Here is a 57,671-nt window from a genome sequence, read left to right on the forward strand (position 1 = left end):
TTAATATTCCCGTACTCAGTATGAATGCGATGGGGGGACGGAGCAGGCTAGGCAAGCATGGCGTTGGTTGTCCATGTGAAAGGCAGTAGGCTGGTGACTTAGGAAAATCCGGGTCGCTAAGGCTGAGAGTCGAGACGAGCCACTACGGTGGTGAAGTTGTTGATGCCCTACTTCCAGGAAAAGCCTCTAAGCTTCAGTTCATACTGAATCGTACCCTAAACCGACACAGGTGGTCAGGTAGAGAATACTAAGGCGCTTGAGAGAACTCGGGTGAAGGAACTAGGCAAAATCGTACCGTAACTTCGGGAGAAGGTACGCTGACATTAGGTGAAGGACCTGCGTCCGGAGCTGAAGTCAGCCGCAGTGACCAGGTGGCTGGGACTGTTTATTAAAAACACAGTACTCTGCAAAATCGTAAGATGACGTATAGGGTATGACACCTGCCCGGTGCCGGAAGGTTAATTGATGGGGTTAGCGTATGCGAAGCTCTTGATCGAAGCCCCGGTAAACGGCGGCCGTAACTATAACGGTCCTAAGGTAGCGAAATTCCTTGTCGGGTAAGTTCCGACCTGCACGAATGGTGTAACCATGGCCACGCTGTCTCCACCCGAGACTCAGTGAAATTGAAATCGCAGTGAAGATGCTGTGTACCCGCGGCTAGACGGAAAGACCCCGTGAACCTTTACTACAGCTTGGCACTGAACATTGACCCTACATGTGTAGGATAGGTGGGAGGCTTTGAAGCATCGTCGCTAGATGGTGTGGAGCCGACCTTGAAATACCACCCTTGTAGTGTTGATGTTCTAACTTAGGTCCCTGAATCGGGATTGAGGACAGTGCCTGGTGGGTAGTTTGACTGGGGCGGTCTCCTCCCAAAGAGTAACGGAGGAGCACGAAGGTTGGCTAAGTACGGTCGGACATCGTACGGTTAGTGTAATGGTAGAAGCCAGCTTAACTGCGAGACAGACACGTCGAGCAGGTACGAAAGTAGGTCATAGTGATCCGGTGGTTCTGAATGGAAGGGCCATCGCTCAACGGATAAAAGGTACTCCGGGGATAACAGGCTGATACCGCCCAAGAGTTCATATCGACGGCGGTGTTTGGCACCTCGATGTCGGCTCATCACATCCTGGGGCTGAAGTCGGTCCCAAGGGTATGGCTGTTCGCCATTTAAAGTGGTACGCGAGCTGGGTTTAGAACGTCGTGAGACAGTTCGGTCCCTATCTGCCGTGGGCGTTTGAGAATTGAGAGGGGCTGCTCCTAGTACGAGAGGACCGGAGTGGACGAACCGCTGGTGTTCGGGTTGTTATGCCAATAGCATTGCCCGGTAGCTACGTTCGGAACTGATAAGCGCTGAAAGCATCTAAGCGCGAAGCAGGCCTCGAGATGAGTTCTCACTTGGAGTTTAACTCCACTAAAGGGCCGTTGAAGACGACAACGTTGATAGGCAGGATGTGGAAGTGGTGCGAGCCATTAAGCTAACCTGTACTAATTACCCGTGAGGCTTAACCATACAACGCCAAAGTGGTTTAGCGACAGAAGTTGATAAGATACTAAAGTAGCAGCGGTTTTAGACCGCGACGAAGACAAAGAATTTAAGCAGTTTTTTCCAGATTTTAATTAATGAGGGCGACCTCATTGATACACCGAATTTCCTGGTGACTATAGCGTTTTGGAACCACCTGACTCCATGCCGAACTCAGAAGTGAAACAAAACAGCGTCGATGATAGTGTGGGCTTCCCATGTGAAAGTAGAACATCGCCAGGGCCTTATAAGTAGGTCGATGAAAGACATTCATCCATGAATCTCATCGACATTAGTACTTCCTTGTACGTCAAACCCCGATTCGAAAGAGTCGGGGTTTTTTTGCGTTTAGCGCACAATAAAAAGCGTGGGGTAAACCCGCGCCTACAGGAAATAACAGCCTTGAGAGCAATGTAGACAGAGTGGTAAAGATAACCGCGCGACTCTGACAACCCTTGGACACACATCCCTGTGGAGGGCTTCCGGCTCGGTATCCATACCTCGCGTTCACTGCACTGCGAAGCAGTGCTTCGGTCGCAGTTCACCCATGTGTCTCTCTATAAAAAGAATGAGAACATCCTACTTCGTAGCGAGCCAAGGCCTTATAAGAGGTCGATGAAAGGCATTCATCCATGAATCTCATCGACATTAGTACTTCCTTGTACGTCAAACCCCGATTCGAAAGAGTCGGGGTTTTTGCGTTTAGCGCATAATAAAAAACGCGGGGTAAACCCGCGCCTACAAAATCTAAACAGCCTGGAAGCAATAGGATAGAGACAAACCACAAGCCTTACTCTGACAATCTTTGGACACACATCCCTGTGGAGGGCTTCCGGCTCGGTATCCATACCTCGCGTTCACTGCGCTGCGAAGCGGTGCTTCGGTGGCAATGAACCCATGTACGTCAAACCCGCTGCAGCAATGCAGCGGGTTTTTTTGCGTTTAGCGCACAATAAAAAGCGCGGGGTAAACCCGCGCCTACCAGGTAGGGTTAACTCTGGGGAAGGTGGCGTGCTATATTACCCGAGAGAAGCGAGTGTTTTTAACTTGCTTTTGTAAGTAGGCGTCAAAGCACATGCAGATAATTCGAATAAATAAGTTACCGCTACTGGTGACTTTAATTGACTCCTCCGTGACTTCCACTAGGCCATCGGCGCATAGGGGGGCGAGAGCTGCTAGGCTGTCTGCAAAGTAGTGTTCGAAGTCAATGGCAAATTGTTGTTCAATTTCGCCTTTATCTAGTTCAAAGTGACAGATTAATTGCTTAATAACCGTGGCTCGAATTTCGTCGTCGGCACTCAGTGTAATGCCTTTGGTGATGGCACATTGCTTTTCTGTTAGTGCTTGATAATAGGGTTTCAGCTCTTTTTCATTTTGCAGGATCATGTGACCTATCTGAGAAATAGAAGAAACACCTAACCCTAGTAAATCACAGTCTCCATGGGTGGTGTAGCCTTGGAAGTTACGGTGTAAATGGCCTTCATTTTGTGCCACCGCAAGCTCATCAGTTTGTTTTGCAAAATGATCCATACCGATAAATTGGTAACCTGCCGCATCCATTTGTTCTAGGGTTTGTTTAAATATGGCGAGTTTGTCTGCCGCGCTTGGCATATCGGCTTCTTTTAGCTTACGTTGTGCAGCAAAACGCTCTGGTAAGTGAGCATAATTAAATACCGATACTCTATCAGGGGAAAGGGCAATTAGCTGTTCAATGGTTTCCTTATAGCTGCTAACCGTTTGGAATGGCAAGCCATAGATCATATCCATGTTAATGGATTTAAAGCCCAGAGTACGGGCTTGGTTTAACACTGCCAATACTTCGTCAAGGTGTTGTGGCCGGTTTACTGCACGTTGAACATCATCATTGAAATCCTGTACACCGAATGAGACACGATTAAACTCAAGGGTTTTTAAATGATTGAGCATATCTGGCGCCAAGGAGCGGGGATCGATTTCAATGCCGCGCTGTGCTGTTGGGGCAAAATTAAAGGCTGCATTTAACATGCTCACTAAGCGTGACATTTGTGCAGTAGTCAAAAATGTCGGAGTACCACCACCAAGATGCAGTTGCTCCACTGTGTAATCTGCAAAATAAGGTGCTTTGGCGGCAATTTCTTGTGCTAAGTAATCCAGATATACGTCAGCTTTAGATTGGTGGCGAGTAATAATTTTATTACAGCCACAGTAGTAGCACAGCTGATGACAAAATGGGATATGAATGTATAACGAGAGTGCGTTTGAGTCTGAGCCTTGTATGGCTGCTGTTAAGTCGTTTTCACTATATCCAGCTTCTAATGACAGCGCCGTAGGGTATGAAGTATATCTCGGGCCAGAAATGTTGTATTTGTTGATTAGGGATTGATCCCAGATAGGTAAGTTTTTCACGATACGCACTCTCAGTTAAGGTTGAGAGCCGTAGTGTACTGAGTATGGTCGCGGTTGATGTTGCCTCAGATCAAAACACGCTGCGATTATTACAGCGTGTTTTCTCTGAGAGATTGCTTACAGTTTGAACTGATTAACGGTGGCGTTAAGGGCTTTGGCTAGATCATTAAGATCACGGGATTCATCAGCCAGTACATTGGCGTGATTCGCGGTGCTGTTGACCAGTTCATTGATTTGGTTAAGGCTGTTATTAATGTCCTCAGCGACGACCGTTTGTTGCTCAGTCGATGTTGCAATTTGATGACTTTGGTCCTGCACCGTGGTCACAGATTCGGTGATCTCTTTTAAGGCATTGAGAACCGCTTGTGTTTCTTCTACCGTGCCTTCAGCTCTATCCTGACCCTGCTGCATCATTACTGAGGCTTTTTGGGCAATTTGCTGTAGTCGTGAAATCATATTACGAATATCGTCTGTTGACTCTTGTGTGCGACTGGCCAGCGATCTTACTTCGTCAGCAACAACGGCAAATCCGCGGCCTTGTTCACCGGCTCTAGCTGCCTCTATGGCGGCATTTAGAGCAAGTAAATTGGTTTGCTCGGCAATGCCATTAATAACATCAATAACGGCACCGATACTGTTTGTCTCTTGCTCAAGGCCAGAGACTACCTTGGCAGCTTCACCGATGTGTAAAGCCAGCTCTGTCATGACTTCCTGTGCTTGAGAAGAGCGACCGGCACCATCATTGGTAATGCGCTGTACAGCATCAGCAGCCTGGTTGGTTTCTTGGGCGTTACGAGAGATCTCTGTCACGGTTGCTGCCATTTCTGTTACTGCGGCACTGACACTATCCACTTGTTCTTTCTCGCGCTGAATCTCACTGTTGGTGTTATTCGATACTTCGCGTAACTGTGCTGAAGCATTGCTAAGTTGCTCTGCTTGGGCAGCCGTATCCAGCATCATGGCTCTGAGTTTATCGATAAAGGTGTTCATGTGCCGAGCCAGCTGACCGACTTCATCGTTGCTAGAAATATCAATTCTACGAGTGAGATCTCCCTCACCAGAAGCAATGTCGCGCATCGTATCAGTGAGCGCATCGATAGGCTTGGTAATCATTTGTGTGGCAAGCAAAATCATCACCACAATAATAGCAAGAATGATAATAACCACAGTGACGGTACTCATTACCGCGTCATTGACCGGCTCATCAATTAAAGAGACTGGGATCATTAAGCCTACATGCCAGTCCAATAATGGGTTATCGAGGGTGACATTATCAAACACCACATAGTACTGCTGGCCTTTGAAATTAACCATCGCCGAGCCCGCGCTTTGGTTAATCATGGCGGTATTTAAACCATTAAAGCCTGAAGTATCGGCAAACTGAGACTCTAAACCATCTAAGCCTTGTTTGCCCTTATCTCCCTCATCGGTGGTGGACAAGCGGTGCCCTGTACGCTCGGATAAGTGGACGACGTTAAGGTCGCTATCGAGTAAAAAGCCAAAGCCTTCACCATGAAATTTAATGTCCTCTACCATATCGTTTAAGCGGTTGATTTGGAGATCGACACCGCCCATGGCGATGAGTTTACCACTGTCATTGTATACTGGTTGGCGGATCACCGCTGAAACATCGCCAGTATTAATGTCGGTGGCTATGGGGCCAACATATAATTGTCCCACGTCTAGGGTATCTTGCCACCAAGGACGCTTATAGGCGTAATAAGGGCGACCATCTGAGTAGGCTGAGGTGCGATTATTCTCTTTGAAGTATTCGCCAGTAGTGGCAGAAGCGATAAAGGCGGACAGGATATTTTCATCGCCTTTAGCAATTCTCACCAAGTCTTCATTCATCGATTGGTAGTCTTTATCATTGCTTAAGTTAGCACCTCGAATAGTGTAATTCTCAAACCAATGAATGGTGTGTGGAGTAGACACAAAGGTTTCCACCACTTTACCGTAGCGCGCAAAGAAAGCTTCCATGGCGAGCTTTTCAGCCTGAATGTAACTTTGTGCTTCACGCTCAATGCCATCTCTTGAAAGGGTCGCGATATGGCTGACGAAGAAACTGGATGCGATGATTAATAAAATGGAAATGGTGCCGCCAATCAGCAGCAAAATCTTCTTTTTTAGGGATAGATTATCAAGCATGACATGTTCTTTTTATTAGCTAATGCAAACTGTAATAAAACCATAGATAAAAGAATAACGCTACTGTTTGCGCCGACTGATTTTACAGAGATAATAAGAGGTAACTAAAAATATGGGAAAGCATAATGACAGCGAAAGACAAACCAAAAGTAGTGGTGCTGGGCGCGGGGTGGTTAGGCCAAGAATTGTGTCTGCAATTGCAAGCGTCTGGTTGCCAGGTTGAGGGAACCCGGACTACAGCAAATAATGCATATCCTTGGAGTAGAGTACTGCGCTTAGAGCAACAACAGCTTGAGCATACCCTGTCATTGCAGCAAGCTTATTGGGTTTGCGCTATCCCACCACGAGCCAGAAAAGCCGACAGCAATTATCTAGCTACTTTGCAGCAGTCTATAGAGTTAGCCCAGCAGATGTCAGCCAAAGGCTTTTTATTGTGCTCCAGTACTGGCGTTTATAGTACTGACGCAGGTCACTATGATGAGCAAGGAGAGTTGGCCAGTAAAGCCAGTACTCGTATCAATGTTCTTAGAAGTGCCGAAGAGCTGGTGCTACAACATGGTGGCAAAGTGTTGCGCTTAGCTGGATTACAAGGCCCTAACCGAGAGCCTGGACGGTTTGTCGCTGGTAAAGCGTTATCAAGTTCTAGTAATGCTCGGGTCAATATGGTTGAGCGTCAAGACGTGATAGACGCCATATCTAGCGTAATAATGCAGTGGCAACAAGCACAATCCATTTACAATGTTTGCTACCCTGCACACCCCACCCGCGAGGAATATTATCGCCATCACTGTCAGCAACAAGGCACAGCAATGCCAAGCTTTGCTGCTACTGACAACGTGGACCGAGTGATCCAAGCTCAGGCGATCACTGAGCTTGGTTTTAGCTATCGTTACCCAATTTATTGTGAGGGTAGCATACCGCTAGGGAGTAAATGAGCCAGTGCTGCCGTGCCTAACAGGTCATTAGCTAACTCGATATCTGGCGCGAAATAGCGATCTTTGTCATAAAAGTCGACTTTATTGCGTAAAATCTGCAGTGCTTGTTGCACCTTATCGGATGGCTTTAATGGCGCTCTAAAGTCCAGCCCTTGCCCTGCCGCCAAGAACTCTACCGCTAATACGCCTTGGGTATTATCGGCCATCTCTTGCAAGCGGCGCGCAGCAAAGGTTGCCATTGATACGTGATCTTCCTGGTTCGCCGAAGTTGGCAAACTATCAACACTGCCTGGATGCGCCAGCGTCTTATTCTCAGAAGCCAGCGCGGCAGCGGTGACTTGCGCAATCATAAAGCCTGAGTTAACGCCGCCATTGTTGACTAAAAAGGCCGGTAACTTTGATAAGCTAGAATCAATCAGTAACGCGATACGTCGTTCGGCTAAGGCGCCAATTTCTGCAATGGCAAGCGCTAGGTTGTCGGCTGCCATGGCAATCGGTTCGGCATGAAAGTTACCGCCGGAAATAATATCACCGGCATCGGCAAACACCAGTGGGTTGTCAGTAACGCCATTAGACTCGACCAAAATCACTTCAGCTGCTTGTCGTAGCTGAGTAAGGCAGGCACCTAACACCTGAGGTTGGCAGCGTAAGCAATAAGGGTCTTGCACTTTTTCGCAGTCAACATGAGCATCGCTGATCTCAGAGCGAGCTTGCAAGATGTCGCGAAATGCCGCTGCAGTATCGATTTGCCCTTGTTGACCGCGCACAGCATGGATACGCTCATCAAAGGGCGCGCGGCTGCCCATGGCCGCTTCAATGCTCATGGCACCTACGACACAGCTTTGCGCATAAAGATCTTCTGCTCGGAAAAGGCCCTGTAATGCAAAGGCGGTAGACGCTTGTGTGCCATTCAGCAGCGCTAAGCCTTCTTTGGCTGCTAAGGTTAGCGGCTCAAGGCCGGCGATTCTTAAGCCTTGTTTGGCATCCATTAGTTCGCCTTGATGGCGCACTTGGCCTTCACCTAAAAGTGGCAGGCACATGTGCGATAATGGCGCTAAGTCACCAGATGCCCCCACCGATCCTTTTTTGGGCACGCAAGGGTAGACTTCGGCGTTGACTAATGCCGCTAAGAACTCAATCACTTTAAGACGGATCCCAGAAAAGCCCCGGGATAAAGAATTAATTTTTAGTACCATCATCAGCCGCACGGTACTGTCATCCATTAGCTCACCGATCCCCGCTGCGTGAGACAGCACTATGGAACGTTGCAATAATTCGAGCTCGTCTTGGGCGATTTTAGTGTTCGCAAGGAGGCCAAAACCGGTGTTAATACCATACACTGTTCGACCTTCCTTAATCACTTGCTGAACAGTATCGGCACTGTTGGCAATAGCCGCAGTGGCTGACTCATCGAGGCTGAGATTAACCGGCTGTTGATTAATTTGACGTAACGCTGCGAGCGTCAATTGGCCTGGGATTAAATTCAGTGAGTACATACTTACTTTCCTTTCAGCATTGGTAAATCGAGTTTTTGTTCCTTGGCGCAGTCTTTGGCAATGTCGTATCCGGCATCGGCATGACGCATAACACCGGTACCAGGGTCATTCCAAAGCACACGTGATAAACGCGCGTCTGCAGCATCAGTGCCATCGGCGACAATGACGACACCAGAGTGCTGACTAAAGCCCATTCCTACGCCACCACCATGGTGCAGAGATACCCAAGTAGCACCGCCAGCGGTGTTAAGTAAAGCGTTCAGCAATGGCCAGTCTGATACCGCATCTGAGCCATCCATCATGGCTTCGGTTTCACGGTTAGGGCTGGCTACTGAGCCAGAATCCAAATGATCACGACCGATAACAATAGGCGCTTTTAGCTCGCCATCTTTAACCATGTCATTGAATGCTCTTGCTAAACGCGCTCTGTCTTTCAGTCCTACCCAGCAAATTCGCGCCGGAAGGCCTTGGAACTGAATGCGTTCGCGAGCCATATCGAGCCAATTATGCAAATGCGGGTCATCGGGGATCAGTTCCTTCACCTTGGCGTCTGTTTTATAGATATCTTCCGGATCGCCAGAGAGCGCAACCCAACGGAACGGACCTATGCCTTGGCAAAATAGTGGTCGTACGTAAGCTGGCACAAAACCGGGAAAATCAAAGGCGTTTTCAACCCCTTCTTCGAGTGCCATTTGGCGTATATTGTTGCCATAGTCGGTGGTTGCTGCACCACGTGATTGCAGCGTTAGCATTGCCTGAACTTGTACTGCCATAGATTGCTTAGCCGCTTTAACCACGGCTTGAGGGTTGCTCTCGCGCTCACTGGCCGCTTGGGCCATCGTCCAGCCTTGCGGCAAGTAACCGTTAAGTGGGTCATGAGCAGAGGTTTGATCTGTCACTACATCAGGGGTGATGTTACGCTTAACCAGCTCGGCATAAATATCTGCGGCATTGCCAAGTAGCCCTACAGATACTGGCTTGCCAGCCGCTTTCGCTTCTTCAATCATGGCCAACGCCTCATCCAGGGTCGTGGCTTTGCGATCGACGTAGCGTGTTTTTAGGCGAAAGTCGATGCGCGACTCATCACATTCCACCACTAGAGCGCTAAAGCCAGCCATAGTCGCTGCCAGGGGTTGCGCACCACCCATACCACCTAGACCACCGGTGAGGATCCATTTGCCAGCCGCATCACCGTTAAAGTGTTGCTTCGCCATCGCGACAAAGGTTTCATAGGTACCTTGGACTATGCCTTGTGAGCCAATGTAGATCCACGACCCGGCGGTCATTTGGCCGTACATCATCAAGCCTTTTTTATCGAGTTCATTAAAGTGATCCCAGTTAGCCCAGTGAGGAACCAAGTTAGAGTTTGCGATTAACACTCGTGGTGCGTTGCTATGGGTTTTGAACACACCTACGGGCTTGCCAGATTGCACTAATAAAGTTTCGTCTTCCTCTAAGCGGTCAAGTGTCTCGACAATTTTATCAAAACAGGGCCAATCACGAGCGGCGCGACCAATGCCACCATATACCACCAAGGCGTTAGGGTGTTCGGCCACTTCTGGGTCGAGGTTATTCATTAGCATGCGTTTAGCGGCTTCGGTTAACCAGCTTTTAGCTGTGATTTCACTGCCTCGAGGGGCGCGGATTTGACGGCTGGGGTCTAATCTTGGGTTATCACTCATTCTGTTTACTCCTGTTGTATATACAACCTGTTCGAAACGTTTGCCATCTGCTGGCACTGCGTTGTCATGCCAAGTTGTAACGGTTTATTTTTTATTGTGGCTCACAGCGCTGCAAGCCAAGTGGTTATTTGTGTTTAAAGGTTAAATGACCGCCTAGGCGGTATTTGCTGCCCGGTGAAATAAGTCGAGCAAAACTAACAATGCCTTTCGCTGACCAAGTTCTGCGGATCATTTGCAGGCAGGGTTCTTCGTTGAATAACCCCAGCCATTGACATACCTCAGGTGATGGCATGACGGCTTCCACCGTGTGGCGCGCTTCAGTTAAAGGAGCCACATGGGATAAGTATTCGTGTGGGGTCGTCAATTCAAAGTTTTGGTCTAGGTATTCAGGCGCTAGGGTCGGGTTGACAAAGCGCTCCTCCACCTGCAAGGGTTGTTCATTTTCGTTGTGAACAATGACACTGCGAAATACCGGAGCTTCTTCCTCGACACCCAAGGCGATGGCAATGGGGGCCACAGCCGCAATAAGCTCCAAGGTTAAGACGGTGCAAGAATACTTGCCATTGCGACCTTGCACTTCCTCCGCGATATTGCGGATTTCCAGCAAGGATGACTGTGATTTGAAACTAGCCACAAAAGTCCCTAGGCCCTGACTGCGTGTCAGTATCCCAGCTTCTGTTAACTCGCTCAGAGCACGCCGCGCGGTCATGCGGCTTACGCTAAACTGTTCCGCCAACGCATTTTCTGAAGGAACTCGGGCATTTTCATGCCAAAGCCCTGCTCGAATGTTATCGATAATATGTTGTTTTATCAGCGCAAACTTAGGAGTTTCTGTCACAACCTAGCTCTCTAGAAATGGTGTTATAAAATAAAGATGGCACACTTCTCTTGTATATACAAGTATGGCTGTTAGACTCAATCAATATGACTTGAACAGAGTAGGCTAGCTATGCTTGATGCAGATTTAATCATCATTGATGTCAATATTGCGACAATGGACCCAGAAATAACCACACCTTATGGCGCCATAGAGGATGCTGCCATTGCCATTAAAGGTGGGGAAATCGTCTGGCTGGGAGAGCGTAAGCAACTTCCAGAAGTGGATGCCTTTGCTACCCCAATTCATAAAGCCGGTGGTCAATGGTTAACACCAGGGTTAATTGATTGTCATACCCATATTTTGTTTGGCGGCGCACGAGCCAATGAGTTTGAACAGCGCTTACTGGGAACCTCATATCAAGAAATTGCAGCCCAAGGCGGTGGTATTGCCAGCACCGTAAAAGCCACTCGCTTGGCGGATCGTGAAACGCTTTTTGTTAGCGCCAAAGACCGCTTGAATAGCTTGTTGGCAGAAGGTGTCACCACCGTAGAGAGTAAATCGGGTTATGGTTTAGACTTGCAAAACGAAATAAAACTATTGGAAATAAACCAGCTGCTTAACGCTCATCACCCGATTGACGTCCACAGCACTTTTTTGGGGGCGCACGCGTTACCACCGGAATATAAAAATGATAGCCAAGGCTATATTGATCAGGTGTGCGAGCAGATGCTCCCTGAGGTTGCCAAGCGCCAGCTAGCTACCGCTGTGGATGTATTCTGTGAAAATGTCGGCTTTACTTATCAACAGACGGAGCAAGTGTTTGCTAAAGCACAAGAGCTTGGGCTTGCGGTGAAATGTCATGCGGAGCAATTATCTAACCAACATGGCAGTGAGCTGGTGGCGAAGTTTTCAGGTTTGTCTGCTGATCACGTGGAGTATTTGGACGAAGCGGGAGTCAAAGCCATGGCCGCCAATGACGTGGCTGCCGTTTTGTTGCCGGGCGCCTTCTACTTTTTACGCGAAACCCAGCAACCACCGATAGACCTATTGCGTCAGCACAATGTGGCGATGGCCATTGCCAGTGACTTTAACCCCGGCACTGCACCACTTTGCTCATTGCGATTAATGCTAAATATGGCCTGTACATTATTTCGTATGACACCTGAAGAAGCATTGCAAGGTGTAACCATCAATGCAGCTAAAGCCCTTGGGTTGAGCGACCGTGGCGTGTTGAAAGCGGGTATGCGTGCTGATTTGGCTTTATGGAATATCAGCCATCCGGCCCAACTGAGTTATCAATTTGGCGTCGCTGACCTGTCAAATTTGTGGATCTTGGGTAAACTTAACCAGTAATGATGGTTTAATAAGCAGTATGTTATGTATTTTATGTTGGCGGCTGCCCTTACACTTGAGGGAGCTGCACTACTTATAACGCCATGGTCATCGGCGTTTGCTGGAGCCACTGTTATGGCGGCCTGTGCTCTGGCATTACAACGCCCTTCAGTTGTACTGTTGCTAGCGCACGTAAGCAGCATGACATTGGCAGTGTTACTGTTATTCACGGGTCAAGCGACTTGGCTATATTTGCTAACCTTGCCACTTTTACTGTATTTAATGGATGGCTTACAGCAATCGCGAGTGGGCTTTTTAGTCACCACCACCCTGGCAATTATTGCCCTAGTAGGTTGGCTAATATATCACTATTTATTCTTTATCGGCCTTCATTATGCTGCCACCATAATATTAATGATGTACTGTGTGCGGCTATGCTACAGCGCCATTATAGCCGCGGCACCTAAGTCCAAGGAAGCGGCCAATAGCCACCCAGAAGATGATTCCCTAGGCCTACCAGGCAGGCAAGCTCTAAAACAGGCATTTTTGCATTATAGATCGCAACACCCTTTCACCTGCATGTTGGTGCTGGTGAGGCTAGTGGGCTTTGAAAAAGTCAACTTTCACTTGGGAAGAGAGTTTGGCGACTTGTTATTGGCGCAATCGGCAAATCGCATCTCACAGTGTTTGCAAATTAACGAAGTGATGGCCATTACCCATCATAATGAGAGTGCAAAGCTCGCGCACCTTGGCGGACTGAACTTTGTGTTTATTTGCTCCTTAGAGCATGCCAACCACCTCCACGAGCAACTGTTAGAGCAAATAGCGGATTCTACTTTGCAGCCTTTCAATGTGGGTAGCTGTACCGTCGAAGTGTCGATGCGAGCAAGTTACGTAAACTGTGACGAAGAAATGGGGCAGCTGGAAAACTTAATTTCTTGTGCCTTTATGGCGTTGGATAGTCAGCCTCAGCAGCAGGTAGTGCCATATCAGCAGCGCATGCAGATAAAGCGCTTGGAGCAGCAAGTGAGGTTGTCAGAGTTGGCGAAAATCGACTTTCGAAACGAGTTTGAGCTCTATTTTCACCCGGTGATCCGCCACCAAGATAACCAAGTGGAGTTTGTCGAGTTACTCTTGCGCTGGCAACACCCAAAGCAAGGGATCCTCAATGCCAATGAGTTTATTGATGATATTCGCTTAGCCGGTTTAGCGGAAGGACTGGCGGAATATGTATTGGAGCGTGCTTGTGAATTGGCCTTGGCATTAAAAATGGAAAAGGTCAGTGTGCCCATCAGCATTAATGTGCTGGGCCCTGAGCTCCTCAGTGAACATTTTATTGATTACCTCGACCACACCATTCTCAATCACCAGCTCAGTCCAGACGCCATTATTATTGAGTGTCCGGCCAGCATGCTCGCCAGTTTATCAGACAGCGAAGTGGCCATGTTGAGACGCCTGAAAGGCATGGGAATTCGAATGTGTATAGATGGCTTCGGTGAGGCGCCATTAATTTTGGCTAAGTTGCCGGCGATGAAGTTCGATTACGTTAAGTTGTCTCGCAGTATGACCAATGAGCCAGAAAAGTTAGGACATACAAAGGCGCTGGTTAAAGGCATTGTCGAGATGCATCAGCAAAAGCACTGCATGGTGATCGGCGAAGGAGTTGAGACACAAAGCCAATTAGATTTTGTCAAAAGCCTTGGCACCATTGCAGCGCAAGGCTTCTATTTTATTCGCCCGCAAAATAGTAATATTCTGATTAGCTGGGTTAAGCAGTGGCGTTTGTCACACCCAAGCTAGCCCAGTTTTGCGCTGAGATAAGCGTTTACAAGATTTGCCAATACTTGGCCGCAATGCTCTATGCCAACGGCTTCTCCGTGTGGGTGCCTGCTTGGCGCGGCTTCGCACAGGTGCAGATATTTACTATTTTTATGTTGGCTGGCTAAATACACAAAGTGCTCCGCATCGGCGGCACTAAAGCCTTGATAGGTGAGGGCGCTGGCGGGCATTGCAGTGATGGCGTCAACATCTAACTCAACGCCAAGTCCGGTCGTTGCATGGTAAGATGCTAGGGCTGCGGTTACGGCTTCGGTGAGACTTTTAACGCGGCGAACATAGATGTCTTGATAGCTGGTAAAGCCAAACCCCACGTCATGCAAGCGAGTCAGGATTGCTTGGTTATTTTTTTGTTCATGCAAACCAATGATATGGTAATCCGCGAGGCTACCAGCCTGATGGGCGTAACTAAAGCCATTGCCACTGTGGCGGCCTTCACATGCCCTAAAGTCGGCATGGGGATCAAAGTTTAGCGCTGCGAGCGGGGATTGTGTGGCTTGGAAGTAGCCTTGTAGAAGACCATATGCATTGTTGTGGCCACCACCAATAACAATGGGCTCAAGCCCTGCTGCAAAGATGGCCGCAAATACCGCAATCACGCGTTGGTCTATGCTGGCACATAACTGCCGTAAACGCTGCAATTGCTGTGGCTGAGTATTGTCCAGCGAGCTTGCTTCAGCATTGATATCGTCAAGCTCTACTTCGCCCAGCAAGAGTACCTTTTTGGCACTGAGGAATTGGTTTTCAGGCTGGTTTAAAAAGCGCTTTAAAAACGCCTGCCAGCCTAACTCTGAACCACCTTTACCACAGTTGGCCCGCGGTCCAATATCCTCTGGAATACCGACTAAAACGTAGCGTATACCAAACGCGGCGGCATCTTTTAAGGCTTCGAGAAAGTTATCCTGAGATTGCAAAAAGCTGATACTTTGCCATAGCCGAGTTTCGCCATCGCGGCTGACGGTCAACTCGCTAATGGCGTGCTCATCATAAATTTTGACTGCTGAATTCATGACTGCTCGCTAGCTTAAAGGTCGTCGCCATCTTCTTCGAGTAATAACTCTTCGGCAGAGATAATAATGCCGGTGGAATCAGCGTAAATAAAGTCATCGTCATAAAACGACACGCCGGCGAAGTTAACCGGAACGCCTACCTCGCCACTGCCACTACTGTCTGCGGCAACGGGAATGGAGGCAATGGCTTGAACTCCAAGATCACACTCTTCTAGTTCATCGACGTGCCTTACGGCTCCGTATACCACGATACCTTGCCAGTTGTTTTCAGCCGCCAGTTCTGCAAGATCGATATCAATTAAAGCGCGACGCGTTGAACCGCCACCATCAATTAGTAACACGCGACCAGTACCATCTTGCTGCAGTACATCTTGGATTTGCTCATTATTTTCAAAGCATTTCAGCGTTGTTATACGGCCAGAAAAGGAGCTTTGGCCGCCAAAATTGATGAACATTGGCTCAAGCACATCAACCACATCTGCGAAATGGTCACAAAGATCCGAAGTGCTGTATTCCATATTAAATCCTCGAGTATTGGTTATGACTACTCAGTATACTCTCATACTTGTGCTTAGCAATGCTTTGATTCAACTTACATATTTGTGTCTTAAAAGTGTCACCCATTTGTTATTTAGCTCTTCTATGCTGAAACGGATATTAGCAGATCAGGCGCGTGATAATGGTAAAAGCAAAATTAGCTCAGCTCGATACAGCGCTTTACTTTGCGGTATTTCGACCGCAGCCAAAAAATTGGTGTCGACTTGCTGCACTGGCGCTGTCGAAAAGTGGCAATGGTGGTCTTTATGTGTTGGTTGCTTTAGGTTGTGCGTTATTTTTAGAGCAACTGGGAAGGCAATTTGCACTTACTGCAATATTAGCATTTGCCATTGAACGACCACTGTACTTTTACTTTAAGAACCGCTTTGCGCGGTTACGCCCTTGCGACTGTTTTGCGGTAAAAGCACTGTTAAAGCCCAGTGATAAATTTAGTTTACCTTCAGGTCACAGTGCCGGTGCCTGGCTGTTTGCCACCTGTTTAATGGAGCAAATACCGAGTTTATCTTTGGCGTTAATGCTTTGGGCGTGTGGCGTATCGCTATCGCGCGTTATTGTTGGCGTGCACTACCCACTGGATGTGGTGTTAGGTGGCGCAATGGGCAGCGCATGTGCAGTACTGGCGATCATCATAATAGGAAGCCTATGAAGATTTTATATGGGGTACAAGGAACGGGAAATGGCCACACTACCCGTGCTCGGGTAATGGCAAAAAGCTTTCGTGAAAAAGGCATTAAGGTCGACTACTTTTTTTCCGGGCGGCCTAACGATAACTACTTCGACATGCAAGCATTTGGCGATTACCGCAGTTGTCGGGGATTGTCATTTGTTACTGAACATGGGCAACTGAATAAAATGGCAACGCTTAAATCTCTGCGCTTAGGCGAGTTTGCTCGTGATATTAAAAGTTTGGACGTCTCAGACTATGACGTCATATTTAACGACTTTGAGCCGGTGACGGCGTGGGCTGGCAAGCTGGCGAAGGTTCCGGTTATCGCCATGAGTCATCAAGCTTCTTACCTGTTCAACCCTGTACCGCAACATGCTGTGCATTCATGGCATCGAATATTAATCCGTTATTTTGCCCCAGCCAATATTCACCTTGGGGTGCACTGGCATCCGTATCACCGCAACATCATTCCACCGTTTATCCCTTATCAGCCTGAGCAAGAGCTCAGCGCTTGTGTTGCCAATAAAATATTGGTGTATTTACCGTTTGAAGATCTTGCCAGCATTATCGAGCTATTAAAGGACTTTCCCGACAAAGAATTTTATTGCTATCACCCACAGGCTTCTGATCGCTCTATTCAGCATATTCATCTGCGCAAGCCTAGTCGTACTGGCTTTATGCAGGATTTAAAAAACACCTCAGGAGTGGTCGCCAATGCTGGGTTTGAGTTATCGAGCGAAGCGTTGAAGCTGGGAAAAAAATTGTTGTTAAAACCGTTAGATGGCCAATTTGAACAACAAAATAACGCCCAAACTCTGGCCCAGCTGGGTTATGCCCAAGTGATGAATTATCTCAATGTCAGTGCGTTAGAAGAGTGGCTTAGCAGTGCTGCTAAGAGTACTGTCTATTTTCCTTCTGATCCAGACGACTTAATTGATTGGTTGTTAGCTGGGAACTGGCATGAGGTGGAGCATTTACACAAAAAGTTGTGGTGCAATGTTACCAACATGTATACCAATGTGGCCTAGATCATATTAATTGTAATAACTAGCAAATTCGAAGGGGTTCAAGTAGGCAAGCTGGTGCGCTCTCGTCTATACTCGAGAAACTAGCTTAGTATTAAAGGTAAGCCAATGGCGCTATTAGAAAACTTGACCATAAAACGTCGCTTGCAAGTGAATGCATTGGTGGTAGGGATTGCCTTAGTTGTTATGTTAATCATGATTATGTTCGAAGCTCGGACCATGCTGAAGCTGAACGAAGCCATTCAGCAAGCAGAAGAGGTGGCAATACATGAACTCAGTATGCGAAAGCATGAAAAAAACTTTCTGTTTTATAAAGAAGAGTCGAGCTTGTCTGGCCATGAGTCTGAGTACAAGTTGCTGCAGCAAAAACTCGGTTCGTTGAAACAAATCTTTGCTGGGTTTGGTATCAACCTAGGAAAGATTAACGAGTTTGAGCGCTTGGTGAACACCTACCATAGCGATTTTCAAACCGTTGTTGAGCTACAAAAAACCATTGGTCTTCACCCTAAAGACGCCCTTTATGGCGAGCTTAGAGGGGCGGTGCATCAGGTAGAGACATTACTGAAAGAAAAAGAAAACTATCAGCTGTTGGCTACTATGCTGCAGTTACGTCGCGCTGAAAAAGATTTTATGCTGCGTCTGGACCCTAAGTACTTAGGGCGGTTTGATGATTTGATTACACGATTTGAACAGGAAATTCGCAGTGCTGGTTTTGACAACCAATATCAGTCGCAACTGTTACAATACCTCAGTACCTATCAGAACAAGTTTAGAGCGCTGGTCCGCGCCCAAGAAACATTAGGTTTTGATTTACAAAGCGGTGCCCTTGGCAAGATGAAAGTGAGTGTGGATAAAAGCGATGAAGTGGTGGAGCAAGTCGTTGAGCAAGCAAAAGCTGAAATCAAAGCCAACGCTGATACCACCCAAATGATTGCTTTTGCAGTATTTATTGTGGCGGGTTTGATTGTAATGGCACTGGTGCTCTCGACCAGTCGCTCTATTGTGCAACCGGTAGAGCGGGTGTATCAAACCATTGAAAAAATCCGTCGCGAAAATAACCTCAGTTTGCAAATTGAACAAAGTGGCAATGATGAAATCACCATTATGACGCGCGACTTCAACAGTTTGCTGACGGATTTTAGAGAGCTTATCGCGGATATTCATGGGGCCTTATCAACCATTAATGAAGCCACCGATCACCTTACCGAAACCACCGCACAAACCAGCACGGGCATGGCCGAGCAGCTTCATGAAGCCGATATGGTGGCAACGGCTGCAACTGAAATGCAAACCACCATTCAAGATATTTCCCATAACACCAGTGAAGCGGCGCATAAAGCGGAAACCACCAATGGTAACGCTCAGCAGGGCCGTCGGGAAGTAACGGCGACCATTGAGCATATTATGCAGCTTTCTGAGTCACTAGGTGGCGCCTCGGATGTGGTGGCGCAACTGGAGCGTGACGGTGAAACCATTGGTTCGGTGTTGGATGTGATCCGTGGCATTGCAGAGCAAACCAACTTGCTGGCATTGAACGCCGCCATTGAAGCGGCCAGAGCCGGTGAGCAAGGCCGCGGCTTTGCTGTGGTGGCAGATGAGGTGCGCTCACTTGCTCAGCGTACGCAAGATTCCACACAAGAAATTGAGAGCATTATTTCGACCTTGCAACAACGCACTCGTGAGGTGGTAAACATTATGGAGCAGTGCCGTGAGCAAGGCAATGAAAGTGTTTCACAAGCAGAAAAAGCCGGTGAGCTGCTAGGTATGATCACCGAGGATGTGCAAACCATCATGGATATGAGCACCCACATTGCCACTGCGATTGATGAGCAAAACCAAGTGGCTTCTGAGGTTAATAAAAACGTGGTTAAAATCCGTGATATTGCCCAAGGCGCTTCTGAAAATGCACACTCTAACGCACAAAGCAGTGAGGAAGTGGCGGAGCAAGCGCGGGTATTGCGTGATGCTATCGCCAAGTATCAAGTTTAATTAAATCAAGCAACACCAAGCCCTGCGAGAGTGGGGCTTTTTTATGGCGGATACACAGACATGAGTTATGGTAGAAAGCTAATAGACTTTCTTCAGGTAGCAAAGTTGATTGGATAGGGGGGTGGAGCTCAATTGCGATTAGGGCACAAACTTGATCGGTACGCTATCTCGTTGTTGTTGGTGCTCTGCCACAGCAGCAACATACTCTTGCCAAAGCTGCTCTTGTTGCGCGGCAATGTGATGAAAATACTGCCAGCTATACAGGCCAGTGTCATGGCCATCATCGAACACTAACCGTGCGGCATAATGTCCCACCGGCTCAATTTTTGTGATAGTGACGTTTTCTTTATTTAACACTAACTGCTTTTGTTCAGGGCTGTGCCCTTGTACTTCGGCGGAAGGGGAGTGAGTGCGCAAAAATTCTGCACTAAAGTGGTGACAGCTGCCATCTTCAAAATACACATCTAACACCTTACTTACAGTGTGATAATGTAGTTTAGTGACTTGATACATTGGCGACACGCTCCAAAAAGCTAAGCGGAGCCAAGCTCCGCTTATAGTGTGGTTATAAGATAAAGCGACTTAAGTCTTCATCTTGCACTAACATATCGAGATGCTGCTCAACGTAAGCGGCATCAATGGTTAATGCTTCTCCCGCCTTTTCGCTGGCATCGAATGACGCTTCTTCCATCAGCTTTTCCATCACCGTGTGTAGACGGCGAGCACCGATATTTTCGGTCTTTTCATTAACCTGGAAAGCGGCCTCGGCAAGACGCTCAATGGCATCGTCGGTAAAGTTAACCTCGACATTCTCGGTTTTCATTAGGGCAATTTGCTGCTCGGTGAGCGAGGCACTAGGCTCGGTTAGAATGCGCTTAAAGTCACCTGCAGTCAGTGCTTCTAATTCAACACGGATAGGTAAACGACCTTGCAGCTCTGGAATAAGATCGGACGGTTTCGCCATTTGGAATGCGCCCGAAGCAATAAACAAGATGTGGTCGGTTTTCACCATACCGTGCTTAGTGTTTACCGTTGAACCTTCGATAAGAGGTAACAAATCGCGTTGCACACCCTCGCGGCTAACGTCTGGGCCAGAAGACTCGCCGCGCTTGCAGATTTTGTCGATTTCATCGACAAACACAATGCCGTTTTGCTCTACTGACTCAATCGCTTGCTCTTTAAGCTCTTCAGGATTCACAAGCTTAGCAGCTTCTTCTTCGACCAGAAGTTTAAAGGCTTCTTTGATTTTTAGCTTACGATTCTTTTTCTTATCGCCTGACATGTTTTGGAACATGCTTTGTAGCTGGTTAGTCATTTCTTCCATGCCTGGCGGTGACATGATCTCCACTTGTGGCGCAGACTCGGCAATATCAATGTCTATTTCTTTGTCGTCTAGCTGGCCTTCACGTAACTTTTTACGGAATACCTGACGAGTCGAGCTGTTGTCGTCACGTTGTGCTTCGCCCCAAGCGTCTTTTGCTGGTGGCAATAGGGCATCGAGAATACGCTCTTCAGCGGCTTCTTCGGCTCTGTGTTTGTGTTTTTTGGTTTGCTGCTCACGGGTAATTTTAAAAGAAACCTCGACTAGGTCGCGAATAATGGTTTCCACTTCTTTACCTACGTAGCCTACTTCTGTGAACTTAGTGGCTTCCACTTTGATAAAAGGAGCATTGGCGAGCTTAGCTAGGCGACGCGCAATTTCCGTTTTACCCACCCCAGTTGGGCCAATCATTAAAATGTTTTTTGGTGTTACTTCACTGCGCAGCTCCTCGTCAAGCTGCATGCGGCGCCAACGATTACGCAATGCAATAGCAACGGCCTTTTTCGCTTTATCTTGACCAATAATGTGCTGGTCAAGTTCGTGGACAATTTCTCTGGGAGTCATAGCTGTCATGACGAGTCCTATTACAATTCTTCGATAGTTTGGTTGTTATTGGTAAATACGCAAATATCACCAGCGATCTTCAAGCTTTTTTCAACGATTTCTTTGGCGCTTAAATCGGTGTTTTCGATTAGCGCGGTGGCCGCTGCTTGGGCAAAGTTGCCACCACTGCCAATGGCAATCAGATCGTGCTCAGGCTGTACTACATCACCATTGCCGGTAATGATAAGCGAGGCGGTTTCGTCGGCAACGGCAAGCAGGGCTTCAAGCCGCCTTAATGCTCTATCCGTGCGCCAATCTTTGGCCATTTCCACGGCAGCCTTGGTAAGGTGGCCTTGGTGCATTTCCAGCTTAGTTTCAAAGCGCTCAAAGAGGGTGAATGCGTCGGCGGTACCGCCAGCAAAACCGGCCAAAACTTTGCCATTGTATAGGCGGCGTACTTTGCGTGCGTTGCCTTTCATAACTGTGTTACCAAGTGAAACTTGGCCGTCACCGCCGATAACCACTTTGTCATCGCGACGAACACTAACGATGGTAGTCATAGTGATCCTTATCTGGGCATGTTGCCCTTGTAACTTCAGATTAGTAGGAAATATGGGTTAGGGCGTAAAAATCAAGTCCAGCCCCAAATTGCGCAGCCAAATATGCCCACGCTTCTGAGCTTATTCTTGTCACTCTCAGCTAAGCGTTTAGTATCATATGGGCCAAGGCGTACGCGGAACCAAGCGCCATTGCTGCCTTCGGTACGGCGGATCTCAGCAATTAAGCCGGTAAAGGCGATTTTGGCTTTCATTTCTTCGGCTTGGCTGTGAGTTCTAAACGAACCACACTGCATTTGATAAGGGCCTTTGCTCTTAATTTCTTTCACCTCGACTTTGATTTCGTGGTTTTTAATTTCCTCGATAAATTCAGGGGGACGAGGTTTCGCCTTGGTGGGTGGCTGCGATTGCGTTGGCGTTGGGTTTTTCGCTTGTTCTACCTGCTCTGGGTCGGCATTGGTTTTAATAAACCACAGGCCATAGGCAAAGCCGGCAATCAGGATCAGCGCCGCAACTGCCGCGATAACAGGAAACTTATTCGACTTAGTCGGTTTGCCTTTGGTTTTGCCTTTCGGCGTTTTATTAATGTAGTCGTGCTGTGCCATATATAAAATTTAGTAGCTATCCATTGGATCAACATCTATGCTCCAGCGTACCTTGTTCGCAGACTCGTGCGCGGTAATGTAGCTGGCGAGTTGCGAGAGGTAATCGCGTAGCACAGTGCGTTTTTGTGCGTGTATATGTAATTGATATCTGTATTTTCCGGCAATTCGCTCAAGAGGTGCAGGAATTGGACCTAGCAATTGTATACCAGGATAGGGGCTGGCAGGAACCAAATCCGATAAAAAGCGTAATACGGTGTTTTGGTTGGTCGCTTCAGCACGAATAATGGTAAGGTGTGCAAATGGCGGCAGCATCGCCTCTTCACGCTCTTGTAAAGCATATCGTGCAAAATCCCCATAGCCATTGTTGATCAAATCTTGTAATAACGGATGCTCGGGGAAATGAGTTTGCAGTAACACAGTCCCCGCTTCTCCTGCTCGACCAGCACGCCCTGCCACTTGAGTAATAAGCTGCGCCATCTGTTCTGTGGCACGAAAGTCACAAGAATAGAGACCAGAGTCAACATCGAGAATAATAACCAGGCTGACATCGGCAAAGTGATGACCTTTTGCCAACATTTGCGTACCCACCAAGATTCGCGCTCCCCCTTGGTTGATTTCTTCTAGGGCGCTTTCAAGGCTGCCTTTACGGCGTGTAGAGTCACGGTCGATGCGCGTGATGGGAATGTCGCTAAAGCGTTCAGTTAAAAAGCTCTCTAATTGCTCAGTGCCAATCCCTGCCGGCATAATTTGTGTGCTGCCACAGTCAGGACATTGTTGTGGCACAAAGTCTTGCTCACCACAGTGGTGGCAGACCAAACGATTAAGGCTGCGATGATAGGTAGCGCTAGTCGAGCAGTGGCGGCAGGTGTTTAGCCAGCCACACTCGTGGCACATTAAGGTCGGGGCAAAGCCACGGCGATTGAGAAACACCATCACTTGCTTGCCGCGAGCTAAGGTCTTTTCCATCCAATGTAAACTCATTGCCGAAAAGCCTCCTTGCTCGGGCTGACCTTTCATATCAACCAATTCGAACTTATTGTCTTGCTGGGTCTGAGCGCGCTTGGTTAAGCTCAATAATTGGTACTTATTGGTAATGGCTTTGTTGAGGGTATCGAGTGCCGGCGTTGCGGTGCCTAAAATAAGTGGGCATTGTTGCTGGTGGGCTCGAAAGGCCGCGAGATCCCTAGCGTGATAACGCAGTCCTTCTTGCTGTTTAAAGGAACCATCATGTTCTTCATCAACGACTATCATGCCCAAACGTTGAAACGGTAAAAAGACTGCAGAGCGAGTGCCAATCACTAGGGCGCTACTGCCTTTTTCAGCGCGCCGCCAGGTATGCATGCGCTCATTATCGGTTAAATTAGAGTGCCAAAGATCAATGGGAATGTTCTTAAAGCGCTTCTTAAAGCGGTTAACGGTTTGCGGAGTTAGGCCGATTTCTGGCACTAAGATCAGCGCCTGCTGACCGGCTGCTAAGATTTGCTCTAAACATTGTAAATAAACCTCAGTTTTACCACTGCCGGTTACCCCCTCGATTAAAAACGTGCGATATCCTTGTTGGGCATTAATGGCACTGCAAATGGTGGCTTGCTGATCATTTAAGCGTGGCTTTTTATCCAGTTCTAGGGGTTGCTGAGACCAGTTACATTCATGTTCAATATGTTGTTCAATAAGCCCTTTTTGTTCTAGACCCTTAATGGTTTGCTGGGCAAAACCTAACGCTTTGAGCTCACTTAACTTGATGGCTCCCCCTTCGTGCAACTGCGACAATAAGGCTTGCTGCTTCTTGGAGCGTAACGTCGGTAACGCTAGGCCTTTTTCCGATAAGCTCAGCAGAGGAATTTGCGTTTTATCTGGATTACCACCATCACGTAGCACCGCCGGTAGTGCGGTGAATAGAGTGTCACCGATAGGGTGGCAATAGTATTGTGCCACGAAGCGCAGGAATTGCAGTTGCTGGGTGTTAAAAACAGGGTGGGTGTCTAATACACTTAACACGGCTTTTAGTTTTGCTTCTGGTACATCGGTGTGATTTTTCTTTTGCAGCGCTATGGCTGTGCATTTACGGTTACCAAAATTGACGCTGACACGCATACCGGGCTCTACTTGCTGGTGCGGCTCTAATAGGTAATCAAAAGTGCGGTGCAATGGCAACTTAATAGCAACTTCAAGAATGAGCATAACAACTCCGTGTGACTAGCGCAGTGATGCAGTATATACCGAAGCAAAATAGAAGTGAAAACTTCGCCGGTGTGATAATAAAAAAAGCCAAAATATTGCTTGTAGAATGTTCAGTTAAACACTAAAATACGCGTCCACAATTTTTGTATAACTACGTATGGTGCCAAGCTTCGGGTTTGGAGAGCGATACGGCCTAATTAGAGGTTGCTATGAAAGAAGGTATTCATCCTAAGTACGAGACGATCACTGCATCGTGTTCATGCGGTAACAAGTTCGAAACTCGTTCTACGCTATGTAAAGACATTCACCTAGACGTTTGTTCTGCTTGTCACCCGTTCTACACAGGTAAGCAGAAGATCCTAGATACAGGTGGCCGTGTTGATCGCTTTAACAAGCGTTTCGGTGCACTTAGCAGCAAGAAGTAATCTTGCCTGTCTAGTCGGAAAAAGCACCTTCGGGTGCTTTTTTTGTGCCTATCTCTTTTTGCCTGCGGTCGTTTTCACGACGAAACTTCATCCCTCTTCACGACAAAAAAACCTACTTTGGCAGCAATTCTTTACTAATTAATTGAATTAGAGTTTTAGCTCTATTCTCGAGCTAAATAACGAATATTTCCTTGGCTTGATTGTGAATTTGCCGAGAGCTTATATATTTATGAATACTGCAGCTGTGTAAGTAGAGTCTATAAGTTTTGCAATATGGCGGTTAAATTTTAAGAAATTAAGGTTAAAAGCCGTAAAAATAAGTTTTCTTTGCCGAAATAGAAATGTCTTAATGACTGCTGGGTTTTTCATCTTTTATGCATGGATTTGCAGCCGACATAGATGAAAATAACAGGGTCATGATGTGAAAAATTTCTTAAAAGTGCGGTCATCTTCTGAGAAAAGTCGGTGAAGTATCGCTGCCAGTGGATAGACCTGATTTTACTTGAATAATCAAGAGAACTCGGTATCGTGTGATCACGGTCGATTAACTATATGTCCTATTGACAAGGCTTCTTTGCAGCGTCGTCGTGCATATAGTTAATCGCACTGTATTGGGCCAATAGGTTGTCTTGCTCCAATGCGTAAAATGCGAACATTTACCACACTCTCACATTAAATTCGTAGGAAAATATCGCGCCATGACAGACTTTCGTCAACAAGCTTTAGATTATCACGCAGAACCCGTTCCAGGTAAAATCAGTGTTGAGCTGACTAAACCAGCAGAGACCGTCAAAGACTTAGCCTTGGCTTATAGTCCAGGGGTAGCAGAGCCAGTCCGTGAGATTGCAGCTGATCCTGCGAATGCCTATCGCTACACCGGTAAAGGCAATATGGTTGCGGTGATCAGTAATGGTACTGCGATTCTTGGTTTAGGTAATCTTGGGCCGTTGGCCTCTAAACCGGTGATGGAAGGTAAGGCTCTGTTGTTTAAGCGCTTTGCGGGTCTTGATTCCATCGATATTGAAGTAAAACATAACACCACCGAAGACTTTATCAATACGGTTGCCAATATTGCTGACACTTTTGGTGGCATTAACCTAGAAGACATTAAGGCGCCAGAGTGTTTTGAAATCGAACAAGCCTTGATTGAGCGCTGTGAAGTGCCTATTTTCCATGACGATCAACACGGTACTGCAATCGTTACCGCCGCTGGCATGCTCAATGCGTTAGAAGTGCAAGGCAAAGATATTCACGATGCCATTATTGTGTGCTTAGGTGCCGGTGCTGCGGCTATCGCTTGTATGGAACTGCTGATTAAGTGTGGTGCTCAGCGAGAGCATATTTATATGCTGGATAGAAAAGGCGTTATTCACACTCGTCGTGATGACTTAAACGAATATAAGAAGCTGTTTGCCAATAACACCGATAAGCGCACTCTACAGGATGTGATTGCCGAAGCCGATGTGTTTGTTGGTGTCTCTGGCCCAGATCTGTTGTCGCCAGAAAACCTTAAACTAATGGCCGACAAGCCAGTGGTATTTGCCTGCTCCAACCCAGATCCTGAAATTAATCCGGATTTAGCCAATGCTACACGAGATGACTTAATCATGGCCACTGGACGCTCAGATTATCCTAACCAGGTAAACAACGTATTGTGCTTCCCATTTATTTTCCGTGGTGCTTTGGATGTCCGTGCTACCGCCATTAATGATGAAATGAAAATTGCCGCGGTGGAAGCGATCCGTAGTATTGCTAAAGAGCCGGTCCCTGCCGAGGTGTTGAAGGCCGCTGACGTGGACAGTTTGGAGTTTGGTTGTGACTATATTATTCCAAAACCCATGGATCCACGTTTATTACCGCGTATTGCCAGAGCTGTGGCGGAAGCGGCTGTGGAGTCAGGTGTGGCACAAATTGATATGCCAGAAGACTACATGAAGTAACGAATAGTATGTAAATAGTAATAAAAAAGCCTCTAATATAGAGGCTTTTTTATTTCTGAGCGTGATACCAATTCGCTTAAATTGGCATTACTCCTCATTGATCTCAGGTATTTCCAAGCCGCGCTCCGCCATGATCTCTCTGACTTCTAGCGGGATCCTTTCCGGATTGTCTTTGCGCAGATCTTCATCACTGGGCAGAGGTTGCCCTGTAAATGCATGTAGAAATGCTTCACAAAGCAGCTCGCTATTGGTGGCATGACGTAAGTTTTGCACCTGGCGGCGCGTTCTTTCATCAGTTAACACTTTTAGCACATTCAAAGGAATGCTCACTGTGATCTTTTTAACTTGTTCTGCTTTTTTACCGTGTTCTGCATATGGGTGAATATATTCACCATTCCATTTTGCCATAATCGTGTACTTGCCTCAGTTACATCAATGCCAATATGACTGGGTTCTGAACTGCATTATCCACAACTTAAAAGTGTTAGGTAAACTTCTGACGGTCAAGTCTTAACCTACTTCAGCCTAATGAATAAAGTAATCCGCTATAGCGAGATCGTAAGATCCCTGCCATAGTTTTCAATAACTCAGTCGTATTAGCAACGCCTAAAGTGGCGAAATTTTATCGGTTTAAAAAAGATAGTCAAATACTAGTTACTTAGCCATTTAGAAGGATAAATGTTTTGACTTCTAGTTTTATATAAACTAACCTTTTGGACGTCTAAACATCCAAATATCTAGGTGACCCTATGAGTCAGAGTAACAAATCAACGGTGACAGTGCGTCACGGCATAGAAGCGGACCAAGCACATGGTGCTGTGGTACCGCCACTTTATCTCTCTACGACCTATTCGTTTGCCGACTTTGATACCAAACGTGACTATGACTATGGCCGTAGTGGTAATTTTAACCGTGACGTGTTGGCAGAGGCGCTCACTGAACTTGAAGGCGGCGCGCGAGGTGTTATTACCGCCACCGGAATGGCAGCAGTGCATCTGATCACGCAACTGTTAAATCACGATGATACCTTAGTGATCCCCCATGATTGCTATGGTGGCAGCTACCGTCTATTTACCTCATTAGCTAAGCGTGGCTTGCTGAACCTAGAAGTATTGGATCTTACCCAGCCAGACAACCTCAACAAGTTAGCAGAAATAAAGCCAAAACTGGTTTGGATTGAGACACCCAGTAACCCTATTTTAAGGCTGACCGATATCGAGGCAGTGGTAGCAGCGGCACATGCTGTTGGTGCATTAGTTGCGGCGGACAACACCTTTTTATCCCCAGCACTGCAAAACCCAATTGCTTTCGGTGTCGACATTGTTGTGCACTCCACCACTAAGTACATTAATGGTCACTCGGATGTGGTCGGTGGTGCGGTGATCGCTCGCACCCAAGAGCTGGGCGATGAGCTGACATGGTGGGCCAATAATATTGGTATTACCGGTGCGCCCTTTGATAGCTATTTGACCCTTAGGGGGCTGAGAACCCTTAACGTCCGGCTGCGCCAGCATCAAGAAAACGCTCAAGCCATTGCAGAATACCTTGCGGCTTCACCCCATGTAAGCCAAGTTTATTATCCTGGTTTAGCGAGCCATCCACAGCATGAATTGGCGAAAAAACAGCAGCTCGGCTTTGGTGGCATGGTGAGTTTTAACATTAAAGGCAATCTAGATACTGCTGCGCGTTTTTTAACTTCGTTGCAGCAATTCTCCTTGGCGGAATCATTAGGGGGCGTAGAAAGCCTAATCTGTCACCCAGCCACTATGACCCATGCCGGCATGGATCCACAAGCACGACTAGAAGCTGGCGTAGGTGATACCTTGATACGTATTTCGGTTGGCATTGAGGACGTACGCGACCTTATCGCAGACTTAGAAGCTGGGTTTACCTGTATTTATGCTAACAAGGCGACGGATGATGCCAAATCATTCAAATTGACGCCTGCACACACAGTTTTATGGTGAGGGAATGACAAAAGTTGTACATAAATTTGGTGGCTCGAGCTTAAGTTCAGCAGAGCGCTATCAAGTCGTCGCAGGCATAGTGCTAGAGCATTGCCAAGCGGGAGATTGTGTGGTTGTTTCGGCTGCCGGTAAAACCACAAATACCTTGGTTACCTTATGGCAAAGTTATCAACAGCAAGACGATCGGGCATTTAATGACATCTTACTGCAACTTGAGAACCATCAACGTGAATTAATTGATGCCTTATTCGTTGGCTCTGTTCATCAGGCGCTGTTGCGCGAGTTAAGCCAAGAGTTGCAAACCATCACCACAGCAAGACAGGCGCAGCAGCTGCATTACGCCAGTTTATTAGCCCATGGTGAGCTTTGGTCTGCGCGACTGTTAGCAGGCCTTATTAAGGCCAGTGGAGTTGACGCCTGCGATGTCGATGCTCGGCGCTTATTTACGCAACAAGATGGCGTATTACTGCACGCACAGAATCAAGCATCGTGTCAGGCTCAGCTTGAGAGCAACAAAATTAATGTAGTCACCGGCTTTATTGCCAGTAACAGCCACGCAGAAACGGTGACTTTAGGTCGCAATGGCAGTGATTACAGCGCAACCTTACTGGCCAGTTATATTGATGCTGAGCAGGTGGCTATTTGGACTGATACCACAGGTGTGTTTAGCGCCGATCCAAGAAAAGTGGCCGCGGCGGTAAAATACCAGAAAATATGCCGCTCGCAGGCGGAGTTGTTAGCTCGTCTTGGCAACCCAGTGCTGCACGCTAAAACCCTCTCCCCACTGAAAAACACTGACATTAAATTGCAGGTGAGAAGCAGCTTTGACCAAGACACTGCAGGCACGGAAGTAGTAAAAGCCGGGTATAGCAAAGCCAAACGTTTTATCACCACGTTTGGTCAGCTCGACTTACTGCGCGTTGAAGGCTTAAGAAGCGGCGAGGTGAAGCAGCTCAGTCAGCTTATCCAACAAAGTATTCACCAGTTTGACAAAGGTGGTGACGACTACTTGCTAGTGCCTTCAGAGTTCAGCCATCATGTGGTTAAAGCGCTAGACTCGCGGGTGAATATTATCGAGTCGCAGGTGCAAGGGTTTGCCTTGGTGGCACCAACACAAGATATACCAGGGTTGCATCAGCAGGCTTTAGAACAATTAGATCAACACGCCATTGTGACACGCTACACATTGCAACACAGTGACTACAGTTTAGTGTTGACCGATCAAGCCATCGACAGCGATGTGCTGGCTATCTTACATGAGCGGTTAATTAATCGTGGACGCGAGTTGGCAGTGATTATTGCTGGCCTGGGCAATGTCGGTGAGGTGTTTATTGGGCAGTGTCAGCAGCAAATAGAGCGGCTCAGTGAGCATTTCGAACTCAAGCTGGTTGCCTTGTTACGCTCTAAAGAAATGTTGTTTTGTCCCAGTGGTGTTAACCTCGAGACGTGGCAACAACAATGGCAAAATGAAGCCGTGGAGTACCACGAAGCGCAGCTCTTATCGCGGATAAAAGAGTTGGATTATGAACATAAAGTGGTGATAGATATTACCGCCAGTGAGCGTTTCAGTGACTTGTATCCGCAGCTGGTGGAACATGACTGCCACTTAATCAGTGCCAACAAGTACGCCGGTACGGCAACGCAAGCATGGTACTCAGCACTGCGGCGACAACTTCAAGAGCGCAACCTGCACTGGCGATACAATACCAGTGTCGGGGCGGGACTACCGATAAACTTTGCACTGGCGGACCTGCAAAACAGTGGCGATAAGGTAGTAAAAATAGAGGGAGTATTTTCAGGTACCTTGTCTTGGTTATGCAGTCGCTACGATGGCTCGCAGCCTTTCTCTGAATTGCTCTTGGCGGCACAAGAATTAGGTTTCACTGAGCCGGACCCACGGGAAGACTTGTCGGGTCGAGACATGCAGCGTAAATTGCTGATCCTAGCAAGGGATCTGGGCATTGATCTAGAGTTACAAGATATCCACTTAGAAGCATTGATGCCAGAGTCATTAAGCACAGGCGATTGGCAGCAGTTTTTATCTCAACGCCAGCAGCTTGATAGTTTTTATCAGCAACATTATCAGGCGGCACAGCAAAATCAGGCTGAGCTGCGTTACACCGGTTCGTTGCAAATGCAAGTGGACGGTAGCGTGAAGGCGCAAGTGGGTATCACGCAAGTGCCTAAAGGCTCGGCTATTGCGAACCTTACCCCAGGAGATAATATTTTTGTGATTCATAGTCAGTGGTATCAGGACAACCCGCTGGTTATTCAAGGTCCTGGAGCGGGCAAAGAAGTTACCGCTGCGGGGATCCACTCTGACTTATTCTGGTTAGCGCAAAATTTAAAATAATACCAATCCGCTTAATTAAGTGGTCTATTTTGAGGCAAGGAAATTTCGTCGATAACAAGGCAAAAATTTTGCTATTTAGTTGTTCTAAATAAGAAATTTTTAACGCAGTTAGCTTCAAATTTACTCCCTCAAATTGAGCAAGTATTAATGCGGATTGGTATAACTATCCCAAACAAAAAAGCTATCCCAAATAAAAAAGCCGATACATTCAGTATCGGCTTTTTTATTAGATTAGAGCTGTGTTGGTTTATTAAAACAGCTCATCGGACGATGGCAGCTTATCGTCGCCGTCGAATGGAGTGCCTGAATCATTATCTAACACATACTTAGTTGGTGCTGTACCTTGTTCGAAGTACTCAAACCGTGAAGTATGATCGTTCTTACGAGACAGCAAGCCCGTTTTTAGATCAATTCGTGTCGAAATCAGACCCGGTGGTGGCTCAATCGGCGCGGCAGGTTCCCCTGCTAATGCGGCACGCATAAACTCAATCCATGCCGGCTGTGCGGAAATGGCGCCGGACTCTGCGCCCACAAGCTGGTTATTTCCTAGGTTAGCATTATAGGCGGCACGGCCTAATGATCTGCCGGCATCGTCAAATCCTACCCACACCGAAGTGAGGACATTACGATTAAAGCCAGTGAACCAAGTATCAACAGAATCGTTAGTGGTACCGGTTTTTCCAGCCAAGTCACGACGCTTTAACCACTGCGCCCGCCAACCTGTGCCACTCCAACCGGTATCGTGCTTCCAGCTTCCGCCGCCCCAGATGGCGCTTTTCAGAGCATCGGCAATTAAAAAAGCATTTTGTTCTGAAATCACCTGAGGGGCACACAATTCAGGGTGGTCTTCAAGTTGTTGCTCATCACATACTTTTAGCGGTGTCGCTTTACCTAACTCATTACCGTATGGATCGGTGATTCTCGCTATGAAATAAGGCTCGATAAGGTGGCCGCCATTGGCGAACGTGGCCATACCACGAGCCATCTCGAGTGGGGTTAAAGCGGCACTGCCGAGCGCTAAAGACTCGCTGCGATTAATATCCTGATTTTGAAAACCAAATTTTAATAAGTGATCTGCGGCTGTATTGATCCCCACGCCTTTGATCAATCGCACTGACACTACGTTTTTAGATTGTGCCAAGGCGCGGCGAATACGAATTGGGCCGTTATACACTTCAGGGCTGTTTTTCGGTCTCCAAGCCACGCCAACGCTGCGATCCCAGTGGTTAATGGGGGCGTCATTTAAGATAGTGGCGAGGGTATAGCCCTTTTCCAGTGCCGCAGAATAAATGAACGGCTTAATATTCGAGCCCACTTGGCGCTTGGCTTGTGTGGCGCGGTTATATTGACTAAGAGCAAAGCTATAGCCACCGACAATGGCTTTTATGCGGCCATCTTGCGGATCTAAAGAGACAATGGCGCTGGATGCCTGTGGCAATTGGCTAAGCATCCAGATACCTTCATGCTGGCGTACAAAGATTTGCATTCCGGGCGCTAATATATCGGCAGTGGTTTTCGGCGGCAGGCTCTGGCGGCGGTCTGAAATGTAGGCTCTGGCCCACTTCAGCCCAGGCCATTCGAGGGTAATTTGCTCGCCACTGGCAAGGAGCACCTCAGCCGTTTGTTCACCAATGGCGGTGACAACCGCCGCTTGCAATGGCTCGATAGCATCGACTTGTTGCAGTCGTTCCAGTATTTGCGTTTGGTTAAGCGGGGCTTGTTGCTCGTGTTGCCAGTACACAGCTGCTGGGCCGCGGAAGCCATGGCGCTCATCGTACGCATGCAAATTGTTAATCAAGGCTTGTTGTGCGGCTAACTGCATATCAGAATCGACACTGGTATACACTTTCATTCCAGAGTTATAGGCTTTATCAGTACCGTAGCGCTCGACCATATAGGCACGCACCATTTCAGAGATATAGGGGGCATATAACTCGATTTCGGCACCATGAAACTGAGCGGTAATAGGGGCACTGCTGGCGCTGTTAAATTGTGCTTGAGAAATATAATTCTCTGCTAGCATTCGGCCCAGCACAACATTACGGCGTTGTTTGGCGCGTTCAGGATTGCGAATTGGGTTTAATGCCGATGGTGCTTTAGGTAGGCCTGCAATCATCGCCATTTCAGGGAGAGTGAGTTCATTTAAGGCACGACCATAATACACTTGAGCCGCGGCACCAATGCCAAATGCGCGGTTTCCTAACTCAATTTTGTTTAAATAAAGCTCAAAAATTTCATCTTTTGTCAGTAGTTGCTCAATATGCAACGCAATAAAGATTTCTTTTACTTTACGAATATAGGCTTTCTCTCGGGTTAAGAAAAAGTTGCGCGCGAGCTGCATCGTAATGGTACTGGCACCTTGTTTTTTCTCTCCAGTGGTAATAAGCACAATGGCTGAACGTACGATACCGATAGGGTCGATACCAAAATGTTCATAGAAACGGTTGTCTTCGGTGGCCAAAAAGGCCTTCTGCATCGGCACCGGAACATCCTGCAAGCGCACCGGAATACGGCGCTTCTCACCAAATTGGTTGATCAGTTTGCCATCTCTGGTAAATACTTGCATAGGGGTTTGTAATTGCACATCTTTTAAAACCTCTACACTTGGTATGTCAGATTTGACATAATAATAAAGGCTGATAAGAATAAATATGCCTAAAAGGGTACAAACAAAAGCGAATTGTAATAATCTTTTCAATAATTTCACGGAATTATCCCTAGTTAGACTCCCAATTACAGGTAGAGGCTGCTAGTATATCTTGATTAAAAAACGATTAATATTTTTGTGTGCTAAATTTTTAAGATACACGAGTAAAAAAGGAATAGGCGCCTCACATGTTGAGCCAATTATTAAAAAAACAATCACCTTTAATGATAGGGATCGACATCGGTTCTCATTGTGTTAAGGCGGTTTTGCTGTCGCAAACCAGTGCTGGTTACCGTGTTGAAGCCGTTGCGATAGAGCCTATTCCTAAAGGGGCAATAAACGAGCGGGCAGTTCAAGACATCGAAGCCATAGGTAACGCCATTAGCAAAATAAAGCGTCGTATTCCCAGAATGACACAATTTGCAGCCGTTGCCGTATCGGGTCAAACCGTAATAACCAAAGTGATTTTTATGGATGTGTCATTAACTGATGCTGAATTGGAGTCACAAATTGCCATTGAAGCCGACAGCCTTATTCCTTATCCGCTGGACGAGGTGAGCCTTGATTTTGAAAAGATTGGCGTCAATGAAGCGGATCCTTCAAAAATGAATGTGCTACTCTCTGCGGCACGCACAGAAAGCGTCCAAGCACGGGTAGGAGCGCTTGAAGAAGCCGGGTTTAAAGCGAAAGTGGTGGACGTGGAAAACTATGCTTTGAGCCGCTCGTTAGACGTACTGTACAGCACCTTGCCTGCTGACGCTTACGATAAAATCGTCGCTGTTATTGATATAGGGGCGGTATTAACGCTTACTAGCGTAGTGCAGTCGGGCAAAACGATTTACACGCGAGATCAAGTCTTTGGCGGCGATCAATACACCAACAGTATCGTTGCGTATTATAATAAAACTTACGATGAAGCCGAGCTGGCTAAAACCACCGGTGACTTGCCGCCAAACCACACCTTTGAAGTGCTGGCACCGTTTCAAACTTCTCTGTTACAACAGGTTCGTCGTTCACTGCAAATGTTTATGACCACCAGTGGTAAAGATCATATTGACTATATTATTTTAACTGGGGGCACCGCTTTGGTGGATGGCTTAGACAAGCTGTTAATTGATGAGCTGGGCATTCATACCGTAGTGGCTGATCCGTTCTGCGACATGGAAATTGCCCCGAAGGTGGACCGCCATGTGATGCAAAAACACAAGGCGCAATTTGCTTTGGCGACAGGGCTTGCGTTAAGGAGCTTTTCTTCATGCCACATATAAATTTATTACCCTGGCGGGAACAGCAGAGGCAGGCTTCGCAGCAACTGTTTTTATCCATCATTGCAGCCATTATCGCTGTTTGTTTGCTCTTGATGTATTTACTTGGCAGTTTCTATGATGGTTTAAAGGACGGCCAAGAAATTAAAAATCGCTACCTGCAATCCGAGATATCCAACCTTGATTCTCGAATTACCGCCATTAATAACCTCAACAAGCAAAAAGAAAACCTGCAGCGCCGCATTCGTTTAATCGAAGAGTTACAATTAAACCGCAGCCTAGGCACACAAATTATTGATGAAATAGCAAGGGTGGTTCCTGCGGGCATTTATTTAACCAACCTAGAGCGACAAGGCGACAAGATTAAGGTGATAGGTCGCAGTGAATCGAATAACCGGCTATCGCAAATGTTGCGCCAGGTTGAATCTTCTTATTTATTAGAGCGCCCAGTCATTCAAGGGATTGTTGCAGGTGAACAAAGTGCCAGTCTACTTAGTGACTTCACCATGCACTTTTACGTTAAGTCTCATGAAGACATGAACTTAGCCGATAAAGAAAACTAGGTGGGAATGGTATGAAGTTTGACTTAAAAGAATTAAAAGAAATCGACTGGAACGAGCTCGAACTCGATAACATCGGTCATTGGCCATTTCCAGTAAAAGTGCTCTGCTCTGTGATCGTGGTGCTGCTAATGCTTATTTTGGGCTATAACCTAATGGTGTCGAGCTCAATTGATCGCTATGAGCAAGCGGTAAAAAAAGAGCAAGAGTTGAGAACCAGTTACCGAATTAAATATGCACGGGCCAATAACTTAGAGCTTTATAAGCAGCAAATGATTGATATGGAAGCCCAATTTACCGAGCTATTAAGACGGCTACCTAGCTCTAATGAAACGCCAGGCTTGTTAGACGACCTGACGTACGTTGGCACCTCCAGTGGCCTGACTTTTTTAAAGATTGGTTGGATGCCAGAAATTCGCAAAGAGTTTTATACCGAACTGCCTATTCAGTTAGAAGTGATTGGTAAATACCATGAGTTTGGAGAGTTTGTTAGCAAGGTGTCGGATTTACCACGGATCGTGAGTTTACATGATTTTAGAATTGAAAATGCCGCAAACGGCGAGCTCACGTTCAGTGTGGTGGCGAAGACCTATCGCTATGAACATGGAGAGCGCAATGATTAGAGCCATCTTAAGCGCTGGGTTGTTACTACTGCTAAGTGGCTGTAACGACAGCACAGCAGAGCAAAAAGAATTCATTGATCAGGTGAAAGCCAGCTCTACACCTAAAATAGAGCCAATTCCAGAAATGCAAAGCTACGAACCGTTTCAGTACAGTGCTAGCAACTTGCGCAGCCCATTTGTGGCACCACAACCCGAGGTCATTGAAAATAAAGTAGTGCAAGTGAAAAACTGTCTGCACCCTGACCCTGACCGTGCACGCGACCCATTAGAAAAATTTCCCTTAGATAATCTTAGAATGAAAGGGATCATCGCTAAGCCTGATGGCCGCTGGGCGTTAATTGAAGCCGTTAACCAGGGCTTGTATCGGGTAAAAAGTGGCGAGTACATGGGGCTTTATCATGGCAAAGTATTGGCGGTAAACGCAGATCATTTAGAGTTATTAGAATTAATCCCAGATGGGACGGGATGTTGGAAAGAACGACTTACCAAAGTTGAAATGTCAGAGGCGGAACAAGGTGGCGCGAGTGAATACTAACTATAACGTCAAAAAATCATTAACAACGAACGCGCGGAAGATGTTAAATACGCTGCTTGGTGTTGCAGCAATAGGGTTATCATCCATCGCACACGCAATCCCAATGCTATATGACATTCGCTATAACCCAGTGGCAACGGGAGAAACGCAGCTACAGTTAGTGTTTGATGAAAAATTAGCAGCGGAACCCAAAGTCAATGTGGTGGGGGAAGAAGCCAGTATTGAGCTGTTTTTTGCCAATGCGGAGTTTGAAGAAAGCCTTAAGGCGCTGAAGATTGATCAGGCTGGTATCAAGGGCATCACCAGCGAGCTACGTGATGGTGGCTTTGTTGTTGCTATTAATATGGAAGCGTTAAAGCTCTATAAAACCACAGTTAAGAACAATCTCGTGCTGGTGGAAGTATCCGATCAGCCTATCGTGTCAGAGCAGCAGCAAAACGACCAAGTCACGTCCTTTATCAACCAAATTCAGGCCATTGATTTTCGTCGTGGTGAAAAAGGCCAAGCAAAGATATTGGCCTTTTTAGAGCACAATCAAGCGGCCATTGATGTGCAAGAGCGTGGCGGTAAAATTATTGCCGATTTTCATCACATTGATATCGCAGACGATCTGTTATACGAGCTTGATGTGCTTGACTTTGGTACTGTGGTATCCACCATCGAAACGTTCAAAGAAGAGAATAAAAGCCGCATCGTTATTGAGCCCAATGCTGCGTTTAAGTTTACCTACCAACAACTAGACAACATTTTTACTTTGTCGGTGGAAAAAGATGAGGGCAGTGAAACGTTTGGCGAGCAAAAAGCATACAAAGGCCAGCCGATCACGCTGAACTTCCAAGATATTCCTATTCGTTCTGTGCTGCAGATCATTGCCGACACCAATAACTTTAACCTTGTCACCAGTGATACGGTATCAGGTAACATAACGCTGCGACTCGATGGTGTGCCATGGGATCAAGCGCTGGATGTGGTGCTGCGAGTCAAAGGGCTTGATAAGCGCATGGACGGTTCGATATTGATGGTCGCCCCTTCTGAGGAGCTGGCGGCTCGCGAAGCCAAAGAGTTGCAAGCGCGTCAGCAGGTAGAAGAATTAGAGCCACTTTATAGTGAGTACATTCAGCTTAACTACGCTAAGGCGGAAGAGTTTGCTGATCTGCTAAAAACCGATATTAACTCCATCATTAGTAATCGCGGTAGCGTCAGTGTCGACAAGCGCACTAATACGTTATTAATCAAAGACACCGCCAGAAGCATCGAAAGTGTGCGCAGAATGGTCGATACCCTCGATGTGCCAGTGAAGCAGGTGCGTATCGAGTCGCGTATGGTGACTGTGGATGATAACGTTCAAGAAGATCTAGGCGTGCGTTGGGGCTTTAGTGATCAACAAGGCAGCGATGCGATTTCGGGCTCTCTCGAAGGGGCTGATGACTTATCCAATGGCAATATCCCATCATTAGAAAACCGCTTGAACGTTAATTTGGGTGTGCAAGGTGTTTCTGCGGGTAGCATCGGGATGCACATTGCCAAACTGGCTGATGGCACCTTGATTGACCTAGAACTGTCCGCCTTAGAGCAGGAGAATAAAGGGGAGATCATTGCCACACCAAGCATTACCACCGCTAATCAAAAGAAAGCGCGAATAGAGCAAGGTACAGAAATCCCATATGTCGAAGCTTCATCCAGTGGCGCCACCTCAGTGAGCTTTAAAAAAGCGGTGCTGAGCTTAGAGGTAACACCACAGATCACGCCGGATAATAAGATTATTCTTGATCTAGTGATTACACAAGATACCAAAGGTGATATCGTGCAGACACCCAATGGCCCGGCAGTGGCAATCAATACCCAACAAATTCAGACTCAGGTCTTGGTTGAAAATGGTCAAACCATCGTCTTGGGTGGTATATATCAACAAGAAGTCAAAACCGCAGTGAGCAAAATTCCCGTTTTAGGAGATATTCCTTACGTTGGAACGCTGTTTAAAAACTCTCGTGACATAAATGAGAAGCGTGAGTTGTTGATATTTGTGACACCAAAGATAATTCAAGACAGTTTATAGGCCTGCGATTGGCAAAAGTATTACGCTTTTTGCGTGTTTGACTTGAAATCATTCGCAGATTACTGAGATAATCCCCTCCTTAATTTTGGGGCCAGGTCGTTAGGCGGGGTTTTATTTCAAATTTTAGAGTTCGTTTGTACTAAATAAGATATGGCTGAGAAACGTAATATATTTCTAGTAGGCCCTATGGGGGCTGGTAAAAGCACGATTGGTCGTCACATTGCGGATCAATTACACCTTGAGTTTTTCGATTCAGATCAAGAAATCGAGCGCCGCACTGGTGCAGATATTTCTTGGGTATTTGATATCGAAGGAGAAGAAGGGTTTCGCAAGCGTGAAGAATCTGTCATCGCGGATCTAACAGAAATGCAAGGCATTGTGTTAGCGACCGGTGGTGGCTCTGTGATCAGCAAAGAAGTTCGCAATAAGTTATCTGCGCGCGGTATTGTTGTTTACCTAGAAACGCCAATCGAAAAACAGGTAGCTCGTACTCAGCGTGACAAGCGTCGTCCTTTATTGCAAACTGATGAAGATTCACGTGACGTATTAGAGCGCTTAGCAGAAGAACGTGAACCACTATATAGAGAAGTGGCCGACCACGTTGTTCGTACCGATGAGCAAAGCGCCAAAGTAGTTGCAAACCAAATAATTGATAAATTAGATTTCTAAAAAATACCACTGAGAGGGAAAGCCATGCTTGAATTAAAGGTTGATTTAAACGAGCGCAGCTACCCTATCTTTATTGGTGAAGCACTTTTATCTGATGCCGGACGACTGAAGCAGTATATCGGTCAAAGTCGTCCAGTCATCATCACCAACTCTACCATCGCACCCCTTTACCTGGCACAGCTACAAGAGCAGCTTAGCTCCTTAGCCCCACTTCACTTTATCATTCCTGACGGTGAGCAATACAAATCACTGCAATGGTTTGAAAAAATTTCCGCTTTCTTACTTGAGCACAACTGTGGCCGTGATACCTGCTTAATTGCTCTAGGCGGCGGTGTCGTTGGTGACTTAACAGGGTTCGTTGCCGCTTGTTATCAACGCGGTGTGCCCTTTATCCAAATTCCAACCACCTTATTGTCTCAAGTTGACTCGTCGGTTGGTGGTAAAACGGCAGTTAATCACCCCTTGGGTAAAAATATGATTGGTGCTTTTTATCAGCCTAAAGCGGTGTTTATTGATACCCAAACATTAACCACCTTACCAGCTAGAGAATTTGCTGCTGGCATGGCCGAAGTAATTAAGTATGCCTTGATCTATGATGCTGACTTTCTGGATACCCTTTCAGAGCTGCAGCCTAAGTTGCGAGACTTAGACCCCGAGTGCTTACAACAAGTAATATATAAGTGTTGTGCCATCAAAGCTGACATTGTTGCAAAAGATGAAACCGAAGCGGGCCTCCGTGCACTGCTGAATTTAGGCCACACCTTTGGTCATGCCATTGAGGCGCAAATGGGTTATGGCAATTGGTTGCATGGTGAAGCGGTTGCTGCAGGGATGATGTTAGCGGCAAAGTTAGCACAGCATCGCGGGGACTTAACGGCGCAGCAAGTAGATAAAATTGCCCAAGTGCTGAAACGCTATGACTTGCCAACCGCAGCACCGGCACAGATGACCAGCCAACAGTTTTTACAGCATATGCGTAAAGATAAAAAGAATAAGCAAGGCAAGATCCGGTTTATTTTGCCGACTCAGCTGGGGCAGTGTGCACTGGTTGATGATGTCAGCGATGACGCTGTGGAAACCTTAATAGGCAGCTAAATGCAATCGCAAATTTTACCGAGTCGCGCGGCTTTGGTAGACAGAATTGCTTTGCAATTCGAGTACGGCCAAAACCTTATTACCTTGGTCGGTACCTCGGGGCTGGGCAAAAGCTATCTGGCTGAGTCTTTTCTTACTGATAAGTACCCTGAATTTAACAAGGCTTTTGTTAAGCTAACTGCCAATAGCAGCGATTTCGAGGTCATGCGCCAGCTTCTGGAGCACAGTTTTCGTAGTCCATTAATCGATCAAAAGCTCAGCCTGAGTGAAAACTTCGCCTTACTGCATGATGAGCAACCTTGTGGTCCCTGCTTGTGGGTGCTTGATAATGTTCGTCATTTAACTAGCGAGATGGCAGAGCAATTACAGTCACTTGCCACCTTTGCTAAAGAAACCATTTATATTTTAGCCACCTCACAGCAGCCACAGGTACTGCCCAGTGGGCTCGATATTCATATTGAGCCGCTTTCTTTGGTGGAGAGTAAACGTCTAATGCAGATGTTTTACCGTGAGTTACCGCCTGATGAAGACCCTATATTCAGTACATTTCTAGCCGAAGCGCGTGGCATCCCCAGTGTGCTACTGACCTGGCAGCCAAACGAGCAGCTTAATTTACGACCAAAGGCCGATAAAGGACAACGCAAGGCACAGTGGCAGTGGTATGTGATAGCGCTGTGTTTTATTTTGACGGCATTGATGGTTGCCATCGTGTACGAGCAAGAGTTACGAGATTATTGGTTCGAAGAGTCCGAGCCGCAAACCGTTGCAACCGCGCTGGATGCCGAGCGTGTCTTTCAGGCGCAGCCCAGTAATGTGAAAGAGTTAAGCAGTGCTGCGGATGAAGAAATTAAGGAAGCACTGCAGCCTGTTGCACAGCAAGATGCAGCTCAAGTGGCGAGTATTGTTGCGGCATTAACTGCGACCCCAAAGGCGTTAGACACCAATGAAGAGCAAAGTGCCGCAGCTGCGCCGCCGAGCGAAGCTAAAACCCCACCATCTTCTCAGCCTGCGGCAACGGCAGACGTAGCAGAGTTACTGCAGTCAGATTCTGAGCCGTTTAGTGAAGAAAAAGCCAACCCAGCGCCTGAGGGCAATCAATGGTTTTTACAACAACAAGACGGCGGCTGGGTGATCCAACTGCTGGCGGTGACAGAGCCTGCGATTGCGGCCGAGTTCATGGCACAGCATGCTGATGTTACTATGCACCAATTTGAGGTGATCCGTGGTGAGCAAACTTGGTATGTGGTGACGTCATCGGCGTATTCTTCATTAGCAGCGGCAAGAGCAGCAAAAGCACAGCTACCGGAGGCAATTAACAGCGCACAGCCATTTTTTAAGCAAGTGAGTAAAATTAAGCAAGAAATCACTCAGTCTCTCGGTAATTAAACGCATTTAGTGTAAAATCCTGCAATCAATCACGATATAGAACGAGCATGCAACAAAAGACTAGAGCCTTCTTAAAATGGGCAGGCGGAAAATACAGCTTAGTGGAAGACATTGCTAAGCGCTTACAAGCAGCAAGTACTGAAGCCGATACCTTAGTAGAGCCTTTTGTTGGAGCCGGATCTGTATTTTTAAATACTCACTTTAAGCATTATATCCTCAACGATATCAATGCCGACTTAATTAACCTGTATAACGAGCTTAAGCGCACTCCGGACGAGTTTGTCAGCGATGCCAAACGCTTGTTTGTGGAGCTGAATAACCACCCAGATGCCTATTATGCTTATCGTAAACAGTTTAATGAAAGCATCGATATCTATGAACGGGCCATTCTCTTTTTGTATATGAACCGCCACGGTTACAACGGCCTATGTCGCTACAACCTAAAGGGGATTTTCAATGTGCCGTTTGGTAAGTATAAAAAGCCGTACTTTCCAGAACGTGAGTTATACGTCTTTGCCGAAAAGGCGCAGAGTGCGACGTTTACCTGCCAAAGCTACAGTGAAGTATTTAATGCCATTCCTGATAATGCCGTGGTGTATTGCGATCCCCCTTATGTGCCTCTGAGTAAAACGGCTTCTTTTACCAGTTACGCCAAAGGTGGTTTTGACCTTGACGACCAAGCAAGACTGGCCAACTTAGCAGAACTCACGGCATTCGAGCGGCAAACACCGGTGCTTATTTCGAACCATGATACGGTGTGGACGCGGAAGATTTATAACCAGGCAAAGTTGGATGTTATTAAGGTTAAGCGCACCATTAGTCCTAAAGGCAATGGCAGAAATAAGGTCGGCGAATTAATGGCAATGTATCATCGCCCTAAGGCTAAGCTAACACTACCGCGTTAACAAACCAAACCAGAATAATCACGAAAGCGGCAACAAAGATAACGCCGCCGACAGCAAACGGCCAAAAGCGGCGGTTATTAAAGTCTTCTGCGCGTTTGTTTTGGCTTTGGACGCCAAACATGGCTGCAACCACACTTTGGAACACAGCCAGCTTGCTATTGGAAGAGGCCATACTAAACGTACTTAATATGGCGAAGAAACTTTGCTACTGTTTTGCTCATCGTTGGAGCCGATAAGCAGCTCGAGCAAATCCAAGTAATGGAATTGACCATTGCTACTGCCGCCCGTTAACCATGCCACCCAGCTGGTGTGTGACTCTGGCTGACACGCTTCAGAATCAGCGACAAACTGACTTGTGCTACAACTACAGGCAGCGTATTCGGCAACCCTCTCATTATTGTTATCAAATGAAAAGACGCCCGCTGATGCAACGAGCACCGCTGCTATCAACGCAATCCGTGCTTTGATACTAGAAACCATAACCCTATCCCCAGAAAGTAGACTCTAACCAATAATACACAATGTTCGTTTATTGCACAATCTGAAAAGGCCTTAAAACGGAGACTTTATCGCTTATTTACGCTACAGTAAGGCGGTTTTAGCTTGAGGGGAAAACAGATGTCGGATTTTTTAATTGCACCTTCTATTTTATCGGCGGATTTTGCCAGACTAGGGGAAGAGGTTGAGGAGGTGTTAGCGGCCGGAGCGGATGTCGTGCATTTTGACGTAATGGACAATCACTACGTGCCCAACTTAACCATTGGTCCTATGGTGTGCAAGGCGCTTCGTGACTATGGCATTAGCGCGCCAATCGATGTCCACCTTATGGTTAAGCCGGTGGATAGTTTAATTCCCGAGTTTGCTAAAGCGGGTGCCAGTATCATTACTTTCCATCCTGAGGCCAGTGAACATATTGATCGTAGCTTAGCATTGATCAAAGACGCTGGTTGTAAAGCCGGCCTAGTATTTAACCCCGGTACGCCATTGCATTACCTCGACCACGTGATGGACAAAATTGACCAAGTACTACTGATGTCAGTAAATCCAGGTTTTGGCGGCCAGAGTTTTATCCCGCACACGCTAGAAAAATTAAAAGAAGCGCGAGCAAGAATAGACGCATCTGGGCGTGATATTCGTCTTGAAGTAGATGGTGGTATCAAGGTTGATAATATTGCCGAAGTGGCCGCTGCCGGTGCCGATATGTTTGTCGCAGGATCGGCCATTTTTAACCAGCCCGATTACAAAGCAGTGATCGATGCCATGCGTGCTCAGCTAGCGCAGGTAAAGTAATGCGTTTTGAAGGAGTATTATTTGACCTAGACGGTACTCTAGTCGACAGTGCCGAAGACATGTACATGGCATTGAATCTAACCTTGAGTGAACTTGCTTACCCCATTGTCAGTCATGCCTTAGTAAGAGAGTGGGTTGGCAATGGTATCGAGGTGCTGGTACAGCGTGGACTCAGTGGCAGTCATGAAGTCAGTGATAAACTTGACGCAGCGCTGGTAGCAAAAGCCACCGCACGTTTTAAACAGCATTATGCTGAGTTGGTGGGGCAATATGCGGTTTTATATAGTCATGTTGAGACTACGCTTGCCGCTTGTGCGGGCATGGGCAAAGCCATTGTAACCAATAAAAACCGCGAGTTTACCACCACCTTACTGACCAAGCTCAACCTTAGTCAGTACTTTGATGTGGTGATTTGCGGTGACGATTGCGCTAAAAAGCCTTCACCGGAACCTTTACTGTTGGCGGCAGAGCAACTTAAGCTGCCAACAGAAAAACTCATCATGGTGGGAGACTCAAAAAGCGATATTTTCGCAGCCGAAGCGGCTAACATACCTGTGATTGCGGTAAAATATGGGTATAATCAGGGGTTCGATTTACAACAATTCAGGCCACAGCACCTGTGTGATGGGTTGTTAGATATTATCCCCATTATTAATCAACGTTAATGTAAGCAAAGATAAAGGAACGACATGAGTAAACCTGTAGTATTAAGTGGTATTCAGCCCACCGGTGGGATGACAATAGGCAATTACGTAGGTGCCATTAACCAGTGGCTTAAACTACAAGAAGACCATGAAAGTTTCTTTATGCTTGTGGACTTACATGCCATTACCGTGCGTCAAGAGCCAGAGCAGTTGCGCGAACGTGTATTAGATGGCGTTGCGTTATATACTGCCTGTGGTATTGACCCGGACAAAGCGGCGTTATTTGTGCAATCTCAAGTACCTGAACATGCTCAGTTAGCTTGGGTATTGAATTGTTACGCGCAGATGGGCGAACTAAACCGCATGACGCAGTTTAAAGACAAGTCATCAAAGCACGCGAATAATGTCAATGTTGGCTTATTTTCATACCCTGTGCTGCAAGCGGCTGATATTTTACTGTACCAAGCGGATCAAGTGCCGGTAGGGGAAGATCAAAAGCAGCACTTAGAGCTTACTCGTGATATTGCCACGCGATTTAATAATTTATACGGTGATGTGTTTAAAATCCCAGAGCCTTATATTCCAGAGTTTGGCGCCCGAGTAATGAGCTTACAAGATCCGCTGAAGAAGATGTCAAAGTCGGATGAAAACCCCAATGGCTACATCATGTTGTTAGATGAGCCGAAAAAAATTGAGAAAAAGCTGAAAAAAGCCGTCACGGATTCCGATGAGCAGGCACGTATCTACTTTGACCGTGATGAAAAGCCAGGAGTATCAAACCTACTGACTTTATTGAGCGTTGCCACCAAACGTTCAATCGAGGACCTGGTTCCTGAGTATGAAGATAAAATGTATGGTCACCTGAAAAAAGACACCGCTGCCGCTGTAGTTGCCATGATTGAACCGATCCAAGCGCGTTTTAAAGAGATCAGAGAAGACCGTACACTGCTCGATGAGATTATGCGTAAGGGGGCCGATAAAGCCAGTGAACGTGCCGAAAAGACGTTGAAGTCGGTATACGATGCCTTGGGCTTTATTCCGCGTCAGTAATACAAACCACTACTTTGCCACGATCGAGGTTTAGCGACAGCCGTGGTGAAAGTGCAAAAATGGCACCTTAGGGTGCCTTTTGTGTTTTTATGTGTGAGCCCTTTTTAGTCGCGAGGGCACATCGGATTTATCCAGCGTTCATGGTAATATTGCCTTTTTTAGAGCCGTCATCAGCTTTAGGTTCCGCCTGTGTTAGGCGCTTTTGTGGTAGAAAACATGCTGTTAATGATAGATAACTATGACTCTTTTACTTATAACTTGGTGCAATATTTTCAGCGCCTAGATATAGACGTATTAGTGAAGCGCAACGATGAAGTCACCCTTGATGAAATCAAGCAGCTAAAGCCTAGGCACTTAGTGATATCACCAGGTCCTTGCAGTCCAGATCAAGCTGGAGTGTCGCTTGAGGTGGTAAAACAGTTTCAAGGCAATATACCCATTTTAGGCATTTGTTTAGGGCATCAAACCATTGCCCAAGCACTTGGCGGGCGAGTGATCCGCGCTAAGGAGGTGATGCACGGAAAAACGTCACAGCTGCAGCATAATGGCCAAGGGGTATTTAAAGGCTTACCGAACAGTTACCAGGTTTGTCGTTATCATTCTTTAGTGGTTGAGCAACAGAGCTTGCCTGAGACGTTTGATGTAACGGCTTGGACAGCCACACAAAGCAACCAACTTGATGAAATTATGGGGCTATCTGTGCCAGAGCGAGCACTTGAAGGGGTGCAATTTCATCCCGAAGCCATTCTTACCGAGCATGGGCTGACATTACTTGATAACTTTATCAAACGCTTCTAGAGTTTAGTCATTGTGGCATTAATTTAGGTTATCACTAAGCATCTACGCTGGTATCAGCATTTTTCATGTTGCCAGGCACAGAAGACAACTCCAAGTGAGGAAAATTGCACCAAAAAGTTGTCTTTATTGGTATAATCTGCGGTGTAGTAATAGAAAACTCATACGTTTAGCTGATAATGTTACGTATGAGTATCTTATTAAACTCTCATAATTTAAGTGGCATGCATGACGCAAGAAAACAAGCAAACTAGAGTGGCACAAGCATTATCGGAACGCGCTCACGATCTTCTTATCAGTCTTAATTTCGCACAAAAGCAGATTGGCTATATCCATACTTTTGATATGAGTTATGGCGAAAATATCGCTGAGCGAACTATGCTGGAAGTTGAAATTGCCGCTGCCGCCAAGCGTCAACAAAGCAGTACCAGTCATCACAAATATATTGCAAAAGCGAGTAAGCACTTACATTCTGTTATCGAAGAGGCCATTGGCAAACAAATTAATGACCTAGACAACATTTATCATGAAGTGGTTGGGATCCAAGATTCCGTGCCGGCTTTATTGGATATTCTGGCGGTGCGTTCGGCGTCTGTGGGGCGTCTTGAACCCTTGGTTAATGACCTGAGTTGGTTAGGTCGTGAGCTGGTGTCTTTGGTTAACTTGCCGCAGTACCGTAAAAAGAACAGCAAAGGCACCGCAATAAAAGTCGATACCCCAGCGCTGGCACTGCGTTACTTAGGGTTAGAAAACTTGCAAATGGTGATCCCCACCATGGCAATGCGTCATTGGATGCCACACTCCACAGAGCCTTTCCCGTTAATGAAGCGTAAAATGCGCGAATTAAGCATGAGTACCGCCATTGCTGCAAAAGAATTGGCGCCATTTTATGGCGTTAAAGAGCAGCACGCTTTTACCTTAGGCATGCTGTTAGAGTTAGGTAAAATCGCGTTAGTCCGGCTTTACTTGCGTACTTTTGAAAAGGTCTGGCAGGCCAAAGTAAAGATCGCCCGTGACAAAAAGCAAAAAGATCTCCATTCAGCTCTGTTAGAACTGGCACCCGATCCGCTGTTTTTGCGTAACTTGTTGGTCAACCACTCGGCAGAGCTATCGTGCAAGCTTATCGAAAAAATGGAACTGAAATATTTGCCGTTTAATGTTGTCATGGAGGAATATACGCAAACTTATTTACCCAATGCGCATAAAAAAATAGCCGACCCTATGGCGTTAACTACGGTGATGCAAAAAGCCTATGGCTATGCGCAAATGCTTGTTTTAAAAGACAGCCAGCTGATTGAAGAAGATGAAGCGGAACTTTTACTGCAACACCTAGAACTCAGCGATGAAATGCGCAAACAACTCGCTAAATGTGCTTTCCATAACCTGCAGTTGACGATTTTGTAAAAAAAACTAAAATTTTTTTTGCGACTATTCATTCATAGCCCATCACATGGCGAGCTGTGCAAAGCTGCACAGCGCTTGCCTTGCCCATAAAATATGTCCTAAATAGTTATTCACTGAAGGTGAGAAAATATGTTAAACCCTTGAATATCAAGGCCTCCACGGCAGAGAGATATGAGACAAAACGGGCTTTTTCTGGAATAATAGGCGTATGAAAATTGTGCCATCAAGGATTAATACAGACTTAATCAGCGCCATATTGGCTGCATAGTTATCCGCATACATTACAGGCCTTGGTCATGTAAGCCATTAGGACTGACTACCTTGAAGCACTTTGACTCACCAAATATGAGGAAATAAAATGACTATTAATCGTGAATTGTTCGATGACGTAATGGTACCTAACTACGCCCCTTCTGCGGTAATTCCAGTAAAAGGTGAAGGCTCACGTGTTTGGGATCAAGAAGGCAAAGAGTATATCGACTTTGCTGGTGGTATCGCCGTTAACTGTCTTGGTCATTGTCACCCAGCTTTGGTGGGCGCGCTGAAAGAGCAAGGTGAAAAAATTTGGCACCTATCTAATGTTATGACCAACGAGCCGGCATTACGTCTAGCGAAAAAGCTAACTGACGCCACGTTTGCAGACAAAGTCTATTTTGCCAACTCAGGTGCCGAAGCAAACGAAGCGGCGTTAAAGCTAGCACGTCGTTGGGCACTGGATAAATTCGGTGCTGAAAAGTCACAAATCATTTCGTTTAACAAAGGCTTCCACGGTCGTACTTTCTTCACTGTGACGGTAGGTGGTCAAGCCGCTTATTCAGATGGCTTTGGTCCAAAGCCGGGTGATGTGGCGCACACCGATTATAACGACCTAGCAGCACTAGAAAAAATCATGTCTGACAAAACCTGTGCAGTCATGATGGAGCCGCTACAAGGTGAAGGCGGTATCGTTTCACCTGATGCGGATTTCGTAAAAGGTGTACGCGAGCTATGTGATAAGCACAATGCACTGCTTATTTTTGACGAAGTACAAACCGGTGTCGGTCGTACGGGCGACTTATACGCATACCAAGGCCTAGGCGTAACACCAGATATTCTTACCACGGCCAAAGCGCTAGGCGGTGGCTTCCCTATTGGTGCCATGATCGCCACCACTGAGATTGCAGCACACCTAAAAGTAGGTACTCACGGCTCAACCTACGGTGGTAACCCATTGGCGTGTGCTGTAGCTGAAGCTGCGTTTGATACCGTCAACACACCAGAGGTGCTTAACGGCGTTAAAGCAAAAGAGCAGCTGTTCCGCGAGCTACTTACTGAAATCAATAACAAGCACAACGTATTCAGTGAAGTACGTGGTAAAGGTTTACTCATTGGTGGCGTAGTTGCTGAAAAGTATCAAGGTAAAGCAAAAGAGTTTTTAGTTGAAGGCATTAAGCAAGGTGTGATGTCACTTGTTGCTGGTGCAAACGTGGTTCGTTTTACACCATCACTGGTTATCCCTGAAGCGGATATCCGTGAAGGCATGGCGCGCTTTGAAAAAGCGGTTGCAGCCGTCGTTGCTAACAACGCTTAATATGCTTGCGAGGCTGCCGATGGGCAGCCTTGTTGTGATCCATAATTTTGAGGAGTAAGCGGGCTCATGATGATCCTTCGCCCAATCCAAGAAAGCGATTATCCAGCGCTTTTAAACATTGCTCACGAGTCGGGACATGGCTTTACGTCACTGCCGGTTAATGAAGAGCTATTACAAAAGAAAATTGCACGTTCGGTGGCTTCGTTTGGCAAGCAAGCCGATAAGCCTTTTGATGAAGGCTACCTATTTGTACTGGAAGACAGTGAAACAGGTGAAGTGGTAGGTACTAGTGGTATTGAAGCCGCGGTGGGTTTAGATGATGCGTTTTATCACTATCATTTAAGCAAAGTGATCCACTCGTCACGCACTTTGGATGTTTACAAAGCAGTGGATATTTTGACTCTGTGCAACGATTACACCGGTGCCACAGAGCTATGCACGTTATTTTTGAAAGACGGCTATCGTAAAGGTGCAAATGGCAAGTTGCTATCGCGCGCACGTTTTATGTTTATTAACCAACATCGTGCCCGTTTTGCTGAGACCTTGATCGCAGAAATGCGCGGTGTGTCGGATGAAAATGGCGACAGTCCATTTTGGCAGTGGCTCGAAGAGCACTTCTTTTCCATGGACTTTCCAACCGCCGATTACCTCACCGGTATTGGGCAAAAGGTGTTTATTGCGGAACTGATGCCAAAGTATCCAATTTACGTCAATCTGCTTAGCAAAGAAGCACAAGCGGTCATTGGCCAGGTACATAACAACACTCGCCCAGCGATTGAGCTGCTAAAAAGTGAGGGCTTTACCTTTAATGGTTATGTCGACATTTTCGATGCCGGTCCCACAGTAGAAGCCAAAGTCGACAACGTCCGTACTGTGCGCAACACTCAGGTTAGAACCGTTAAAATTGGCGACAACACTGGCGGATTCCCTGTTATGGTTGCAAATGATAAACTAGAAGACTATCGCGCATCGGTATTGGATCTGGCCTTGGCTGAAGATGACCAAGTGATTTTAGCACCACACGTTGCCGCGGCCTTAAAAGTAGCAGAGGGCGACCAAGTTAGCCTCGTAAAGATTTAAGATTGGGAATAGATTATGACAACACATGCAGCACAATTTATAAATGGTGAGTGGGTTGCTGGACAAGGCGCAAGCTTTAGCTCGGTAAACCCAGCAAACAATGATGTCATCTGGAGTGCAAACTCTGCAACGCCTGAGCAAGTAGATGGCGCCGTTAAGGCAGCACGTGAAGCCTTCTATTCATGGAGCGATCTAAGCTTTGAAGCACGCTTAGACATCGTTAAGCGTTTTGCTGAAGTATTAAAAGAAAACAGCGAAGAGTTGGCAGTTGCTATTGCACAAGAAACTGGTAAGCCACTGTGGGAAACGCGCACTGAAGCGGGTGCCATGGTGGGTAAAATTGCCATTTCTGAAAAAGCCTATCAAGAGCGTACTGGCGTGGTAGAAAACCCAATGCCAGTAGGTCGTGCCGTTATTCGCCATAAGGCGCACGGTGTAGTAGCGGTATTTGGTCCATATAACTTCCCAGGTCACTTACCCAATGGTCACATTGTGCCGGCATTGCTTGCGGGCAACACGGTGATCTTCAAACCATCAGAACTGACGCCAAAGGTCGCTGAGTTAACTCTGAAACTATGGCAACAGGCGGGCTTACCTGCTGGTGTGATCAACCTAGTTCAAGGTGAAGTAGAAACAGGCAAAGCGCTTGCGTCGCACGCGGGTATTGATGGTTTATTCTTTACCGGTTCGTCGCGCACAGGTCACCTATTGCATGAGCAGTACGCCGGTCAGCCTGGCAAAATCCTAGCACTTGAAATGGGTGGTAATAACCCACTGTTGGTTAAAGATGTTGCCGACACCAAAGCCGCGGTTCACGATATTCTGCAATCAGCTTATATTTCTAGTGGCCAGCGCTGTACTTGTGCGCGTAAGTTGTTCTTACCAGCAGGGGAACAAGGCGATGCTATCTTGTCACAGCTAATCAAAGCGACGAAAGCCATTAAAGTGGGCAACTACGACGATGAAGATCAACCATTTATGGGTTCTATGATCTCAAACGCCGCTGCCGCAGGCATGGTAAAAGCGCAGCAGCAACTAGTAGAGCTGGGCGGTGAAGTGTTAGTTGAGCTAACCCACAAAGAAGGCACCGGCTTTGTAACACCAGGCATCATTGAATGCTCAAACATCAGTGATTTCCCTGATGAAGAACACTTTGGTCCATTACTAAAAGTATTCCGTTACACTGACTTTGATGCAGCGATTGAAAAAGCCAATGAAACCAGCTTTGGCTTATCGGCAGGTCTTTTAGGCGACAATGAAGCGGACTACGATCGTTTCCTACGTCGTATCCGTGCCGGCATCGTTAACTGGAACCGTCCAATTACAGGGGCATCAAGTGCCGCACCATTTGGTGGTATTGGCGCTTCAGGTAACCACCGCGCAAGTGCTTACTATGCCGCAGACTACTGCGCTTACCCTGTGGCTTCTGTGGAGCTAGAAAAGGTAACTCTACCAGGCAGCTTGAGCCCAGGTTTATCTTTAGATTAAAATAGTGCTGTTGAGCTAGTAGCAACAGTAAAGGATGAAAAAAGCAGCTTCGGCTGCTTTTTTGTGTCTTAGTGGCTACAAAAGTAGCAATCGAAAAAACTTTCTGCTTAAATCAATAGGAGATGTCTTTGATAGGTTCAGGTGAGCAAAGTATGGTGTTAGATAAACAAGGGTACGATGAACTGGTCATGTATTTGACGCAAAACTTAGCCTTGTTTGAGAAGCCCGGGCAGGTAGAGCCTGGTGCGCCTAGAGTCATGGAATTAATCGAAGACGTAATTGCTGAACATGTGATCCGGATATGTGAGCAACACAGTGAGCTGACCACAGAGCAACGCAGCTTAATTGTACGTGAGGTAGATGGCATCGTTTACGACTTACAAGAGGTACTCTCAAGTGTGGTTGATCAACGGGTTACGGTTGAGCAGCGCGAGTTTATAGAAGAGTTTGCTGGATTATTAAAAAACCTATTTGATTCTGCGGTTTAAGCTGGCAAAATCGAAACTTATTAAAAGCCGCGCATTTTGTTGAGTAGCGGCTAAGCATCACACCGCCTGTTGGCGGTGTTGTACGTTATAGAGGATGAATATGCTAGCAAGTGTAAAGTGGGTAGAAGGGGATACCTTTATTGGACGTTCGGCGTCAGGCCATAATGTGGTGTTTGATACGGGATCTGACAGTGCAGCCCCAAGCCCAATGGAAATGGTATTAATGTCGGCAGGCGCCTGCTCTTCAGTCGACGTGGTCAGTATTTTGCAAAAAGCCCGTCAGGATATCAGCGACGTGGAAGTAAAGCTTAGCGCTGAGCGCGCCGAAAGCGCCCCGCGGGTGTTTACTAAAATCAATCTACACTTTGTGGTCACTGGCAACAACGTTTCTGAAAAGCATTTAGAAAGAGCCGTGAGCTTGTCTGCTAAAAAGTACTGCTCTGTGGCATTAATGCTTGAAAAAGCAGTGGAAATTACACACAGCCATGAAGTGGTTGAAAGTGAGTCAAAATAACGCTTTTTCATGGCGTTATTTTCGTATAAAATCCGCGAACTTTTGGTTCTGCAGCGCAGATTTTTTGTATTAAGGTGGGTCTATCGTGAACAAGCCCTTTGATAAAATTAAACTCCATGGCTTTAACAACTTAACGAAGAGTTTAAGCTTTAGTATTTACGATATTTGCTACGCCAAGACTGAGCAACAGCGTAAAGAATATTTAGAATACATTGACGAACAATACAGTGCCGATCGCCTTACCGATATTCTTAAAGACGTCACCGATATTATTGGTGCCAATGTGCTTAATATCGCGCGTCAAGATTATGAGCCGCAAGGGGCCAGTGTGACTATTTTGGTCTCAGAAGAGCCGGTAGAGCAGCAGACCTTTGACAGCAATGAGACCCCAGGACCATTACCTGACTCTGTGGTAGCGCACTTAGATAAAAGCCATATTTGTGTTCACACCTACCCAGAAGCACACCCTCATGACGGCATTTGTACGTTCAGAGCCGATATTGAAGTGTCGACCTGTGGTGTTATCTCACCGTTAAAAGCGCTGAACTTCTTAATCCACTCGCTAGAGTCGGATGTGGTGACGATAGACTACCGTGTTCGTGGCTTTACCCGTGATGTTAACGGCGTAAAGCACTATATTGACCACGCTATCAACTCAATCCAAAACTACATGTCTGAAGACACCAAAGAGGCCTACCATATGGTAGACGTGAACGTGTATCAGGAAAACTTGTTCCACACCAAGATGATGTTAAAAGAAACCGATTTGAATACCTATTTATTCGGGATCAGCACTGACGACTTGGGAGAGCAGGAAGAAGAAGAGATCCGCTTACGTTTAAACCGTGAGATCCAAGAAGTATTCTACGGTCGTAATCTGCCTGAGGCTTAACCTCAGCGCAAGCGACGAGGGAAGTGTGCTAACACTTCCCTTTTTTATTTCTAGTGACCTGTTACAGCTCGTAATTAAAGCTTAAACCATACACTCTTGGCTCGCCGTATTGCACATAGGTATGTGGCTGGTAGCCATCCAGTGGGTTGTTACCAAATCGAAACCCTCTTACCACAATGTCTTTATCGGCTAAGTTTCTGCCCCACGCAATCACCGACCAGTTGTCGCCGTAGTAACTTAAACTGGCATTGATTAAATTGTGGTTGTCCGCTTGCTCATTATGGCTGTCTGACAAGTAGTAACTGTCTTTGCCTTCAACGCCGAGTTCAAATACCAGGTTATCCGTTAAGGCATAATCTACCGCAAGGGCGTATTGATAAGTGGGTGCTTGGGCCTGATCGCGACCATCGAGGCTCACGCCGGTGGCGGAGACAAAGTTTTCAATCTCGCTTTCCAAGTAGCCAGCGCTATAGGTTAACCCTAAGCGTTCGGTGTACTGGAAGTTACCCTCGACTTCGAGGCCATAGTTATTGCCTTCGCTGGCGTTATCAATGTAGCCTGCAAACTGCTGATTAGACACTTGCCATTGTTTTAACTGAATGTCATCACGCTGCATATAGAATGCGGTGACGCGAACCAGGTGACGATTGTCTGCCGACTTGCCTTTAACACCAAACTCCGCATTCCAGACATATTCAGGGTCAAAGTAGTGATTTTCTGTTGCGATTTGTAGCCCTTCATCTTGGGCCTTTGCTAACGCTTCACCGTTTACACCACCAACTTTATAGCCGCGGGTCAGGCTAGAATAAATCATGGTGCGCGGCACAACCTGGTACTCAAGTGCTAGCTTACCGCCCCACATTAGGTCATCACTGGTGATGCTAGCACCGTTACTGTCGAGGTAATCGGCATCGTATTGCTCGGCACGAAGACCAGTAATAAGACGGGTTTTATCAGAAATGTGATGCACGTATTGGCCAAAAATGGCTTCGCTTTGCACCGAATAAGCTGAGCTAAAAGGGGCGGCTAACCAAGTGTACTCACGTGTTAAGTCAACATCGTTACGCTTGGTGTAAAAGCCCACCACCCAATCACTTTGCTTATCTTTTAATAACAGTTCTATATTGCCTTTTTCATAATCTCGAAAATATGCGTCTGTTGAGCTGTAGCCGTATTCGTGAAGTCCTGCTGCGCACAGCTGTGGCTCGCTGGGGTCATTACACACCCAATCTTCGTCGTAGCTGTAAAGCGTATCAGCCTGCAGACCAGAGAGTTTAAATTCGAAATCAAATGCCGCAGCGCGAGTATATACCCCGCGCAGAGCAAAGGCGTCAGACTCGAGGTTGTCTTGACCAGGCTCATCAGCCACGCTATTGCGAGAATTGTCGAGGGTAAAGCCATCATAGCCGTTGTCAGTATTAATGTGATGATAAGCAAAGTTAAGTGCTAGGTGTTCACTGACTTGTGAGTTCAGCTTAAACCGTGCTACCTGCTCGTCTTGTGTTTGTGTCGGTTTATCAAGGTAAAGGTTGTCGACATAGCCGTCGGATTCACGTTGATATAAGCTAACGCGAGCTGCGGTATTATCGCTCAGGCCAGTACCTGCGGCGATGCCCGCTTCGTAGCTGCCATAATTGCCGACGCCAAGCTTGAGCTTTAAGCTTGGGTCTTGAGTAGGGGCCTGAGTACTCACCTCAACAATGCCAGCTAGTGCATCTGAGCCAAACTTGGTGCCTTGTGGGCCACGGTAAACTAACACCGATTCACTATCAAACAATAGCGCACTGCCACCTAAGCCAGAATAATTAATGCCGTCGATAAGTAAGCCAACACTGGGATAAATCGGGTCAACAAACTGCGAGCGCAAACCAACTCCGCGGATCTGCAAAAAGCGGCCTCGAGAGGCTCCAGCGGTAAAGTTAACGTTGGCGGTAGCACCTAAAATCTCATCCAAGTATTGGGCACCGCGTTTGTCAATGGTCAGCTCATCCATTAAGGAAGCGCTAGCACTGAGAGTTTGGATGCTTTCATCTTGAAAATCACCGGTGACAACAATGGTTTCCAGCGTTTCATCGGCAAGGGCTTGGTGAGAGAAAAAAGGCAGCAACGCCAACGTGATGGTAGAGAGTTTTAACTTCATGCTTAATCTTTGTCCCATTTTTGATTGCGCACAGTTTAGCAAAAGCCAGACCAGTTAACAGTGAAATTGTGTTATATGTTAGCCCTGAAAATTAGATCATAAGGAAACAACATGGCTTTTAAAGTTGATTTTAAGGTAAGAGACTACGAGTGTGATTTACAAGGGATTGTCAACAACAGTGTTTACTTCAACTATCTCGAGCACGCCAGACACGAATTTTTATTAGCCAACCACATCGATTTCGCCGCCTTAGCGGAGCAAAAAGTTAACTTAGTGGTGGTGCGCAGTGAAATGAATTACAAAGGCTCGCTGGTGCCAGGAGATCACTTTTATGTCACGGTGGAGCTTGAGCGAATAAGCAAAATCAAATTTGCGTTTAAGCAGCAAGTGATCCGCAGTGCTGATGACAAACTGATGCTTGATGCTGTCATCACTGGTACCTCAGTTAATGAACGCGGTAGGCCCTTTTTACCAGACGCATTAAGCCAATTATTCGCTTAACGGGGTTTTTTACATAAATTTACTGCCGTTTTTTGCTATGACAGCGTTATAATGCCGGCAGATTTTTTTAACGATGGTTTACCATGAAATTTATCACCCTATTTGCAGCCGTATTGGTGCTCACAGGATGTCTTTCAACAGGGAAGGTAGACAAGGATACACTGAAATTTTCCACTTGGCAGGTGTATCAAGTAGACGGTAACAATGTGCAATCACTCGGAGCAACAGTGCGTTTTATCGATGCGCTGCAAGTCAACGGCTTCAGTGGTTGTAACCGCTTTTTTGGCGAAGGCAAAGTCACCGATGGCACCTTGCAAGTCAGCAATATTGGCATGACTCGAAAGCTTTGTCGTGGTGAGGTCGCTAAGCTCGAGTCGCAATTGATCAAACAGTTAGAGTCAGGCGTAAAGCTAGAATTGGATGGCGAGCAGCTGATACTGGTCGGCAACCAACGCTTTACCTTAGTGAAAAAATAGTCTTGCTATTGTAGCCTTGCTACGGTTGCAGTAAGGCAGTAGACTACAAGCAGAACAGTTTTTCGCAGTTGCTAAACAGTAGCTGCATTCGCGTTAGCCACCACTTTGGTGGCTAGCACACTTGTCGGAGTGCCTCGAGTAGCTATGTCTTGAACATGTTTACTCAGGCTGAGATCGCATTGTGCGGGATCCGTGGACCTGATCAGGTTAATGCCTGCGTAGGGAACAAGACAGCAGACTTACAATATCTGTCTATAACGACGTGATGTAGTCGTTATCCACCACCCCCGAGGATTTT

49 protein-coding genes, 2 rRNA genes and 1 riboswitch (1 of these 52 cut by a window edge) are annotated in these 57,671 nt (G+C 46.7%); of the genes, 34 read left to right on the top strand and 17 right to left on the bottom strand.

The window, feature by feature from the left end:
• Both R3P39_RS15085 and rrf read left to right on the top strand, forming a co-directional pair.
• A 23S ribosomal RNA gene (locus R3P39_RS15085) occupies positions 1-1,513 on the top strand; it begins 1,366 nt to the left of the window's first position.
• 141 nt (positions 1,514-1,654) lie between these two features.
• A 5S ribosomal RNA gene (gene rrf, locus R3P39_RS15090) occupies positions 1,655-1,768 on the top strand.
• Positions 1,769-2,539: 771 nt separating this feature from the next.
• On the opposite strand, the gene hemN is transcribed toward rrf, so the two are convergent.
• Positions 2,540-3,910, bottom strand: a complete 1,371-nt coding sequence (hemN, locus tag R3P39_RS15095; RefSeq protein WP_336568464.1) for an oxygen-independent coproporphyrinogen III oxidase — start codon at positions 3,908-3,910, stop codon at positions 2,540-2,542.
• Positions 3,911-4,027: 117 nt separating this feature from the next.
• Positions 4,028-6,058: a methyl-accepting chemotaxis protein gene (locus R3P39_RS15100; RefSeq protein WP_336568465.1), complete on the bottom strand. Its 2,031-nt coding sequence runs from the start codon at positions 6,056-6,058 to the stop codon at positions 4,028-4,030.
• 125 nt (positions 6,059-6,183) lie between these two features.
• On the opposite strand from R3P39_RS15100, the gene R3P39_RS15105 reads away from it, so the two are divergent.
• Positions 6,184-6,993 (top strand): NADP-binding protein, encoded by an 810-nt coding sequence (locus tag R3P39_RS15105; protein WP_336568466.1) that lies wholly within the window; start codon positions 6,184-6,186, stop codon positions 6,991-6,993.
• Here R3P39_RS15105 and hutH read toward each other — a convergent pair.
• From hutH to hutC, 3 genes are all read right to left on the bottom strand, one after another.
• A complete protein-coding gene (hutH, locus tag R3P39_RS15110) occupies positions 6,957-8,489 on the bottom strand; it encodes a histidine ammonia-lyase (protein ID WP_336568467.1) in 1,533 nt (510 codons plus the stop codon). The genes R3P39_RS15105 and hutH overlap by 37 nt on opposite strands.
• Positions 8,490-8,491: 2 nt before the next feature.
• Positions 8,492-10,171 carry a urocanate hydratase gene (gene hutU / locus R3P39_RS15115; protein WP_336568469.1) on the bottom strand — a complete coding sequence of 560 codons (1,680 nt, stop codon included), beginning with the start codon at positions 10,169-10,171 and terminating at the stop codon, positions 8,492-8,494.
• 124 nt (positions 10,172-10,295) lie between these two features.
• The gene (hutC, locus tag R3P39_RS15120) at positions 10,296-11,009 is read right to left on the bottom strand and encodes a histidine utilization repressor (RefSeq protein WP_336568470.1); all 714 of its coding nucleotides are present in this window, start codon (positions 11,007-11,009) and stop codon (positions 10,296-10,298) included.
• 111 nt (positions 11,010-11,120) lie between these two features.
• On the opposite strand from hutC, the gene hutI reads away from it, so the two are divergent.
• Both hutI and R3P39_RS15130 read left to right on the top strand, forming a co-directional pair.
• Positions 11,121-12,344, top strand: a complete 1,224-nt coding sequence (gene hutI, locus R3P39_RS15125; protein WP_336568472.1) for an imidazolonepropionase — start codon at positions 11,121-11,123, stop codon at positions 12,342-12,344.
• A gap of 24 nt (positions 12,345-12,368) precedes the next feature.
• Complete coding sequence (locus R3P39_RS15130) at positions 12,369-14,123, top strand: EAL domain-containing protein (protein WP_336568473.1); 1,755 nt, start codon at positions 12,369-12,371, stop codon at positions 14,121-14,123.
• Here R3P39_RS15130 and R3P39_RS15135 read toward each other — a convergent pair.
• Positions 14,120-15,169, bottom strand: a complete 1,050-nt coding sequence (locus R3P39_RS15135; RefSeq protein ID WP_336568475.1) for a formimidoylglutamase — start codon at positions 15,167-15,169, stop codon at positions 14,120-14,122. The genes R3P39_RS15130 and R3P39_RS15135 overlap by 4 nt on opposite strands.
• 14 nt (positions 15,170-15,183) lie before the next feature.
• Positions 15,184-15,687 carry a ribonuclease E activity regulator RraA gene (gene rraA / locus R3P39_RS15140; RefSeq protein ID WP_336568476.1) on the bottom strand — a complete coding sequence of 168 codons (504 nt, stop codon included), beginning with the start codon at positions 15,685-15,687 and terminating at the stop codon, positions 15,184-15,186.
• A 161-nt stretch (positions 15,688-15,848) separates the two neighbouring features.
• Between rraA and R3P39_RS15145 the strand changes: the two genes are divergently transcribed.
• The 3 genes from R3P39_RS15145 (at position 15,849) to R3P39_RS15155 (ending at position 19,408) form a co-directional block, all read left to right on the top strand.
• Positions 15,849-16,373, top strand: a complete 525-nt coding sequence (locus R3P39_RS15145; RefSeq protein ID WP_336568478.1) for a phosphatase PAP2 family protein — start codon at positions 15,849-15,851, stop codon at positions 16,371-16,373.
• Entirely contained in the window at positions 16,370-17,422 is a 1,053-nt protein-coding gene (locus R3P39_RS15150) for an MJ1255/VC2487 family glycosyltransferase (protein WP_336568480.1), read from the top strand. Before R3P39_RS15145 ends, R3P39_RS15150 begins: the two co-directional genes overlap by 4 nt.
• Positions 17,423-17,527: 105 nt before the next feature.
• Positions 17,528-19,408: a methyl-accepting chemotaxis protein gene (locus R3P39_RS15155; RefSeq protein WP_336568482.1), complete on the top strand. Its 1,881-nt coding sequence runs from the start codon at positions 17,528-17,530 to the stop codon at positions 19,406-19,408.
• A gap of 138 nt (positions 19,409-19,546) precedes the next feature.
• Here R3P39_RS15155 and R3P39_RS15160 read toward each other — a convergent pair whose 3' ends face one another.
• The 5 genes from R3P39_RS15160 to priA all read right to left on the bottom strand — a co-directional run bounded on the left by R3P39_RS15160 (position 19,547) and on the right by priA (position 24,615).
• Positions 19,547-19,921, bottom strand: coding sequence for a DUF971 domain-containing protein (locus tag R3P39_RS15160; protein ID WP_336568483.1), 375 nt, complete (start codon positions 19,919-19,921; stop codon positions 19,547-19,549).
• A 52-nt stretch (positions 19,922-19,973) separates the two neighbouring features.
• A complete protein-coding gene (gene hslU / locus R3P39_RS15165; protein WP_336568485.1) occupies positions 19,974-21,302 on the bottom strand; it encodes an HslU--HslV peptidase ATPase subunit in 1,329 nt (442 codons plus the stop codon).
• A gap of 11 nt (positions 21,303-21,313) precedes the next feature.
• On the bottom strand, positions 21,314-21,832 hold the full coding sequence (hslV, locus tag R3P39_RS15170) for an ATP-dependent protease subunit HslV (protein ID WP_336568486.1): 519 nt from the start codon (positions 21,830-21,832) through the stop codon (positions 21,314-21,316).
• Positions 21,833-21,903: 71 nt separating this feature from the next.
• Positions 21,904-22,434 (bottom strand): SPOR domain-containing protein, encoded by a 531-nt coding sequence (locus R3P39_RS15175; RefSeq protein ID WP_336568488.1) that lies wholly within the window; start codon positions 22,432-22,434, stop codon positions 21,904-21,906.
• Between the two features lie 9 nt (positions 22,435-22,443).
• Positions 22,444-24,615, bottom strand: a complete 2,172-nt coding sequence (gene priA / locus R3P39_RS15180; RefSeq protein ID WP_336568490.1) for a primosomal protein N' — start codon at positions 24,613-24,615, stop codon at positions 22,444-22,446.
• Between the two features lie 209 nt (positions 24,616-24,824).
• Here priA and rpmE point away from each other — a divergent pair, with 209 nt between their 5' ends.
• A complete protein-coding gene (rpmE, locus tag R3P39_RS15185; RefSeq protein ID WP_336568492.1) occupies positions 24,825-25,040 on the top strand; it encodes a 50S ribosomal protein L31 in 216 nt (71 codons plus the stop codon).
• Between the two features lie 698 nt (positions 25,041-25,738).
• Positions 25,739-26,980 carry a malic enzyme-like NAD(P)-binding protein gene (locus tag R3P39_RS15190; protein WP_336568493.1) on the top strand — a complete coding sequence of 414 codons (1,242 nt, stop codon included), beginning with the start codon at positions 25,739-25,741 and terminating at the stop codon, positions 26,978-26,980.
• Positions 26,981-27,067: 87 nt separating this feature from the next.
• Here R3P39_RS15190 and metJ read toward each other — a convergent pair whose 3' ends face one another.
• A complete protein-coding gene (gene metJ, locus R3P39_RS15195; protein ID WP_336568495.1) occupies positions 27,068-27,388 on the bottom strand; it encodes a met regulon transcriptional regulator MetJ in 321 nt (106 codons plus the stop codon).
• A 341-nt stretch (positions 27,389-27,729) separates the two neighbouring features.
• On the opposite strand from metJ, the gene metB reads away from it, so the two are divergent.
• Both metB and metL read left to right on the top strand, forming a co-directional pair.
• The gene (metB, locus tag R3P39_RS15200) at positions 27,730-28,947 is read left to right on the top strand and encodes a cystathionine gamma-synthase (protein WP_336568496.1); all 1,218 of its coding nucleotides are present in this window, start codon (positions 27,730-27,732) and stop codon (positions 28,945-28,947) included.
• 4 nt (positions 28,948-28,951) lie between these two features.
• A complete protein-coding gene (gene metL, locus R3P39_RS15205) occupies positions 28,952-31,300 on the top strand; it encodes a bifunctional aspartate kinase/homoserine dehydrogenase II (RefSeq protein WP_336568497.1) in 2,349 nt (782 codons plus the stop codon).
• A 250-nt stretch (positions 31,301-31,550) separates the two neighbouring features.
• Here the strand turns inward: metL and R3P39_RS15210 are convergent, their stop codons facing one another.
• Entirely contained in the window at positions 31,551-34,007 is a 2,457-nt protein-coding gene (locus R3P39_RS15210; protein WP_336568498.1) for a penicillin-binding protein 1A, read from the bottom strand.
• 128 nt (positions 34,008-34,135) lie between these two features.
• On the opposite strand from R3P39_RS15210, the gene R3P39_RS15215 reads away from it, so the two are divergent.
• The 9 genes from R3P39_RS15215 to R3P39_RS15255 all read left to right on the top strand — a co-directional run bounded on the left by R3P39_RS15215 (position 34,136) and on the right by R3P39_RS15255 (position 43,041).
• A complete protein-coding gene (locus tag R3P39_RS15215) occupies positions 34,136-35,215 on the top strand; it encodes a pilus assembly protein PilM (RefSeq protein WP_336568499.1) in 1,080 nt (359 codons plus the stop codon).
• Positions 35,203-35,775, top strand: coding sequence for a PilN domain-containing protein (locus R3P39_RS15220; RefSeq protein WP_336568500.1), 573 nt, complete (start codon positions 35,203-35,205; stop codon positions 35,773-35,775). Before R3P39_RS15215 ends, R3P39_RS15220 begins: the two co-directional genes overlap by 13 nt.
• 11 nt (positions 35,776-35,786) lie before the next feature.
• A complete protein-coding gene (locus R3P39_RS15225; protein WP_336568502.1) occupies positions 35,787-36,395 on the top strand; it encodes a type 4a pilus biogenesis protein PilO in 609 nt (202 codons plus the stop codon).
• Entirely contained in the window at positions 36,388-36,930 is a 543-nt protein-coding gene (locus R3P39_RS15230; protein WP_336568503.1) for a pilus assembly protein PilP, read from the top strand. The genes R3P39_RS15225 and R3P39_RS15230 overlap by 8 nt, the downstream gene beginning before the upstream one ends.
• A gap of 40 nt (positions 36,931-36,970) precedes the next feature.
• Complete coding sequence (locus R3P39_RS15235) at positions 36,971-38,986, top strand: type IV pilus secretin PilQ (protein ID WP_336568505.1); 2,016 nt, start codon at positions 36,971-36,973, stop codon at positions 38,984-38,986.
• 150 nt (positions 38,987-39,136) lie between these two features.
• A complete protein-coding gene (gene aroK, locus R3P39_RS15240) occupies positions 39,137-39,655 on the top strand; it encodes a shikimate kinase AroK (protein ID WP_336568507.1) in 519 nt (172 codons plus the stop codon).
• 24 nt (positions 39,656-39,679) lie between these two features.
• Complete coding sequence (aroB, locus tag R3P39_RS15245) at positions 39,680-40,750, top strand: 3-dehydroquinate synthase (protein ID WP_336568508.1); 1,071 nt, start codon at positions 39,680-39,682, stop codon at positions 40,748-40,750.
• Positions 40,751-42,136 carry an SPOR domain-containing protein gene (locus R3P39_RS15250; protein ID WP_336568510.1) on the top strand — a complete coding sequence of 462 codons (1,386 nt, stop codon included), beginning with the start codon at positions 40,751-40,753 and terminating at the stop codon, positions 42,134-42,136. It abuts the gene before it with no gap.
• A gap of 47 nt (positions 42,137-42,183) precedes the next feature.
• Positions 42,184-43,041, top strand: coding sequence for a Dam family site-specific DNA-(adenine-N6)-methyltransferase (locus tag R3P39_RS15255; protein WP_336568511.1), 858 nt, complete (start codon positions 42,184-42,186; stop codon positions 43,039-43,041).
• Here R3P39_RS15255 and R3P39_RS15260 read toward each other — a convergent pair.
• Together R3P39_RS15260 and R3P39_RS15265 are read right to left on the bottom strand one after the other, a co-directional pair.
• Positions 43,019-43,213, bottom strand: coding sequence for a DUF2970 domain-containing protein (locus R3P39_RS15260; RefSeq protein WP_336568512.1), 195 nt, complete (start codon positions 43,211-43,213; stop codon positions 43,019-43,021). The two genes, R3P39_RS15255 and R3P39_RS15260, sit on opposite strands and share 23 nt — an antisense overlap.
• Before the next feature lie 11 nt (positions 43,214-43,224).
• Positions 43,225-43,521, bottom strand: coding sequence for a hypothetical protein (locus R3P39_RS15265; RefSeq protein ID WP_336568513.1), 297 nt, complete (start codon positions 43,519-43,521; stop codon positions 43,225-43,227).
• 138 nt (positions 43,522-43,659) lie between these two features.
• Between R3P39_RS15265 and rpe the strand changes: the two genes are divergently transcribed.
• The 11 genes from rpe (at position 43,660) to speD (ending at position 54,256) form a co-directional block, all read left to right on the top strand.
• Positions 43,660-44,331 (top strand): ribulose-phosphate 3-epimerase, encoded by a 672-nt coding sequence (rpe, locus tag R3P39_RS15270; RefSeq protein ID WP_336568515.1) that lies wholly within the window; start codon positions 43,660-43,662, stop codon positions 44,329-44,331.
• Positions 44,331-44,996, top strand: a complete 666-nt coding sequence (gene gph / locus R3P39_RS15275) for a phosphoglycolate phosphatase (protein WP_336568516.1) — start codon at positions 44,331-44,333, stop codon at positions 44,994-44,996. Before rpe ends, gph begins: the two co-directional genes overlap by 1 nt.
• Before the next feature lie 24 nt (positions 44,997-45,020).
• Positions 45,021-46,025, top strand: a complete 1,005-nt coding sequence (gene trpS / locus R3P39_RS15280; protein ID WP_336568517.1) for a tryptophan--tRNA ligase — start codon at positions 45,021-45,023, stop codon at positions 46,023-46,025.
• A gap of 216 nt (positions 46,026-46,241) precedes the next feature.
• A complete protein-coding gene (locus R3P39_RS15285; protein ID WP_336569331.1) occupies positions 46,242-46,823 on the top strand; it encodes an anthranilate synthase component II in 582 nt (193 codons plus the stop codon).
• A gap of 225 nt (positions 46,824-47,048) precedes the next feature.
• Positions 47,049-48,224, top strand: a complete 1,176-nt coding sequence (locus R3P39_RS15290) for an HDOD domain-containing protein (protein WP_336568518.1) — start codon at positions 47,049-47,051, stop codon at positions 48,222-48,224.
• Between the two features lie 358 nt (positions 48,225-48,582).
• The gene (locus R3P39_RS15295) at positions 48,583-49,794 is read left to right on the top strand and encodes an aspartate aminotransferase family protein (protein ID WP_336568520.1); all 1,212 of its coding nucleotides are present in this window, start codon (positions 48,583-48,585) and stop codon (positions 49,792-49,794) included.
• Positions 49,795-49,860: 66 nt separating this feature from the next.
• Entirely contained in the window at positions 49,861-50,874 is a 1,014-nt protein-coding gene (astA, locus tag R3P39_RS15300) for an arginine N-succinyltransferase (protein WP_336568522.1), read from the top strand.
• A 15-nt stretch (positions 50,875-50,889) separates the two neighbouring features.
• Positions 50,890-52,362: a succinylglutamate-semialdehyde dehydrogenase gene (astD, locus tag R3P39_RS15305; protein WP_336568523.1), complete on the top strand. Its 1,473-nt coding sequence runs from the start codon at positions 50,890-50,892 to the stop codon at positions 52,360-52,362.
• A 152-nt stretch (positions 52,363-52,514) separates the two neighbouring features.
• Positions 52,515-52,850, top strand: coding sequence for a DUF3802 family protein (locus tag R3P39_RS15310; RefSeq protein WP_336569332.1), 336 nt, complete (start codon positions 52,515-52,517; stop codon positions 52,848-52,850).
• 100 nt (positions 52,851-52,950) lie between these two features.
• Positions 52,951-53,364, top strand: a complete 414-nt coding sequence (locus R3P39_RS15315) for an OsmC family protein (RefSeq protein ID WP_336568525.1) — start codon at positions 52,951-52,953, stop codon at positions 53,362-53,364.
• A gap of 85 nt (positions 53,365-53,449) precedes the next feature.
• Complete coding sequence (gene speD / locus R3P39_RS15320; protein ID WP_336568526.1) at positions 53,450-54,256, top strand: adenosylmethionine decarboxylase; 807 nt, start codon at positions 53,450-53,452, stop codon at positions 54,254-54,256.
• A gap of 61 nt (positions 54,257-54,317) precedes the next feature.
• Here the strand turns inward: speD and R3P39_RS15325 are convergent, their stop codons facing one another.
• Positions 54,318-56,396, bottom strand: coding sequence for a TonB-dependent receptor (locus R3P39_RS15325; protein WP_336568528.1), 2,079 nt, complete (start codon positions 56,394-56,396; stop codon positions 54,318-54,320).
• Positions 56,397-56,507: 111 nt separating this feature from the next.
• Between R3P39_RS15325 and R3P39_RS15330 the strand changes: the two genes are divergently transcribed.
• Together R3P39_RS15330 and R3P39_RS15335 are read left to right on the top strand one after the other, a co-directional pair.
• Positions 56,508-56,897, top strand: a complete 390-nt coding sequence (locus R3P39_RS15330; protein WP_336568530.1) for an acyl-CoA thioesterase — start codon at positions 56,508-56,510, stop codon at positions 56,895-56,897.
• 83 nt (positions 56,898-56,980) lie between these two features.
• A complete protein-coding gene (locus R3P39_RS15335) occupies positions 56,981-57,373 on the top strand; it encodes an META domain-containing protein (RefSeq protein WP_336568531.1) in 393 nt (130 codons plus the stop codon).
• Positions 57,374-57,488: 115 nt separating this feature from the next.
• Positions 57,489-57,615, top strand: a riboswitch (TPP riboswitch).
• Positions 57,616-57,671 lie beyond the last annotated feature (56 nt).

The sequence above is a fragment of the Pseudoalteromonas sp. UG3-2 genome, from assembly GCF_037120705.1.
Classification (GTDB): Bacteria; Pseudomonadota; Gammaproteobacteria; order Enterobacterales; family Alteromonadaceae; genus Pseudoalteromonas.

What these genes read in the sequence shown, in the direction of transcription:
- R3P39_RS15105 (WP_336568466.1), top strand. Translation starts at nt 6,184, where the DNA reads ATGACAGCGAAAGACAAACCAAAAGTAGTGGTGCTGGGCGCGGGGTGG.
- R3P39_RS15100 (WP_336568465.1), bottom strand. Translation starts at nt 6,058, where the DNA reads ATGCTTGATAATCTATCCCTAAAAAAGAAGATTTTGCTGCTGATTGGC.
- R3P39_RS15155 (WP_336568482.1), top strand. Translation starts at nt 17,528, where the DNA reads ATGGCGCTATTAGAAAACTTGACCATAAAACGTCGCTTGCAAGTGAAT.
- R3P39_RS15260 (WP_336568512.1), bottom strand. Translation starts at nt 43,213, where the DNA reads ATGGCCTCTTCCAATAGCAAGCTGGCTGTGTTCCAAAGTGTGGTTGCA.
- R3P39_RS15160 (WP_336568483.1), bottom strand. Translation starts at nt 19,921, where the DNA reads ATGTATCAAGTCACTAAACTACATTATCACACTGTAAGTAAGGTGTTA.
- priA (WP_336568490.1), bottom strand. Translation starts at nt 24,615, where the DNA reads ATGCTCATTCTTGAAGTTGCTATTAAGTTGCCATTGCACCGCACTTTT.
- metB (WP_336568496.1), top strand. Translation starts at nt 27,730, where the DNA reads ATGAGTCAGAGTAACAAATCAACGGTGACAGTGCGTCACGGCATAGAA.
- R3P39_RS15135 (WP_336568475.1), bottom strand. Translation starts at nt 15,169, where the DNA reads ATGAATTCAGCAGTCAAAATTTATGATGAGCACGCCATTAGCGAGTTG.
- metJ (WP_336568495.1), bottom strand. Translation starts at nt 27,388, where the DNA reads ATGGCAAAATGGAATGGTGAATATATTCACCCATATGCAGAACACGGT.
- R3P39_RS15145 (WP_336568478.1), top strand. Translation starts at nt 15,849, where the DNA reads ATGGTAAAAGCAAAATTAGCTCAGCTCGATACAGCGCTTTACTTTGCG.
- R3P39_RS15330 (WP_336568530.1), top strand. Translation starts at nt 56,508, where the DNA reads ATGGCTTTTAAAGTTGATTTTAAGGTAAGAGACTACGAGTGTGATTTA.
- R3P39_RS15175 (WP_336568488.1), bottom strand. Translation starts at nt 22,434, where the DNA reads ATGGCACAGCACGACTACATTAATAAAACGCCGAAAGGCAAAACCAAA.
- R3P39_RS15225 (WP_336568502.1), top strand. Translation starts at nt 35,787, where the DNA reads ATGAAGTTTGACTTAAAAGAATTAAAAGAAATCGACTGGAACGAGCTC.
- R3P39_RS15190 (WP_336568493.1), top strand. Translation starts at nt 25,739, where the DNA reads ATGACAGACTTTCGTCAACAAGCTTTAGATTATCACGCAGAACCCGTT.
- hutI (WP_336568472.1), top strand. Translation starts at nt 11,121, where the DNA reads ATGCTTGATGCAGATTTAATCATCATTGATGTCAATATTGCGACAATG.
- R3P39_RS15130 (WP_336568473.1), top strand. Translation starts at nt 12,369, where the DNA reads ATGTATTTTATGTTGGCGGCTGCCCTTACACTTGAGGGAGCTGCACTA.
- astA (WP_336568522.1), top strand. Translation starts at nt 49,861, where the DNA reads ATGATGATCCTTCGCCCAATCCAAGAAAGCGATTATCCAGCGCTTTTA.
- R3P39_RS15310 (WP_336569332.1), top strand. Translation starts at nt 52,515, where the DNA reads ATGGTGTTAGATAAACAAGGGTACGATGAACTGGTCATGTATTTGACG.
- R3P39_RS15255 (WP_336568511.1), top strand. Translation starts at nt 42,184, where the DNA reads ATGCAACAAAAGACTAGAGCCTTCTTAAAATGGGCAGGCGGAAAATAC.
- R3P39_RS15290 (WP_336568518.1), top strand. Translation starts at nt 47,049, where the DNA reads ATGACGCAAGAAAACAAGCAAACTAGAGTGGCACAAGCATTATCGGAA.
- hslV (WP_336568486.1), bottom strand. Translation starts at nt 21,832, where the DNA reads ATGACTACCATCGTTAGTGTTCGTCGCGATGACAAAGTGGTTATCGGC.
- R3P39_RS15295 (WP_336568520.1), top strand. Translation starts at nt 48,583, where the DNA reads ATGACTATTAATCGTGAATTGTTCGATGACGTAATGGTACCTAACTAC.
- aroK (WP_336568507.1), top strand. Translation starts at nt 39,137, where the DNA reads ATGGCTGAGAAACGTAATATATTTCTAGTAGGCCCTATGGGGGCTGGT.
- aroB (WP_336568508.1), top strand. Translation starts at nt 39,680, where the DNA reads ATGCTTGAATTAAAGGTTGATTTAAACGAGCGCAGCTACCCTATCTTT.
- R3P39_RS15150 (WP_336568480.1), top strand. Translation starts at nt 16,370, where the DNA reads ATGAAGATTTTATATGGGGTACAAGGAACGGGAAATGGCCACACTACC.
- R3P39_RS15325 (WP_336568528.1), bottom strand. Translation starts at nt 56,396, where the DNA reads ATGAAGTTAAAACTCTCTACCATCACGTTGGCGTTGCTGCCTTTTTTC.
- R3P39_RS15335 (WP_336568531.1), top strand. Translation starts at nt 56,981, where the DNA reads ATGAAATTTATCACCCTATTTGCAGCCGTATTGGTGCTCACAGGATGT.
- R3P39_RS15220 (WP_336568500.1), top strand. Translation starts at nt 35,203, where the DNA reads ATGCCACATATAAATTTATTACCCTGGCGGGAACAGCAGAGGCAGGCT.
- rraA (WP_336568476.1), bottom strand. Translation starts at nt 15,687, where the DNA reads ATGGAATACAGCACTTCGGATCTTTGTGACCATTTCGCAGATGTGGTT.
- R3P39_RS15235 (WP_336568505.1), top strand. Translation starts at nt 36,971, where the DNA reads ATGTTAAATACGCTGCTTGGTGTTGCAGCAATAGGGTTATCATCCATC.
- R3P39_RS15215 (WP_336568499.1), top strand. Translation starts at nt 34,136, where the DNA reads ATGTTGAGCCAATTATTAAAAAAACAATCACCTTTAATGATAGGGATC.
- R3P39_RS15315 (WP_336568525.1), top strand. Translation starts at nt 52,951, where the DNA reads ATGCTAGCAAGTGTAAAGTGGGTAGAAGGGGATACCTTTATTGGACGT.
- R3P39_RS15230 (WP_336568503.1), top strand. Translation starts at nt 36,388, where the DNA reads ATGATTAGAGCCATCTTAAGCGCTGGGTTGTTACTACTGCTAAGTGGC.
- R3P39_RS15285 (WP_336569331.1), top strand. Translation starts at nt 46,242, where the DNA reads ATGCTGTTAATGATAGATAACTATGACTCTTTTACTTATAACTTGGTG.
- hutU (WP_336568469.1), bottom strand. Translation starts at nt 10,171, where the DNA reads ATGAGTGATAACCCAAGATTAGACCCCAGCCGTCAAATCCGCGCCCCT.
- R3P39_RS15265 (WP_336568513.1), bottom strand. Translation starts at nt 43,521, where the DNA reads ATGGTTTCTAGTATCAAAGCACGGATTGCGTTGATAGCAGCGGTGCTC.
- gph (WP_336568516.1), top strand. Translation starts at nt 44,331, where the DNA reads ATGCGTTTTGAAGGAGTATTATTTGACCTAGACGGTACTCTAGTCGAC.
- trpS (WP_336568517.1), top strand. Translation starts at nt 45,021, where the DNA reads ATGAGTAAACCTGTAGTATTAAGTGGTATTCAGCCCACCGGTGGGATG.
- rpmE (WP_336568492.1), top strand. Translation starts at nt 24,825, where the DNA reads ATGAAAGAAGGTATTCATCCTAAGTACGAGACGATCACTGCATCGTGT.
- metL (WP_336568497.1), top strand. Translation starts at nt 28,952, where the DNA reads ATGACAAAAGTTGTACATAAATTTGGTGGCTCGAGCTTAAGTTCAGCA.
- astD (WP_336568523.1), top strand. Translation starts at nt 50,890, where the DNA reads ATGACAACACATGCAGCACAATTTATAAATGGTGAGTGGGTTGCTGGA.
- hutH (WP_336568467.1), bottom strand. Translation starts at nt 8,489, where the DNA reads ATGTACTCACTGAATTTAATCCCAGGCCAATTGACGCTCGCAGCGTTA.
- R3P39_RS15250 (WP_336568510.1), top strand. Translation starts at nt 40,751, where the DNA reads ATGCAATCGCAAATTTTACCGAGTCGCGCGGCTTTGGTAGACAGAATT.
- rpe (WP_336568515.1), top strand. Translation starts at nt 43,660, where the DNA reads ATGTCGGATTTTTTAATTGCACCTTCTATTTTATCGGCGGATTTTGCC.
- hslU (WP_336568485.1), bottom strand. Translation starts at nt 21,302, where the DNA reads ATGACAGCTATGACTCCCAGAGAAATTGTCCACGAACTTGACCAGCAC.